This window comes from Serratia rhizosphaerae, from assembly GCF_009817885.1.
GTDB lineage: Bacteria > Pseudomonadota > Gammaproteobacteria > Enterobacterales > Enterobacteriaceae > Serratia_B > Serratia_B rhizosphaerae.
Window position 1 is genome coordinate 342,073 of the sequence record NZ_CP041764.1, and the last position, 57,059, is coordinate 399,131.

At 57.3% G+C, this 57,059-nt stretch carries 54 protein-coding genes, 1 tRNA gene and 1 pseudogene (2 of these 56 only partly in view); 26 read left to right on the forward strand and 30 right to left on the reverse strand.

Translation table 11 applies throughout. The features are described from left to right. Positions 1-190, forward strand: partial view of an oxalurate catabolism protein HpxZ gene (gene hpxZ, locus FO014_RS01645; RefSeq protein ID WP_105230587.1) — the end only. The gene continues 197 nt to the left of window position 1, outside the view; the window shows 190 of its 387 coding nt (coding positions 198-387); its start codon lies beyond the left edge, outside the window; its stop codon occupies positions 188-190. Positions 191-570: 380 nt separating this feature from the next. Here the strand turns inward: hpxZ and puuE are convergent, their stop codons facing one another. The 3 genes from puuE to FO014_RS01660 are packed head-to-tail and all read right to left on the reverse strand — an operon-like array spanning position 571 to position 3,001. Continuing rightward, entirely contained in the window at positions 571-1,515 is a 945-nt protein-coding gene (gene puuE, locus FO014_RS01650) for an allantoinase PuuE (protein WP_160027329.1), read from the reverse strand. Between the two features lie 26 nt (positions 1,516-1,541). Then, a complete protein-coding gene (hpxA, locus tag FO014_RS01655; RefSeq protein ID WP_105230585.1) occupies positions 1,542-2,285 on the reverse strand; it encodes an allantoin racemase in 744 nt (247 codons plus the stop codon). Further along, positions 2,285-3,001: a GntR family transcriptional regulator gene (locus FO014_RS01660; protein WP_160027331.1), complete on the reverse strand. Its 717-nt coding sequence runs from the start codon at positions 2,999-3,001 to the stop codon at positions 2,285-2,287. The genes hpxA and FO014_RS01660 overlap by 1 nt, the downstream gene beginning before the upstream one ends. A gap of 142 nt (positions 3,002-3,143) precedes the next feature. Between FO014_RS01660 and FO014_RS01665 the strand changes: the two genes are divergently transcribed. Then, the gene (locus FO014_RS01665) at positions 3,144-4,613 is read left to right on the forward strand and encodes an NCS1 family nucleobase:cation symporter-1 (protein ID WP_160027332.1); all 1,470 of its coding nucleotides are present in this window, start codon (positions 3,144-3,146) and stop codon (positions 4,611-4,613) included. 91 nt (positions 4,614-4,704) lie between these two features. Here FO014_RS01665 and FO014_RS01670 read toward each other — a convergent pair whose 3' ends face one another. The 5 genes from FO014_RS01670 to FO014_RS01690 all read right to left on the reverse strand — a co-directional run bounded on the left by FO014_RS01670 (position 4,705) and on the right by FO014_RS01690 (position 8,266). After that, on the reverse strand, positions 4,705-5,133 hold the full coding sequence (locus FO014_RS01670) for a WapI family immunity protein (RefSeq protein ID WP_234008634.1): 429 nt from the start codon (positions 5,131-5,133) through the stop codon (positions 4,705-4,707). Between the two features lie 9 nt (positions 5,134-5,142). Continuing rightward, positions 5,143-5,817 (reverse strand): hypothetical protein, encoded by a 675-nt coding sequence (locus FO014_RS01675; RefSeq protein ID WP_246168057.1) that lies wholly within the window; start codon positions 5,815-5,817, stop codon positions 5,143-5,145. Between the two features lie 259 nt (positions 5,818-6,076). After that, complete coding sequence (uraH, locus tag FO014_RS01680; protein WP_160027333.1) at positions 6,077-6,409, reverse strand: hydroxyisourate hydrolase; 333 nt, start codon at positions 6,407-6,409, stop codon at positions 6,077-6,079. Further along, positions 6,406-6,906, reverse strand: a complete 501-nt coding sequence (gene uraD, locus FO014_RS01685) for a 2-oxo-4-hydroxy-4-carboxy-5-ureidoimidazoline decarboxylase (RefSeq protein ID WP_160027334.1) — start codon at positions 6,904-6,906, stop codon at positions 6,406-6,408. Before uraD ends, uraH begins: the two co-directional genes overlap by 4 nt. Continuing rightward, entirely contained in the window at positions 6,884-8,266 is a 1,383-nt protein-coding gene (locus FO014_RS01690) for a nucleobase:cation symporter-2 family protein (protein ID WP_105230579.1), read from the reverse strand. The genes uraD and FO014_RS01690 overlap by 23 nt, the downstream gene beginning before the upstream one ends. 345 nt (positions 8,267-8,611) lie before the next feature. Between FO014_RS01690 and hpxO the strand changes: the two genes are divergently transcribed. Then, positions 8,612-9,766: an FAD-dependent urate hydroxylase HpxO gene (gene hpxO, locus FO014_RS01695; protein WP_160027335.1), complete on the forward strand. Its 1,155-nt coding sequence runs from the start codon at positions 8,612-8,614 to the stop codon at positions 9,764-9,766. 32 nt (positions 9,767-9,798) lie between these two features. On the opposite strand, the gene FO014_RS01700 is transcribed toward hpxO, so the two are convergent. Together FO014_RS01700 and FO014_RS01705 are read right to left on the reverse strand one after the other, a co-directional pair. After that, complete coding sequence (locus tag FO014_RS01700) at positions 9,799-10,176, reverse strand: VasL domain-containing protein (RefSeq protein WP_246168058.1); 378 nt, start codon at positions 10,174-10,176, stop codon at positions 9,799-9,801. 253 nt (positions 10,177-10,429) lie between these two features. Then, positions 10,430-10,517 (reverse strand) — tRNA-Ser (locus FO014_RS01705). A 228-nt stretch (positions 10,518-10,745) separates the two neighbouring features. On the opposite strand from FO014_RS01705, the gene yccA reads away from it, so the two are divergent. Then, positions 10,746-11,402: an FtsH protease modulator YccA gene (gene yccA, locus FO014_RS01710; RefSeq protein ID WP_015671816.1), complete on the forward strand. Its 657-nt coding sequence runs from the start codon at positions 10,746-10,748 to the stop codon at positions 11,400-11,402. 68 nt (positions 11,403-11,470) lie between these two features. Here yccA and FO014_RS01715 read toward each other — a convergent pair whose 3' ends face one another. Further along, positions 11,471-12,556, reverse strand: coding sequence for an NAD(P)-dependent alcohol dehydrogenase (locus FO014_RS01715; RefSeq protein ID WP_160027336.1), 1,086 nt, complete (start codon positions 12,554-12,556; stop codon positions 11,471-11,473). A gap of 154 nt (positions 12,557-12,710) precedes the next feature. On the opposite strand from FO014_RS01715, the gene tusE reads away from it, so the two are divergent. Continuing rightward, entirely contained in the window at positions 12,711-13,040 is a 330-nt protein-coding gene (gene tusE / locus FO014_RS01720; protein WP_160027337.1) for a sulfurtransferase TusE, read from the forward strand. Between the two features lie 11 nt (positions 13,041-13,051). On the opposite strand, the gene yccX is transcribed toward tusE, so the two are convergent. Next, a complete protein-coding gene (gene yccX, locus FO014_RS01725) occupies positions 13,052-13,330 on the reverse strand; it encodes an acylphosphatase (protein ID WP_160027338.1) in 279 nt (92 codons plus the stop codon). 243 nt (positions 13,331-13,573) lie between these two features. On the opposite strand from yccX, the gene rlmI reads away from it, so the two are divergent. Next, positions 13,574-14,764, forward strand: a complete 1,191-nt coding sequence (rlmI, locus tag FO014_RS01730) for a 23S rRNA (cytosine(1962)-C(5))-methyltransferase RlmI (RefSeq protein WP_201282925.1) — start codon at positions 13,574-13,576, stop codon at positions 14,762-14,764. A 76-nt stretch (positions 14,765-14,840) separates the two neighbouring features. Continuing rightward, complete coding sequence (gene hspQ / locus FO014_RS01735) at positions 14,841-15,158, forward strand: heat shock protein HspQ (RefSeq protein ID WP_160027342.1); 318 nt, start codon at positions 14,841-14,843, stop codon at positions 15,156-15,158. A gap of 54 nt (positions 15,159-15,212) precedes the next feature. Here the strand turns inward: hspQ and FO014_RS01740 are convergent, their stop codons facing one another. Further along, positions 15,213-15,626, reverse strand: coding sequence for a CoA-binding protein (locus tag FO014_RS01740; RefSeq protein ID WP_160027344.1), 414 nt, complete (start codon positions 15,624-15,626; stop codon positions 15,213-15,215). Positions 15,627-15,918: 292 nt separating this feature from the next. Between FO014_RS01740 and FO014_RS01745 the strand changes: the two genes are divergently transcribed. Together FO014_RS01745 and FO014_RS01750 are read left to right on the forward strand one after the other, a co-directional pair. Further along, the gene (locus FO014_RS01745; RefSeq protein ID WP_160027346.1) at positions 15,919-16,473 is read left to right on the forward strand and encodes a DUF2057 family protein; all 555 of its coding nucleotides are present in this window, start codon (positions 15,919-15,921) and stop codon (positions 16,471-16,473) included. Positions 16,474-16,611: 138 nt separating this feature from the next. Next, positions 16,612-17,070: a methylglyoxal synthase gene (locus tag FO014_RS01750; RefSeq protein ID WP_160027348.1), complete on the forward strand. Its 459-nt coding sequence runs from the start codon at positions 16,612-16,614 to the stop codon at positions 17,068-17,070. A 36-nt stretch (positions 17,071-17,106) separates the two neighbouring features. Here the strand turns inward: FO014_RS01750 and helD are convergent, their stop codons facing one another. Beyond that, the gene (gene helD / locus FO014_RS01755) at positions 17,107-19,161 is read right to left on the reverse strand and encodes a DNA helicase IV (RefSeq protein ID WP_160027350.1); all 2,055 of its coding nucleotides are present in this window, start codon (positions 19,159-19,161) and stop codon (positions 17,107-17,109) included. Between the two features lie 159 nt (positions 19,162-19,320). Here helD and FO014_RS01760 point away from each other — a divergent pair, with 159 nt between their 5' ends. Both FO014_RS01760 and yccS read left to right on the forward strand, forming a co-directional pair. After that, positions 19,321-19,773, forward strand: coding sequence for a YccF domain-containing protein (locus FO014_RS01760; RefSeq protein ID WP_105230559.1), 453 nt, complete (start codon positions 19,321-19,323; stop codon positions 19,771-19,773). A gap of 26 nt (positions 19,774-19,799) precedes the next feature. Then, complete coding sequence (yccS, locus tag FO014_RS01765; RefSeq protein WP_160027352.1) at positions 19,800-21,935, forward strand: YccS family putative transporter; 2,136 nt, start codon at positions 19,800-19,802, stop codon at positions 21,933-21,935. A 42-nt stretch (positions 21,936-21,977) separates the two neighbouring features. Here the strand turns inward: yccS and FO014_RS01770 are convergent, their stop codons facing one another. Continuing rightward, complete coding sequence (locus tag FO014_RS01770) at positions 21,978-22,583, reverse strand: TfoX/Sxy family DNA transformation protein (protein WP_160027354.1); 606 nt, start codon at positions 22,581-22,583, stop codon at positions 21,978-21,980. A gap of 230 nt (positions 22,584-22,813) precedes the next feature. Between FO014_RS01770 and sulA the strand changes: the two genes are divergently transcribed. After that, positions 22,814-23,326: an SOS-induced cell division inhibitor SulA gene (sulA, locus tag FO014_RS01775; protein WP_160027356.1), complete on the forward strand. Its 513-nt coding sequence runs from the start codon at positions 22,814-22,816 to the stop codon at positions 23,324-23,326. Positions 23,327-23,687: 361 nt separating this feature from the next. Next, positions 23,688-24,755 (forward strand): porin OmpA, encoded by a 1,068-nt coding sequence (gene ompA / locus FO014_RS01780; protein ID WP_105230555.1) that lies wholly within the window; start codon positions 23,688-23,690, stop codon positions 24,753-24,755. Positions 24,756-24,865: 110 nt separating this feature from the next. On the opposite strand, the gene matP is transcribed toward ompA, so the two are convergent. Beyond that, on the reverse strand, positions 24,866-25,324 hold the full coding sequence (gene matP, locus FO014_RS01785; protein WP_105230554.1) for a macrodomain Ter protein MatP: 459 nt from the start codon (positions 25,322-25,324) through the stop codon (positions 24,866-24,868). A 208-nt stretch (positions 25,325-25,532) separates the two neighbouring features. On the opposite strand from matP, the gene FO014_RS01790 reads away from it, so the two are divergent. Both FO014_RS01790 and fabA read left to right on the forward strand, forming a co-directional pair. Beyond that, a complete protein-coding gene (locus FO014_RS01790) occupies positions 25,533-27,281 on the forward strand; it encodes an AAA family ATPase (RefSeq protein WP_201282908.1) in 1,749 nt (582 codons plus the stop codon). Between the two features lie 68 nt (positions 27,282-27,349). Further along, entirely contained in the window at positions 27,350-27,868 is a 519-nt protein-coding gene (gene fabA, locus FO014_RS01795) for a bifunctional 3-hydroxydecanoyl-ACP dehydratase/trans-2-decenoyl-ACP isomerase (RefSeq protein ID WP_160027360.1), read from the forward strand. A 99-nt stretch (positions 27,869-27,967) separates the two neighbouring features. On the opposite strand, the gene FO014_RS01800 is transcribed toward fabA, so the two are convergent. From FO014_RS01800 to rlmKL, 8 genes are all read right to left on the reverse strand, one after another. Beyond that, positions 27,968-28,279 (reverse strand): hypothetical protein, encoded by a 312-nt coding sequence (locus tag FO014_RS01800; protein ID WP_160027362.1) that lies wholly within the window; start codon positions 28,277-28,279, stop codon positions 27,968-27,970. Further along, entirely contained in the window at positions 28,272-28,409 is a 138-nt protein-coding gene (locus tag FO014_RS01805) for a hypothetical protein (protein WP_160027364.1), read from the reverse strand. Before FO014_RS01805 ends, FO014_RS01800 begins: the two co-directional genes overlap by 8 nt. Positions 28,410-28,808: 399 nt before the next feature. Further along, the gene (gene rmf / locus FO014_RS01810) at positions 28,809-28,976 is read right to left on the reverse strand and encodes a ribosome modulation factor (protein WP_004964703.1); all 168 of its coding nucleotides are present in this window, start codon (positions 28,974-28,976) and stop codon (positions 28,809-28,811) included. Between the two features lie 273 nt (positions 28,977-29,249). Continuing rightward, positions 29,250-29,810, reverse strand: a complete 561-nt coding sequence (gene pqiC / locus FO014_RS01815; protein ID WP_160027366.1) for a membrane integrity-associated transporter subunit PqiC — start codon at positions 29,808-29,810, stop codon at positions 29,250-29,252. Continuing rightward, positions 29,807-31,453 carry an intermembrane transport protein PqiB gene (pqiB, locus tag FO014_RS01820; protein ID WP_105230550.1) on the reverse strand — a complete coding sequence of 549 codons (1,647 nt, stop codon included), beginning with the start codon at positions 31,451-31,453 and terminating at the stop codon, positions 29,807-29,809. The genes pqiC and pqiB overlap by 4 nt, the downstream gene beginning before the upstream one ends. Beyond that, entirely contained in the window at positions 31,440-32,753 is a 1,314-nt protein-coding gene (gene pqiA, locus FO014_RS01825; protein WP_201282909.1) for a membrane integrity-associated transporter subunit PqiA, read from the reverse strand. The genes pqiB and pqiA overlap by 14 nt, the downstream gene beginning before the upstream one ends. Before the next feature lie 73 nt (positions 32,754-32,826). Next, positions 32,827-34,731, reverse strand: coding sequence for an ABC transporter ATP-binding protein (locus tag FO014_RS01830; protein WP_160027368.1), 1,905 nt, complete (start codon positions 34,729-34,731; stop codon positions 32,827-32,829). Positions 34,732-34,736: 5 nt separating this feature from the next. Next, positions 34,737-36,857 carry a bifunctional 23S rRNA (guanine(2069)-N(7))-methyltransferase RlmK/23S rRNA (guanine(2445)-N(2))-methyltransferase RlmL gene (rlmKL, locus tag FO014_RS01835; protein ID WP_160027370.1) on the reverse strand — a complete coding sequence of 707 codons (2,121 nt, stop codon included), beginning with the start codon at positions 36,855-36,857 and terminating at the stop codon, positions 34,737-34,739. 103 nt (positions 36,858-36,960) lie between these two features. Between rlmKL and FO014_RS01840 the strand changes: the two genes are divergently transcribed. Continuing rightward, positions 36,961-38,064 (forward strand): YcbX family protein, encoded by a 1,104-nt coding sequence (locus tag FO014_RS01840; RefSeq protein ID WP_160027372.1) that lies wholly within the window; start codon positions 36,961-36,963, stop codon positions 38,062-38,064. Between the two features lie 2 nt (positions 38,065-38,066). Here FO014_RS01840 and FO014_RS01845 read toward each other — a convergent pair whose 3' ends face one another. Both FO014_RS01845 and pyrD read right to left on the reverse strand, forming a co-directional pair. Next, entirely contained in the window at positions 38,067-38,615 is a 549-nt protein-coding gene (locus tag FO014_RS01845; protein ID WP_160027374.1) for a cell division protein ZapC, read from the reverse strand. Positions 38,616-38,850: 235 nt separating this feature from the next. Continuing rightward, a complete protein-coding gene (gene pyrD, locus FO014_RS01850) occupies positions 38,851-39,861 on the reverse strand; it encodes a quinone-dependent dihydroorotate dehydrogenase (RefSeq protein WP_160027376.1) in 1,011 nt (336 codons plus the stop codon). A gap of 310 nt (positions 39,862-40,171) precedes the next feature. On the opposite strand from pyrD, the gene ssuE reads away from it, so the two are divergent. The 5 genes from ssuE to ssuB are packed head-to-tail and all read left to right on the forward strand — an operon-like array spanning position 40,172 to position 44,491. Then, positions 40,172-40,744, forward strand: a complete 573-nt coding sequence (ssuE, locus tag FO014_RS01855) for an NADPH-dependent FMN reductase (RefSeq protein ID WP_160027378.1) — start codon at positions 40,172-40,174, stop codon at positions 40,742-40,744. A gap of 32 nt (positions 40,745-40,776) precedes the next feature. Beyond that, entirely contained in the window at positions 40,777-41,751 is a 975-nt protein-coding gene (locus tag FO014_RS01860) for a sulfonate ABC transporter substrate-binding protein (protein WP_425500758.1), read from the forward strand. 16 nt (positions 41,752-41,767) lie between these two features. After that, entirely contained in the window at positions 41,768-42,916 is a 1,149-nt protein-coding gene (gene ssuD / locus FO014_RS01865) for an FMNH2-dependent alkanesulfonate monooxygenase (protein ID WP_160027380.1), read from the forward strand. A 10-nt stretch (positions 42,917-42,926) separates the two neighbouring features. Continuing rightward, the gene (ssuC, locus tag FO014_RS01870) at positions 42,927-43,721 is read left to right on the forward strand and encodes an aliphatic sulfonate ABC transporter permease SsuC (protein WP_160027382.1); all 795 of its coding nucleotides are present in this window, start codon (positions 42,927-42,929) and stop codon (positions 43,719-43,721) included. Then, positions 43,718-44,491, forward strand: a complete 774-nt coding sequence (gene ssuB, locus FO014_RS01875; protein ID WP_160027384.1) for an aliphatic sulfonates ABC transporter ATP-binding protein — start codon at positions 43,718-43,720, stop codon at positions 44,489-44,491. Before ssuC ends, ssuB begins: the two co-directional genes overlap by 4 nt. A 77-nt stretch (positions 44,492-44,568) precedes the next feature. On the opposite strand, the gene pepN is transcribed toward ssuB, so the two are convergent. Further along, entirely contained in the window at positions 44,569-47,184 is a 2,616-nt protein-coding gene (gene pepN / locus FO014_RS01880; protein ID WP_160027386.1) for an aminopeptidase N, read from the reverse strand. Between the two features lie 420 nt (positions 47,185-47,604). Between pepN and FO014_RS01885 the strand changes: the two genes are divergently transcribed. The 5 genes from FO014_RS01885 (at position 47,605) to FO014_RS01905 (ending at position 55,214) form a co-directional block, all read left to right on the forward strand. Beyond that, positions 47,605-49,305: a GGDEF domain-containing protein gene (locus FO014_RS01885; protein ID WP_160027388.1), complete on the forward strand. Its 1,701-nt coding sequence runs from the start codon at positions 47,605-47,607 to the stop codon at positions 49,303-49,305. A 258-nt stretch (positions 49,306-49,563) separates the two neighbouring features. Next, on the forward strand, positions 49,564-50,769 hold the full coding sequence (gene pncB, locus FO014_RS01890; protein WP_160027390.1) for a nicotinate phosphoribosyltransferase: 1,206 nt from the start codon (positions 49,564-49,566) through the stop codon (positions 50,767-50,769). Between the two features lie 204 nt (positions 50,770-50,973). After that, complete coding sequence (asnS, locus tag FO014_RS01895) at positions 50,974-52,374, forward strand: asparagine--tRNA ligase (RefSeq protein WP_160027392.1); 1,401 nt, start codon at positions 50,974-50,976, stop codon at positions 52,372-52,374. A 302-nt stretch (positions 52,375-52,676) separates the two neighbouring features. Further along, on the forward strand, positions 52,677-53,777 hold the full coding sequence (gene ompF, locus FO014_RS01900; RefSeq protein ID WP_281354965.1) for a porin OmpF: 1,101 nt from the start codon (positions 52,677-52,679) through the stop codon (positions 53,775-53,777). 246 nt (positions 53,778-54,023) lie between these two features. After that, positions 54,024-55,214: an amino acid aminotransferase gene (locus FO014_RS01905; RefSeq protein WP_160027395.1), complete on the forward strand. Its 1,191-nt coding sequence runs from the start codon at positions 54,024-54,026 to the stop codon at positions 55,212-55,214. 78 nt (positions 55,215-55,292) lie between these two features. On the opposite strand, the gene FO014_RS01910 is transcribed toward FO014_RS01905, so the two are convergent. From FO014_RS01910 to ldtD, 3 genes and pseudogenes are all read right to left on the reverse strand, one after another. Then, complete coding sequence (locus tag FO014_RS01910; protein ID WP_160027397.1) at positions 55,293-55,940, reverse strand: MBL fold metallo-hydrolase; 648 nt, start codon at positions 55,938-55,940, stop codon at positions 55,293-55,295. A 65-nt stretch (positions 55,941-56,005) separates the two neighbouring features. After that, the gene (gene mepK / locus FO014_RS01915; protein WP_105230535.1) at positions 56,006-56,554 is read right to left on the reverse strand and encodes a peptidoglycan L,D-endopeptidase MepK; all 549 of its coding nucleotides are present in this window, start codon (positions 56,552-56,554) and stop codon (positions 56,006-56,008) included. Between the two features lie 185 nt (positions 56,555-56,739). Then, positions 56,740-57,059 (reverse strand): annotated as a pseudogene (gene ldtD / locus FO014_RS01920) (L,D-transpeptidase); its annotated part runs 1,348 nt beyond the window's last position; the annotation flags it as partial.

Consider the following 57,059-nt stretch of genomic DNA (forward strand, 5'->3'; position numbering starts at 1 on the left):
GCGCCCCGCCGCCGGGCTGGCGCGCAGGCTGCAAAATACCCGTATCGTGACGTTCGGCGAGGATTACGCGGTCTGCAGCACCGAGTTCACCCGTGAGGGCAGCACGCGCATCGGCCGTCAGCAGCAGACCTGGGTGCGTTTCCCCTGCGGCTGGCGGATTGTTGCGGCGCAGGTGAGCCTGATGGAGTAACCGTAAAACTTTGTCGGCAAGGTTTGACGAGAATTTATGCAAGGACGGCGTAAATGGAATTGCCGTAAACGATCGGCATTTTTCTGTCACGATAATGAACGGCAATTGCAGGGGCCGTAGGCGCGGCCCCTGCACCCGCGCCCGCGCTTAGGCACGTTCTGCCTGCTTCGCAGGTTCCCTCTCTGCGTCACCGTCGCCGGGCGGGTCGGCTCTACAGGCATCCCTGCCTGTGCCGCCTCAACCGGACATCCCTGTCCGGTTGCCCCTGGCTCAGGTTCCTTGTTCGGCAGCCCGTGATGCGCGCTAAAGGTCAACACCCGAATCTGTCATCACCGGGCCATTTAACAACCGGCGTTGGCATTAATAATCTTAAATTCTAGCTATCCCTGCCAGGGATGCACTCGCCGCCAGTGGTCGGCGATCTGCTGACGGGTGCAGATCCACACGCGATCGTGCTGCTGGATATAGTCCAGAAAGCGCTGCAGCGCACGGAAACGCCCCGGACGCCCCAGCAGGCGGCAGTGCATGCCGATCGACATCATCTTCGGCGAGGTCGCCCCCTCCTCATACAGCACGTCGAAGCTGTCGCACAGGTAGGTATAGAACTGCTCGGCGGTGTTAAAACCCTGCGCGGTGGCAAAGCGCATATCATTGGCATCCAGCGTATACGGCACGATCAGATGCGGCTTGCGCGTGCCGTCGCCGCACGTCACCTCGCTCCAGAACGGCAGATCGTCACCGTAGTAGTCGCTGTCATAATCAAAGCCGCCGTGCTCCGCCACCAGCCGGCGGGTATTCGGGCTGTCGCGGCCGGTATACCAGCCGGTGGGCGCTTTGCCGAACAGATTGGTCAGTACCTGCACCGCCTGCTGCAGATGACGCCGCTCGTCGTCGATCGCCATATCCTGATAGTGGATCCAGCGCCAGCCGTGGCTGACCACGTCATAGTCGGCGGCCTTGATCGCCGCGACAATCTCCGGATTGCGCGCCAGCGCCATCGCTACGCCGAACACGGTGAGCGGCAGTTCACGCCGGCGGAACTCCTGATAAATACGCCAGAAACCGGCGCGGCTGCCGTACTCATACAGCGAATCCATCGACATATGGCGATCCGGATAGCTGGCGGCGCCGATGATATCGGACAGGAACTGCTCGGAACCCGCATCGCCGTGCAGCACGTGGTTTTCCGCGCCTTCTTCAAAGTTCAGCACAAACTGAACGGCGATACGCGCCTCCCCCGGCCAGGCGGCATGCGGCGGCTGGCCGGCGTAGCCGCGCATATCGCGCGGGTAGTCCGGGTGAAGGGTGTCTGGCTGTTGATTCATACGCTGAGCTGTTGCCCCCTGAATAGTTAGCATGGATGTAATGACTGAAATTTTCCGCTGAGCGCCTTACGCTCCGGCCAGGCCAGATCGCCGTATTTACTGGTCGACAGCCCCAGCGCCGCCAGCGATTCGACCATTTTCACCGCCGCGCCGACGCCGTCGATCACCGGCATGCGCAACTCCTGCGTCAGCTCCCGCGCCAGGCTGGCCATACCGCCGCAGCCCAGCACAATCGCGCCGCAGCCGTCCTGCCGCATCGCCTGAATACAGCGTTCACGCACCATGTGCTGCGCCCGTCCGCTGCCGTCCTCCAGCGCCAGCACCGGCAGGTCGATGGCGTGCAGCGCGGCGCAGTGTTCGCTGAAGCCGTACTGACGCAGCAGATGGCGGGCGATAATCAACGTGCGCGGCAACGTGGTGACGATGGAAAAACGCGTGGCGACCAGCGTCGCCATATGCATGGCGGCCTCGGCAATGCCGATCACCGGCGCCTGCGCCAGTTCACGCGCCGCCAGCAGGCCGGGGTCGCCGAAACAGGCGATCACGTGCCCGTCGACGCCGCGCTCGCGGCCGGCCTTGATCTGTTCCAGCACCCCGATCGCGGCAACCGCCTCATCAAAATGGCCTTCAATCGACGGCACGCCCTCCGCCGGGCACACCGCCAGAATTTCGGTGCCCGGCGCTGCAGCGGCGCGGGCGGCCGCGCCAATGGTTTCGGTCATGCCGGGGTCGGTATTGGGGTTGATCACTTGTATACATACTGCGGACATCATTGCTCCTTATAGGCGGCGAACAGCCGGACAAAATCGGGATGGCCCAGTTCCGCGCGTTCAAAACGCAGGCTGGCGACAATATGGTCAAAATGCTGTTCGACGGCGGCGCTGAGCGCCGGTAAATCCCGCTGCCGCAGCAGTGCAATCAGCCGTTCATGATCATTGCAGCGGCAGCCTTGCCGCCACGGCGCGCCCCAGGCGGCAATCACCAGCGAGGAGCGCTGGCACAGCCGCGTCACCATCTCGGTCAACACCGCATTGGCGGAGATCGCCTGCAGTTGAATATGGAATGCGGCGGAGAGGCGGATAGCCGCCGGGCCGTCATGCTCCTCGTGCGCCTGCTGCTCATCGCGGATAATCGCCTCCAGCGCCGCCAGATGCGGCGGCTGACAGCGCGCCAGCACGTCCGGCAGGTTCGCCACCTCCAGCAGGGTGCGGGTGCGGAAAATATCTTTCGCCTCCTCCGCCGTCGGGCTGGCGACGTATGCACCGCGCTTGGGCGCCAGCTGCACCATTTGCACCGCCGCGAGCCGCTGCAGCGCCTTGCGGATACCGGTGCGGCTGACGCCGAACACCTCGGACAGCGCCTCTTCCGGCAGTTTGCTGCCCGGCGGCAGCTGATGTTCAACGATGGCGTTCATCAACGCCTGATAGATGGACTCATCCTTGTCATGCAGGCCGGACGCCGTTTCCAGGCGGTTTTCGCTTTTCATCACCTCACTCCTGATTAACTCTTGCGCATCAAATCGTATACATAAAAATAATTTTTTGTATACAAAATTACGCATTCTGGCCTGAATCCTGCTTCAGCGTAGCTATCCCCTCAACAGGGTTTTCATCAGAGGAGCAGGTTTCATGCCAAACAGACAAACTACGCGTCAGGGTTACAGCCCGCGGCTGTGCAATGAGGATCTGGCGCCGACCCGCGATCAGAACTGGAGCTGGTACAATATCTTTTCGTTCTGGATGTCGGACGTGCACAGCATGGGCGGTTACGTGGTCGCCGCCAGCTTCTTTACCCTCGGGCTGGCAAGCTGGCAGGTGCTGCTGTGCCTGCTGGCGGGCATTGGCATCGTGCAGCTGTGCGCCAATCTGGTGGCGAAGCCCAGCCAGATGGCGGGCGTGCCCTATGCGGTAATCTGCCGTCAGGCGTTCGGCGTGTTCGGCGCCAATATCCCGGCGGTGATCCGCGGGCTGATCGCCTTCGCCTGGTACGGCATCCAGACCTATCTGGCGGCCAACGCGCTGATGCTGGTGGCGCTGAAGTTCTGGCCGTCGCTGGCGGCGCTCACCGCCGATTCGCTGCTCGGCCTCTCTTACCTCGGCTGGATCTGCTTTGCGCTGATGTGGCTGCTGCAGGCGATGGTGTTCTGGCACGGCATGAACGCCATCAAGCGCTTTATCGATATTGCCGGCCCGGCGGTGTACGTGGTGATGCTGGCGCTGGCGGGCTGGATTGTGTATCAGACCGGGCCTGACGGCATCTCCTTTACCCTGGCCGGCAAGTCCCTGACCGCCGGCGAGCAGGCCTGGCAGATGATTACCGCCACTGCGCTGGTGGTCTCCTACTTCTCCGGCCCGCTGCTCAACTTCGGCGACTTCTCGCGCTACGCGAAGAATATGAATGAAGTACGCCGCGGCAACCGCTGGGGTCTGCCGTTCAACTTTCTGCTGTTCTCGCTGGTGACGGTGGTGATCGTCTCCGGCACCCAGTCGCTGTTCGGCCATATGATCACCGACCCTATTGAAACGGTCAGCCGCGTCGGCAACGATCTGGCGGTGGCGATCGGCCTGCTGACCATGATCACCGCCACCATCGGCATCAATATCGTCGCCAACTTCGTTTCGCCGGCGTTCGACTTTTCCAACTGCGCGCCGCAAAAAATCAGCTTCCGCACCGGCGGCATGATCGCCGCGGTGGGATCGGTGCTGCTGACCCCGTGGAACCTGTTTAACTCACCGGAGCTGATCCACTACACGCTGGACGTGCTGGGCGCATTTGTCGGCCCGCTGTTCGGCATTCTGCTGGCGGACTTCTACCTGATTAAACGCCAGCAGCTGTCGGTGGACGACCTGTTCAACGACACGCCGGCAGGTAAATACTGGTATCGCCACGGCTTTAACCCGAAAGCCATCGCCGCCCTGCTGCCTTCCGTCACCGTCGGCGTTATCCTCAGCTTTATTCCGTCGCTGCATGCTGTCGCCAATTTCAGCTGGTTTATCGGCGTGGCGCTGGGTGCGCTGGCCTACCGCTGGCTGGCGCGCGATGAGCAGCAGGCCGCCGCGCCGCGCTTCAGCGCCAAGGCGCTGCTGCCGAAGGACTAATGCCGCCGGGCCGAACGCCCGGCAATCAGGTGTAAAAAAACCACCTGCATAGCAGGTGGTTTTTTACTTTCAGCCCTCACCTCTGACATTATCAATTCTGCCATGAAATGATTTCTTCCAGACCTGAGAGTAGCTCTGGAAAATAACTCTCATCAATATCGAAGGAATCCTCAAGCGTAACGCTGTCAGCATGGTCTTCAGGTTTCAGTACCATGCTGACCCCAACGGCTCCGGCAAAGTGTAACTGGTGAAATTTCAGCGTTACCTGCTCAAATGCCGAGGATAAATCAATATCCTTAAATTTTATTCCGTTTTTCAGAGCCTGCTGGAATCCATGCACCTCTTTCCTGAACTGCTCCAACTGACCAACAAAAAACTCTGCTGCAAACTCAGTTTTTAGCCCGGGGACAGAAAATTCAACCCACACCATAATGCGGCTATAGTCTGGCTCCTCTGGCTCAGATAACCTTTCATAAGGCGTTAACTTAAGATGCCTGGTACCGCTTGTGATATCTATCACTATTCCCCCTTACGGCATGTACTGAAAGTGCATGATAGTCCAGTCAGCTTCCCTGACCAAAACCTCAAGACGGTATGATTTGTAAATATAACTGCCCTTATTTTGTCTATCTTCCACAAGCTTATATATGCGGGCTTCGTACCGGAAAATCCCTGGTTTTTTCCGTGGGTCTGCCGTTCTGGCACCATAACGAATGACCTTTTCTTGAATCTGCAAAGGCACATAGCGACCGGGCGTGAGCATATGTTTTGCCGATGACTCACTCATCCTGATAGCACGAGCTGATAAGCCCATTTTAAGGCGGCCACGCAAGATACTGACGGTAGCCTGACTAAGTTTTACCGTTACAGCCGTTTTTACGCCACTCTCCAACAATGCTTTACCAACCCGAAAAAGGCGGAATACACCAAAGGCAATTAAAGCGAGGTCTGTTGGGTCAATCAGGGGAGCTTCTAATGGCGCCTCTTCCAGTCTGACGAACACGCCATCAGCATCATAAATCCGCCACAAACCGGGAGCCTGCGCCACGGAATAGCCAATACACATCCCGCTTTCATCATCTACAATGGGCTTAGCATTCAGGGGAGGGTTACGGGGGCTGAACTCGAAGTATTCACCGGAAGGTAATTTTGACTGGAAGGTGTAAAAGCGTCCTGGCTCATCTGCAATAAATCCAACTGTCATGTCATGATTCCCTGTTGAATGTTTCCTGGGTCATCATAATGGACATTTTTACTGCAATCCACTTTGCCGGACTGTCGTTGCTCGTCTCAGGCTGCTAACGCCCCGCCTTTCTCGTTGTTCACCCCTGCCAGCACTGTTTAGGTGACTGTCGTTGCCTAACGTAATGCTTAACTTTTTGTTTCATATAAATTATGCCATTCGGTGCATATAAAAGGCCGCGAAGGCGGCCTTTTATACATCTTCTGTTTGTCGTTGACGCTCAGCTGCCCCGGTAGGTTGACCAACCGCCGGGGGCGATTAAAAACGGCAGGTGATAGTGCTGCTCCTCACTGAGCATCAGCTCGATTTGCGCGTGGACATAGGGCGTCTGCCGTCCGGCGGCCGTAAACCAGTCGCCGATGTCTGCCGTCAGGCGATAACGCCCCGCCGGCAGCGCCGCCGGAGTAAAGACGGCGATGCGGCCGTTGGCGTCGGTAAGCATGCTCGCCAGCGGCTGGTAGTCGCCGTGTTCATAACGCGCCAGATGCACGGCGACGCCGGCGGCCGGCCGGCCGGTAGAAATATCCAGAATATGGCTGCTCAGATTGCTCATGCGCCGATCACTCCTTCCAGTCTGAGTAAGGTAATTTCACGCAGCTGCGCCAGCGATGCCTGCCGCTCCTGCGCCTCGTTATTGTGCAGACGCAGGCGCAACGCCTGCAGAATCTCCGCGCCGCTGCGTCCTTTGGCGCGGATCAGGAAGACCCGACCAAAGCGCGCCTCATACTGGGTATTGGCCGTGCGCAGCGCCTCGGCAAGCTCTGCATCATGGCGATCCACCGACGCCTGCTCCTGCCGCGACAGGGCGGCGTGCGCCTGACTGCCCGTCGGCCGCTCGCCGATGCGCGGATGGGCGCTCATCGCCTGCTGCAGCTCGGCGTCGCCCCAGTGTTGCATCAGTTCCCCCGCCCGCGCCAGCAGCGCGGCGCGATCGGCATAGGGGCGCGCCTGCACCAGCGCCGACGCCCAGTCCGGGATCGCCACGCAGGGGCTGAGCAGCGCAATGGCCTCATCAAGCGGTAAACGGTTAAAGCGTTCGAGCACGTTCATCGTGACTCCTGTTGCTAACGACTGCGTCATGTTTCTCTTCCGGCATAATCAGGTTAAGGATAATCGCCACCAGACCGCCGCTGGTGGCCGCCGAGCCGAACAGGTTGCCGACCAGCGGCGGGAAATGGGTCAGAAACGCCGGCACCGCCTCAATACCGAGGCCGATGCCGAACGCCAGCCCGACGATCAGCATCGTGCGCCGCGTCAGCGGGTTCTGGGTGATGATGCGGATGCCGGCGGCAACCACACAGCCGAACATCACCATCGTCGCCCCGCCCAGCACCGGCGTGGGGATCTGGCGCAGCAGCTCGCCAAACGGCGGGAACAGCCCCAGCAGGATCAGAATAACGCCCATATAGCGCCCGACATAGCGGCTGGCAACGCCGGTCATCTGAATCACGCCGTTGTTCTGCGCAAAGGTGGTGTTCGGGAAGGCGCACAGCATCGCGGCGATCATACAGCTCACGCCGTCGGCCAGAATGCCGCCCTTCAGCCGGCTGCGGAAGGCGGCGTTATCGATCGGCTGTCGGGAGATCAGGCTGTTGGCCGTCAGATCGCCGACCGCCTCCAGAATACACACCAGCGACACCAGCGCGATAGGCAAAAAGATCGCGCTGTTGAACTGGAAGCCGAACGGGAACAGCGCCGGCAGCCGGAACCAGGTTTCACCGATCGGCGCCGGATGGAAGTTGCCGGTCAGCGCCGCCGCCAGGCAACCCGCGGCGATGCCTACTACGATCGACGCCAGCCGCAGCCAGCGGTTACCGACGCAGCTCAGCAGCACAATCACCCCCAGCGTCAGCCCTCCCAGACCGATATTGCTCATGCTGCCAAAATCCTTTGCCCCCTCGCCGCCGCACCAGTTGATCACGCTCACCTTAATCAGGCTGATGCCGATCAGCGCAATCACGCTGCCGGTGATCACCGGCGTAAAGATTTTCTTCAGCGGTTCAATAAAACGGCTGACGACCACCGGCACCAGCGCGGCGACAAAATTGACGCCGAACAGCATCGCCATAATGTCCTCAGGCCCGCCACCCTGCTGTTTCACCCACAGACCGCCGGCCACCGACACGCCAAGAAACGCAAAGCTGGTGCCCTGCATGCAGATCATGCCGGCGCCAATCCCCCATACCCGATTAGACTGCAGAAACGTGCCGATGCCGGAGGCCAGCAGCGACATGCTGATCAGGTAGGGCATCCACGCCTCCAGCCCCAGCGTGGCGCCGATCAGCAGCGGCGGGGTAATAATGCTGACCAGCCCGGCCAGTACGTGCTGCAACGCGCTAAAAAATGCCGGCAGCGGCGGAATGCGCTGTTCAAGACCGTAAAGCAGCGTGCTGTTTTTCTCGTCTGACATGCCATTATCCCTCAGTAAATACGCTTTCCCCTGAGGTGTGCACAAAACAGGCCAGCTTGTCGCCGGTGCAGCGGATCGGGCGTCAAAAAACCATATTTTTATTTTTTATCAATCGATTAACCTCGAAAATAGCCGTTGCCTCTCTTTTTCTCCGCCACTGAAACGTTGGATTCACAAACCAACATAAAGAAACTTATGATTCATAAACAGGCAAAGCCTACCCCGGAATGCTGCTTTATGGTGCAACGCTGCCGCATCCGCCGCGCTGACGGCGCGCTGCGACGGCAAATGCCGATGTGGTACGCAAATTGCTCGGGCCTATGACCGGATCTACAGGAGAACATCATGAAAGCATTGGTCATTGGCGCCGGCATCGGCGGGCTCAGCGCGGCGGTCGCGCTACAACAGGCGGGTATTGAGTGTGAGGTTTTTGAAGCCGTAACGGAGATTAAACCGGTGGGCGCGGCCATTTCCATCTGGCCCAACGGGGTGAAATGCATGCAGCATCTGGGGATGGGAGAGATTATCGAAACCTACGGCGGCCCGATGCGTTCAATGGCCTATCAGGAGTACCGCAGCGGCGCGATTATGACGCGCTTTAGCCTGGCGCCGCTGATTGAACGCGTCGCCGGCCGCCCCTGCCCGGTATCGCGCGCCGAGCTGCAGCGGGAGATGCTGGACTTTTGGGGCCGTGACCGCGTGCAGTTCGGCAAACGCGTCACCGAGGCGCAGGAAGATGCCAACGGCGTAACCGTCCGCTTCAGCGACGGCGCCAGCGCGCGCGGCGATGTGCTGATTGCCGCCGACGGCAGCCGTTCGGCGCTGCGTCCGGCGGTGCTGGGCTATGCGCCGGAGCGACGCTATGCCGGCTATGTCAACTGGAACGGACTGGTGGAGATTGATGAAGCCATTGCGCCGGCCGATCAGTGGACGACCTTTGTCGGTGAAGGCAAACGGGTGTCGCTGATGCCGGTGGCCGACGGACGCTTCTATTTCTTCTTTGACGTGCCGCTGCCGGCCGGGCTGGCGGAAGACCGCAGCACGCTGCGCGCCGATTTACGCCGTTACTTCAGCGGCTGGGCGCCGCAGGTGCAGCGGCTGATCGCCGCGCTGGATCCGGCCACCACCAACCGCATCGAGATCCACGACATTGAACCGTTCGAGCGGCTGACGAGCGGCAGGATCGCGCTGCTGGGGGATGCCGCCCACAGCACCACGCCGGATATCGGCCAGGGCGGCTGCGCTGCCATGGAGGACGCGGTGGTGCTTGGCGACGCGTTCCGCACCCACCGCGATATCGCCGCAGCGCTGCAGCAGTACGAAAGCCGGCGCTGCGAACGGGTGCGGGATCTGGTGCTCAAGGCGCGTAAGCGCTGCGATATTACCCACGGCAAAGATATGGCGCTGACGCAGGCGTGGTATCAGGAGCTGCAGCAAGAGAGCGGCGAGCACATTATCAACGGCCTGTGCGACACCATCCAGGGCGGCCCGCTCGGCTGAGAACAGAATGCGCCCGGCGGCGTCGCGCTGCGTTACCGCACCTCGCCCGGCCTCTTTTCCGCGCCGGCGGACTGTTGTAAAAAGTAGCGCGTCTGCAGCTGCTCAAGCGCCATTGCCGCCTGTTTGCGCTGCGCCTCTGAGCGGCCGGCGCTATAGCGCCGCAGGCGTTCTTCCGCCGGCGGATGGCGGTTAAACGCCTGGGTGATGGCGAACACCGACGATTTCAGCTCGCTGACGGTCATATATTTACCGTGCTTTTCATCCAGCCCGTTCAGCCGGCTGGTCAGCTGCTGCAATTTCTGCATCCCGTCGCGCCAGCCGAGGAGCGAGGTTGCCGGCAGCGCGTTAGCCTCCAGATGCTGCCGCCACGCCTGCTGCATTTCCGCCACCTCGGGATTATCCGGCCACAAGACCTGCGCCTGTTCAATCAGCTGCTGACCATAACGCAGCGGCCAGTCCGGCGGCAGCGCTAAGACCAGAGGCTCCGCAGCAGTCGTGCATCACGGGGCATATTTTCCAACCCGGCAATTGCCTGCCGGATCCGCTGCTGCATCCCTTCCGTACGGCTTATCTGCTGCAGCTCATGGCGCGCTCTGCTTAATGGCTGGCGGCAGACCATAAAGAAAAACCCCAGGCTTATCGCTAAGCCTGGGGTCTATAATATGGCGGAGGAGCAGAGATTCGAACTCTGGAACGGTTTCCCGTCGACGGTTTTCAAGACCGTTGCCTTCAGCCACTCGGCCACCCCTCCGTAATGAGGCGAACTATAAACACAGTATGTTGGCTTGTAAAGTCCACACCCGTTCAACCGCGCGAAAAACCAGCATGACGCCGCCACCCGACGAATAAAGCAGCAAATCGAACGCCGCTGCGCCAATGATAACTAAGGGTAAAGATTGGTAAACAAACTTTAATCAAGCGCTTGCACTATTTATCATCGTAACTAATTTTGTGATGACCTGATAAGAGAGATCATTATATGGACCGCACTGTCGTCTCATCCTCGCGCGATTCGTTGCTCAGCACCCACAAAGTGTTGCGTAATACCTACTTCCTGCTTTCCCTGACGCTGGGCTTCTCCGCACTGACCGCTACCGCCAGCACCATGCTGGGGCTGCCGGCGCCGGGTCTGCTGCTGATGCTGGTCGGTTTTTACGGCCTGATGTTCCTGACGCACAAGCTGGCCAACAGCCCGGCGGGCATCCTGGCCGCCTTCGCGCTGACCGGCTTTATGGGCTATACCCTGGGCCCGATCCTCAGCTCGTTTCTGAATGCCGGCGCCGGCGACCTGATAATGCTGGCGCTGGGCGGTACCGCGCTGGTGTTCTTCTGCTGCTCGGCCTACGTGCTGACCACCCGTAAGGATATGTCGTTCCTGTCCGGGATGATGATGGCGGGCTTTGTGGTGCTGCTGGTGGCGGTGATCGCCAACCTGTTCCTGCAGATCCCTGCTCTGCACCTAGCAATCAGCGCGCTGTTTATTCTGTTCTCAGCCGGCGCCATCCTGTGGGAAACCAGCAACATCATCCACGGCGGCGAAACCAACTACATCCGCGCCACCGTTGGCCTGTATGTCTCGCTGTACAACATGTTTATCAGCCTGCTGAGCATTCTGGGCTTCGCCCGCAGCAACTGATACGGCAGCCAGCACGATGATAAAAGCCTCCGCCTGCGCGGGGGCTTTTTTACGTTTAACGACCGGCGTCAGGCGCTAATCGCCAGCTTAATCACGCCGTCACGTTTTTCCGCAAACAGTTGGTAGGCGTCAGCAATCTCATCAAGCGGGAAACGATGGGTGATCAGCGGCGTCAAGTCCAGGCCGCCATGCTGCACCACGTTCATCATTCGGCGCATCCGCTCTTTGCCGCCGGGGCACAGCGCGGTGCGGATGGTGTGATCCCCCAGCCCATTGGCAATGGCGCTGACCGGCAATTGCAAATCTTCACTGTATACGCCCAGGCTGGACAGCGTGCCGCCCGGCTTGAGCACCCGCAGCGCCTGATTAAAGGTGCGCTGCGTGCCCAGACACTCAATGCTGGCATCCACGCCGCGCCCGCCGGTAATTTTCAGGATCTCATCCACCACGTCGACCTGTTTGTAATTCAGCAGCACGTTGGCCCCCAGCCGGCCGGCCATCGCCAGCTTCTCCGGCGCGCTGCTGACGGCGATCACCAGGCTGGCGCCGCGCAGACGCGCACCGGCGGTCGCACACAGGCCAATCGGCCCCTGAGCAAACACCGCCACGACATCGCCGATCTTGATACCGGCGTTTTCCGCGCCCTTAAAGCCGGTGGACATCACGTCCGGACACATCAGCACCTGCTCATCGGACAGGCCGTCAGGAATCGGCGCCAGGTTTGCCTCGGCATCCGGTACCAGCACGTACTCCGCCTGGGTGCCGTCAATCACGTTGCCAAAGCGCCAGCCGGCGGTGGCCTTATAACCGTGGCAACCACATCCCGCCAGATGAGCGCCGTCCTGCGCGGGATAGCCGTCCTGGCAGGGATAAGAGGTAAACGAGGGGCAAATGGCGCCGGCCAGCGCCCGCTGCCCCTCGCGGTAGCCTTTCACGTTGCTGCCCAGTTTTTCGATAATCCCAACCGGCTCATGGCCCACGGTCAGCCTCCTGGACACCGGATATTCCCCTTTCAGAATATGAATATCCGTACCGCAAATGGTGGTGGTGGTAATCTTCAGCAGCGCATCATTCGGACCGGGAGCAGGAATAGGCTTATCAACCAGCTCAATACGCCCTTTCTCAATAAAGGCAGCGGCTTTCATCATACTCATGTCAGCTTCCTTAACGCTCAGGTGAGTGGGAGGCAGGCGGGCACATAACACGCCCAACCTGAGTGTAGTCAAGGCCGCCGCCGGCGCTGGTGTTTGCTGTCGTTAAAATTTGCTAGACTGCGCAACGTGATCAGTTACCCGTTATTGAGGCAGTATGTTGGAGTTTGAAGGTCAGATTATTGATACCGATGCGCAGGGCTACCTGAAAAACAGCGCCGATTGGCATGAAGGCCTGGCGCCGCTGTTGGCGGCGCAGGAAGAGATTGTCCTGACGGAGGCGCACTGGGAAGTGGTGCGTTTTGTGCGTAATTTCTATCAGGAGTTTAATACCTCACCGGCAATTCGCATGCTGGTGAAAGCCATGGCGCAAAAATATGGCGAAGAGAAAGGCAACAGCCGCTATTTATACCGTTTGTTCCCGAAAGGCCCGGCCAAACAGGCGACCAAGATCGCCGGCCTGCCCAAGCCGGTCAAATGTATCTAATCCACCGACGCTCAGTAGCGAATTGTAAACCCCTGTAGGGCCTGCTCGCCGCCTGGCTCCACCAGCACGCGGTCAACCCGCGCGCTGCGTGGGCCGCCCTGCTTCAGCCAGTCGATCAGCGCCTCAACCTGCGGCGGTTCCCCGCACGCCAGCACTTCCACGCTGCCGTCATCCAGATTGCGCGCATAGCCGTTCAGGCCCAACGCCGTCGCCTTAACCTGCGTGTTGTAACGGAAACCCACGCCCTGCACCATGCCGTAGACATATGCCACTCTGCAAATATGCGTCATCACTGCCCCCTTGCTGCAACTCCACCGGGTTATTCCGTGCTCATTTCCCGTCGCCGCCGGCGGGACACCACAACATAGTCGGATTATTCAAACAAATCACGTAAACTAGCCCGACATGATGGCCGCTGCGCCCTACGCCGGACATCCATCCAACATCGCCTGCGGCGCCCATCGCCCGGCGATGATGATGTCATTTTGACTGATAATGACCTATCCGTCGTCATCCACCGTATTGAAAGAGTAATCATAATGCGCCTGTTTCTCGCCAAAGGACGTGAAAAATCCTTGCTTCGTCGTCATCCCTGGGTCTTCTCCGGAGCGGTTCAACGCATCGAAGGCAAGCCGCTTTCCGGTGAAACCATCGATATCCACGACTGTCAGGGAAAATGGCTGGCCCGCGGCGCCTATTCGCCGGAATCGCAAATCCGCGCGCGCGTCTGGACTTTCCAGCAGGATGAAGCGATTGATATCGCGTTCTTTATCCGCCGTTTACAGCAGGCGCAAAGCTGGCGTGACTGGGTCGCCAAACGCGACGGGCTGGACGGCTACCGCCTGATCGCCGGCGAATCTGACGGCATGCCGGGCATTACCATTGACCGCTTCCAGAATTTCCTGGTGCTGCAGCTGCTGTCCGCCGGTGCCGAATATCAACGCGCGGCGCTGATCTCCGCCCTGCAGCACTGCTACCCGGAATGTGCGATTTACGACCGCTCCGACGTGGCGGTGCGTAAAAAGGAAGGTCTGCCGCTGACGCAAGGCCCGGTACTGGGCGAACTGCCGCCGACGCTGCTGCCGATTACCGAGCACGGAATGAAGCTGCTGGTCGATATTCAGCAGGGACACAAAACCGGTTTCTACCTCGATCAGCGCGACAGCCGCCTGGCCGCGCGTAATTTCGCCGCCGGCCGCCGCGTGCTGAACTGTTTCTCCTATACCGGCGCCTTTGCCGTCTCGACCCTGATGGGCGGCTGCAGCCAGGTGATCAGCGTTGATACTTCGCAGGCGGCGCTGGACGTGGCCCGCCAGAACGTCGAGCTTAATCAACTGGATGTCAGTAAGGCGGAGTTCGTGCGTGACGATGTGTTCCAACTGCTGCGCAACTATCGCAATCAGGGGGAAAAGTTCGATCTGATCATTATGGACCCGCCGAAATTCGTCGAAAATAAGAACCAGCTGGCCAGCGCCTGCCGGGGGTATAAAGATATCAATATGTTGGCGCTGCAGCTGCTGAACCCTGGCGGGATTTTGCTGAGCTTCTCCTGCTCCGGGCTGATGGCAACCGATTTGTTCCAAAAAATCCTGGCTGACGCCGCTGTCGACGCCGGTTGTGATATACAATTTATAGAGCAGTATCGGCAGGCTGCCGATCACCCGGTGATCGCCACCTATCCGGAAGGGCTGTATCTGAAAGGGTTTGCATGCCGAGTGATGTAACTTGAAATAGACCGTTTTGCCCCCATATCGATGGTATGCAAAGGAGCGGGCAAAAACTGTTTCTCAGGAGGTCACCATGATTGCCAGCAAATTCGGTATCGGACAACAGGTTCGTCATAGACTGCTGGGGTATCTGGGCGTCGTGATTGATATCGACCCTGAATACTCTTTGGAGCAACCTAAAGCTGACGAAATCGCCGCCAACGACGATTTACGTTCCGCGCCGTGGTACCACGTCGTGATGGAAGATGAAGAAGGCCAGCCGGTTCATACCTATCTGGCGGAGGCGCAACTGGCTGGTGAAGAGCAAGATGCGCATCCGGAGCAGCCGTCGCTCGATGAGCTGGCGGAGTCCATCCGCAGTCAACTGCAGGCGCCCCGCCTGCGCAACTAAGCATCACGGCCTGAGAAACCTGCAGGGCCCGGCGTAGTGCCGGGCCCTGCTTTTTTATCGCTCCAACCCCAGGCGCGGGATTTCGATTTTCGGGCAGCGGTCCATCACCACCTTCAGCCCGGCCGCCTGCGCCAGCTCCTCCGCCTGGCTATTAATCACGCCAATCTGCAGCCACAGTACCTTGGCGCCGATGGCTATCGCCTCCTGCGCCACGCCATAGGCCGCTTCCGCATTGCGAAAGACATCGACCATATCAATGGGATGGGGGATATCATCCAGACTGGCGTAAACCTGCTGCCCAAGCAGCGTCTGCCCGGTCAGCTTCGGGCTTACCGGCGTAACCTGATAGCCCTGCGACAACAGGTAGGCCATTACGCCATAGCTCGCACGCGCGGGTTTATCACTGGCGCCGACCAGCGCAATACTTTTCACCTGCCGCAACACCTCGGCAATCTCACGATCGTCCATCTCGCTCTCCTGATTATTGGCGGGTAGTGCCTGCCGTTTAGTCTATACCCAAAAGCGCGGCTTGGCAGTCGATAAACCTGTGCGATAAGCCTCGGATAAAAATAACAAACGCTGCAACCCTGAGGATTTTTTGCGGTCTGAAGGAATCAACCGCTCGTCGGTTACGGATTATATGTCAAAATATCAACAAAAATGACAACATGTAACCACGCGGCGGCTGACGGAAAAATTTTGACACACTGTGTCCGCTCCTCAACAATAGAAAGCATGCCTGCAGATAAGGAGATAACGAATGAAATTTGGTCTGGTGGTTACGGGATTGCTCGGCGTTTGCCTGAGCCTGTCGGCCGTAGCTACGACCCTGCAGCTCTCCCCGGATATCGAACTGTTGGTTGTTGACGGCAAACAGATGACCGGCTCGCTGTTAAAAGGCGCTGACAGTCTCGAATTAAACGGCGGGCAGCATCAACTTCTGTTTAAGGTCAGTAAACCCCTGCATGCGGCAACGCAGCCGCCTTCACTATACACGTCGCCATTAATGCTGGTGGCATTCAACTCGCACAACGTCAGCTCGGTGGCGATCCAGCTTCCCCCGATCGACAGCCAGCAGGATGGCCAGCGCTTTGAGCAGCAGCAAAATTATCAGGTGATCGATAAACAGGGAAAGGCGCTGCCGGCAAAACGCGACATCCTGCAGGTTACCCCGCCGTACGCCAATGAGCGGCTGGAAAAAACCGTCGCCGACTATAACCGCCAGCCACGCCCGGCCGCCGTCCCGGCCTTTGCCCGCCAAAACGCCGGCGACCGGGAAAATTTATCCCCCGGCAAGCCCTGGCGTACCCCATAATGGCGCCTTTGCCGGACAAAATGGCGGTAAAGGCTGGCGTATGTCACTTTATTATGATTTGCAACGCGTAAACGCTAGGCAGAAAAATGCAGTTTCAGTAATCTGCTGAGTATGATTCGGTAAGCCAAGGATATTGCAATGGAAGTGACAACCCGCACGATTGCGGAACGCAAACATATCGCCCTGGTGGCGCACGATCACCGTAAACAGGATTTGCTGCGGTGGGTCGAAGAACATAAAGCGGCGCTGGCCCAGCATCAGCTTTACGCCACCGGCACCACTGGCAACCTGATCCAGCGCGCCAGCGGCATTCCGGTACAGAGTATGCTAAGCGGCCCGATGGGCGGCGATCAGCAGGTCGGCGCGCTGATCTCGGAAGGCAAGATTGATATGCTGATTTTCTTCTGGGATCCGCTGAACGCCGTGCCGCATGACCCCGATGTCAAAGCGCTGCTGCGTCTGGCGACGGTGTGGAATATCCCGGTGGCCACCAACCGCGCCACCGCCGATTTCCTGATTGACTCTTCACTGTTCACGCAGGCTGTGGACATTACCATTCCCGACTATCAGCGCTATCTGCAAGAACGCCTGAAATAACGGTTAACTGCCGGGCCGCCTGCCGCAGCCCGGCGATTACGGTTTTTTCTGCAGCGGCACGCCCAGTTCATGCAGCTGTTCGACAAATACCGACGGCCGCTCGCGATCCTGCAGCAGCCACACCTGATGTTTGGCACGCGTCAGCGCCACATACAGCAACCGCCGCTCTTCCGCGTCCGGAAAATCTTCCGGCTGCGGCAGCAGCACATCTTCCAGCACCGACTCACGCGCCACTGCCGGGAAGCCGTCGTTGCCGTCATGCAGCCCGACGATAATGACATACTCCGCCTGCTGACCTTTGCTGGCATGAATGGTCATAAAGTCGAGATTGAGCTTCGGCCAGCGGGTGGCGGCCTTCTGCAGTACCTCCGGCTTTAAATGATGGTAACGCGCCAACAGCAAAATGCGTTCGTCAGGCTTGGCGTAACCGCTGAGCTTATCCAACAGATTTTCCAGTTGCTCCTGCGGCAAAATTGCCACCGACTTCTTATTGCCCTTGCTTAAGCTGTTGAGCGGCTTTTTCAGCTGATGCGGGTTCTGCTGTACAAAGCGGTTGGCGATATCGCCGATACGTTCGTTGAAACGATAGGTGGTATCCAGGGCGCACTGCGCCCCGGCACCAAAGTTATCGGCAAATGCGGTGGTCAGGCTGAGCTCCGCTCCGCTGAAACGATAGATAGCCTGCCAGTCGTCACCGACGGCAAACAGACAGGTCTGCGTGTTTTGTTTACGCAGTGCGGCCAGCAGTTGCGCGCGCTGTGGCGAAATGTCCTGAAATTCGTCCACCAGAATATGCTTCCAGGGACTGACGAAGCGCCCTTTCTCCAGAATGTTGACCGCCTGATGAATCAAGCCGGAAAAATCAACCGCCCCCTCCGCCTTCAGCGCGCTTTTCCACGCTTTCAGCAGCGGCGCCATCAGCCGGATACGTTTGGAGAACAGATCGCGGTTTTCGTCATCCGCCTGCTCGATCATTTCCGCCTGGCTGCCGCCGTGCATACGCATCAGCCCCAGCCAACGCTCCAGACGTCCCGCCAAACGTGACGCCAGACGCCGATCCTGCCAGAAATCCCCTTCGGGCACTTCCCATTCCAGCTCATCCGTCAGCCATTGGCGCCAGCCTTTCGCCTGCGCCTTTTTCTCCGCGCACTGCTGCTGCCAGCTGGCGATCAGTAATTCACGCCGGGCCTTGCTGTCGGTTTCCAACTTGCTGATGACGGGGACTTTGCGGCTGCCCTGCTGGATAATCTGCAGCGCCAGCGCGTGAAAGGTTTTCGCCTGAATTGCGCTGACGCCGAGACGTTCTTCTATGCGCTGATTCATCTCTTCGGCCGCCTGCCGGCCGAATGCCAACAGCAGGATTTGTTCCGGCGCGGCCTCCTGCCGGCGCAGCAGCCACCCGGCGCGCGCCACCAGCACGGAGGTTTTGCCGCTGCCGGCCCCGGCCAGCACCAGCACCGAGTCTTCACCATTGACCACCGCCCGGCTTTGCGAGGCGTTCAGCGGTGAGGTTTCCACCGTTTGGAAGAAATCAGCATGTTCCGCCAGCATCCGCTCCGTCCACTGCCGGTTACGTTCGGCGACGCTGTACGGCCCCTGCTGCAGCCACTGTTGGCAGAGTCGGTAATCATCACGGCAGTTGTCAAAACTTTCCAGACGCGTCGCCGGCATCGGCAGCGCGCCGAAGGCTTCGCGGATCTGCTGCTGCAGTTTACCCAGCGCCGAGCGCTTAAACCATTTATCCTGCTGCTCAATTCGCTGGATATTTTCCACCTGCTGTTGCAGCACGCCGGCGCTGATCTCGCTCATTTCGGCGCTCCAGCGCTGCCAGGCCTGCAGCATATAGTGGTAGAAACGCTGCGTTTCCTGCCATTCGGTACCGTGCAGACGCACCACTTTTTCGTCCGGCAGTTCGAACTCAAGTTCGCCCCAGACAATGCCGCGTTTACAACGGACCTCAATCAGTTGATTGAACGGAATCAGATATTCATGCTTTTCACCGCTGACCTCAACGCCGGCATGCAACAGTCGTACTCTGTTATAAGGATGCTGAGCCAGGTGTTTTCCCAGCGATGTCGCTTTAAGTTCCATATCGGCGTGCCATGACTCTATTGAGATTGGAGAGTTGCCAGTTTACCTGTGATAAGCAGTGACACTCTAGCGCTAAAAAAAGGGTAGAATAGTTTCTACGTTTTGATAGCAAACGCAACCGCCTGGCGGTTTGACCATGATTAGAGCAGAGTCCCAACCATGCGTACTGTACTGAATATTCTGAATTTTGTGTTAGGCGGTTTTTTCACGACCCTGGCGTGGCTGTTCGCCACCCTGGTCAGCATCGTCTTAATCTTTACCCTGCCGCTAACCCGCTCGTGCTGGGAGATCACCAAGCTCTCGTTCCTGCCTTACGGCAATGAGGCAATCAGCGTTAACGAACTGTACCCGGAAAAAAGCAATGCGCTGCTTTCCGCCGGCGGCTCGCTGCTCAATGTATTCTGGCTGATTTGCTTTGGCTGGTGGCTATGTCTGTCGCATATTACCGCAGGTATCGCCCAGTGCATCAGCATTATCGGTATCCCGGTAGGCATCGCCAACTTTAAAATCGCCGCCATTGCGCTGTGGCCGGTCGGACGCCGGGTGGTTTCAGTCGAAATGGCTCAGCAGGCCAGAAGCGAAAATGCGCGTCGCCAATACCAACAACGTTAATTTTTTCTCCGTCTGAGGAGTTTTTTGTGCTTGCTTTTGCACCGGCGCTGCGTCGTTATGCCTACAACAGCAGTCTGCTTTACAACCTGCGTATTTTTATCGCTCTGGCCGGCACTACCGCCGTTCCCTGGTGGCTGGACGTTCCCAAGCTCACCATTCCGCTGACGCTGGGAGTGGTCGCCGCCGCCCTCACCGATCTGGATGACCGGCTCGCCGGCAGGCTGCGTAATCTGCTGATTACGCTGGTCTGTTTTTTTATCGCCTCCGCGTCGATTGAACTGTTGTTCCCCTATCCGTGGCTGTTTATTCTGGGCCTGGCGCTGTCTACCTGCGGCTTTATTCTGCTCGGGGCGCTGGGGCAACGTTACGCCACCATCGCGTTCGGCGCCCTGCTGATCGCGGTGTACGCCATGCTCGGCACCTCGATGTACGACATCTGGTACCAGCAACCTATCCTGCTGATTGTCGGTGCGGTCTGGTATAACCTGCTGACGTTGGTAGGCCACCTGCTGTTTCCTATCCGCCCGCTGCAGGAAAACCTGGCGCGCTGCTATCAGCAACTGGCCAACTACCTGGACGCCAAGGCCAACCTGTTCGATCCGGACGCCGAGAAAGACGCCGACCTGCCGTGGATGGACGTCGCCATGGCCAACAGCAGCCTGGTCAGCACGCTGAATCAGACAAAAATGTCGCTGTTGACGCGTCTGAAAGGCGATCGCGGCCAGCGCGGCACCCGCCGCACCCTGCATTACTATTTTGTCGCGCAGGACATCCATGAACGCGCCAGTTCGTCGCACGTTCAGTACCAGGCATTGAGTAAACAGTTCCGCCACAGTGATATTCTGTTCCGCTTCCAGCGGCTGCTCAGTAAACAGGCCCGCGCCTGCCAGCAACTGGCGCAATCGATCCTGCTGCGGCAGAAATACCAGCATAACAACCGCTTTGAGCCGGCATTTACCCGCATTGAAGAAGCCCTGTCGCGCATCGCCGTCAATGCGGATAACCGTGAGCTGACCAAAGCGCTGTCTCACCTGCTGAAAAACCTGCGGGCGATTGACGCCCAGTTGGCGAATATTGAATCGGAACAGGCGTTGGCCAACGGCCAGGAAGAAGAGAACAGCCTGTCGGACGACCGGCTGACCGGCTGGAGCGATATTCGCCTGCGCATCAGCCGCCACCTGACCCCGCAATCAGCGCTGTTCCGCCATGCCATCCGCATGTCGGTGGTGCTGTGCATCGGCTATGCGTTTATTCAGTTGACCGGCATGCGGCACGGTTACTGGATCCTGCTTACCAGTCTGTTTGTCTGCCAGCCCAACTATAATGCCACCCGGCGGCGGCTGGCCCTGCGTATTATCGGCACCCTGGCGGGGATTCTGATCGGCCTGCCGATTCTGTACTTTGTCCCGTCGCTCGAAGGCCAACTGGTGCTGATCGTGATCAGCGGCGTGCTGTTCTTCGCCTTCCGTACGGTGCAGTACGCCCACGCCACCATGTTTATTACCTTATTGGTGCTGCTGTGCTTTAACCTGCTTGGGGAAGGCTTCGAAGTCGCCGCTCCACGCGTTTACGACACGCTGTTGGGCTGCGCCATCGCCTGGGCGGCCGTGACCTTTATCTGGCCGGACTGGCGTTTTCGTCAGTTGTCCGCCGTCGTCAGCAAAACGCTGAATGCCAACTGCCGCTACCTGGACGCGATCCTGGTGCAGTATCACGAAGGTAAAAATAACGGCCTGCCTTACCGTATCGCCCGCCGCGACGCCCATAACAGCGATGCGGAACTGGCGTCGGTGATCGCCAATATGTCTGCGGACCCCAAAGCCGATAAGGCAACGCAGGAGGCAGCCTTCCGGCTGTTGTGCCTCAACCATACGCTCCTGAGTTATATTTCGGCGCTGGGGGCCCATCGTGAACGGCTGACCAATATCGACGTGTTCAACGTGCTGAACGATGCCGTTTGCTACGTAGACGGCGCGTTGCAACACAACGCAGCCGATGCTCAGCGCATCAGCCTGGCGCTGGAAAAACTGTCAGCGCGCATCGCACAGCTGACGCCAGAACCAGAAAGCAAAGAGCAGTTAGTACTACAGCAAATAGGACTGGTTGTTGAACTTCTGCCGGAGCTGACGTCGTTGAACGCGCAGATCGGGCAATCACAATGAGCCTGTAACCATGGTAAGGTGCGTTACAGCAGCTAACGCGCCTTATGACACTTCTTTATTAAACCAGGCGCTCAGTTCTCCGCGGATCTCTTCAGGCAGCGCGGCGTGATGATAACCAGCAATCGCGCCGGCCAACGACAGCAGCGCCTTCAGCCCCAGGTTCTTTTGCTGCAGCATCAGCTTCAGAAACGATCCTCTGGCCCCCTGCAAACGTAAATCATAGACGTCGCGTATCCCTACCCGCCACAGCAAACGCTCCAGGCCGGCATCAATATTCGGTAAGCCCTTCAGGCGCCTGCTGCCGCGACTGCGGATCTGTAGCTCTTTGCTCGCCTCGCGCTTTGCCTGCCAGGCAAGTTCAAACAGCGCCTGCGGTTCTCCCCACAGCTGGTGGTCTACCCAGTAATAGCGCATGATGATCGGCACACCGCGCTTCGAGTACACCATGTTGACCATACCGCGCGCGCGAAATTCTGACTCCAGGCTTTTTGTGGCGCGTAAATACATCTCACCGTCGGCAACGACGGCAAACATCACCCCGTCGGCCAGTAGCCCATAGCCGCCGAACTGTGAGCGGGTAGTAATATTGCCCAGTGTGCCAAAACAGGTTTTTGCCTGCGCGACTCTTGCTATTGTTCTTCCATGCATAACGTTCTCCTCTGTGGCTTTTCAGTCAATCATAATTAAAATCAATAAGATAAAACTTACAAGAACACGTAATAGAAAAATACGCATTAATGTCAGCACTGCCAATCACAATTCAGGCGCGTACAAAAAACGTTCACAATTATGCGAGGCGTGACGAAAAATTGGCTTGATCTCGGCAGGCATTGGGGGTACTGTATATACATACAGTACAACTACAGGCGGGATATCACATGCGTACTCAATCACTTCACAAAGCCCATCGCAGCCATAACGCGTTTACCCTGAATGGGGTGCCGGACGCTTCTGCGGGCAGCGCCAGCGAAAATGGCCTGATCGGTGAATTTGTTTACAACGAGCATCAGCCCGCGGTCACTCAGCTTCTATTATTACCGCTGTTGCAGCAGTTAGCCACCCAGTCGCGCTGGCTGCTATGGCTGACGCCGCAGCAGAAACTCAGCAAACTGTGGCTACAGCGCTCTGGCCTGCCTGCAGATAAAGTCGTACAATTAAGCCAAATCAGCCCGATCAACACGGTCGATGCGATGGAAAAAGCGTTGCTGACGGGGAACTACAGCGCCGTTCTCGGCTGGTTACCTGAGCTAAATGAGGAAGATCGTCTAAAATTACAGCGGGCGGCTGAACAGGGGCATGCTTACGGCTTTATTATGCGTCCTCAGCGTGACACCATTCCGGCTCAGGGACAGTTTCCGACCCTAAAAATTCACTCTTCTTTGTATCATTAAGTAAATTTAGGATTTTTCCCATCATTTTTATCCCCCGGAAACGGAACCTTTGGGGGATCATGGACAAAGCGAGAGCAGCCGCGGTTCCACGCCCCTACCCGAACAAAAAATCGGCTAAAAATACGCCCGAATCTGTTAGCAAATATGACTGTTTCTGCGTTTTTTTTTAGAGCTTTATCACATCACACTTGTAACTTTCGCGCCACGTTGTAGACTTTACATCGCCAAGGTTGCTCTATAACGCCAGTAAAAAACTGGAGAGTAACAAACGAGGGCACAAACCTTGGCGAAGGAATTTAACCAAGGGCTTAAAAATCAGCTTTAAAGCTCATTGCCTATTTGGATGATAACGAGGCGCAAAATGAAAAAGACAGCTATCGCATTAGCAGTGGCACTGGCCGGTTTCGCTACCGTAGCGCAAGCCGCCCCAAAAGATAACACCTGGTACACCGGTGCTAAACTGGGCTGGTCCCAGTATCATGACGTAGGTTTCTATGGCAACGGCTACACCGGTACCGGTAACGGCCCTATCCATGAAAACCAATTGGGTGCTGGTGCGTTCCTGGGTTACCAGGCGAACCAATACCTGGGCTTCGAGCTGGGCTATGACTGGCTGGGCCGTATGCCTTACAAAGGCAGCGTGAACAACGGTGCTTTCAAGGCACAGGGCGTTCAACTGGCAGCTAAACTGAGCTACCCAATCGCTGACGATCTGGACATCTACACCCGTCTGGGTGGTATGGTATGGCGTGCAGATTCCAAAGCTAACTTTGGCAATGGCACCCGCATCAGCAACCACGACACCGGCGTTTCTCCGCTGGCTGCGATTGGTGTTGAATACGCACTGACCAAAAACTGGGCTACCCGCCTGGATTATCAGTTCGTTAGCAACATCGGCGACGCAGGCACCGTGGGCGCACGTCCAGACAACACCATGCTGAGCCTGGGCGTTTCTTACCGTTTCGGTCAGGACGAAGCAGCTCCAGCACCAGCTCCAGCTCCAGCTCCAGTTGTTGAAACCAAGCGTTTCACTCTGAAGTCTGACGTTCTGTTCAACTTCGGTAAAGCAACTCTGAAACCAGAAGGCCAGCAGGCTCTGGATCAGCTGTACAGCCAGCTGAGCTCTATGGATCCTAAAGACGGTTCCGTAGTTGTTCTGGGCTACACTGACCCAGTTGGTAAAGATGCATCCAACCAGCGTCTGTCTGAAAACCGCGCTCGCAGCGTAGTTGACTACCTGGTTTCTAAAGGCATCCCTGCAGACAAAATCTCTGCACGTGGCATGGGCGAAGCTAACCAAGTTACCGATAGCTGCGGTTACAAAAACGGCCGTGCTACCAAAGCACAGATCGAGTGCCTGGCACCGAACCGCCGTGTAGAAATCGAAGTTAAAGGCGTTAAAGACGTTGTAACTCAGCCACAGGCTTAAGTTACCTCTTCTTAATAAAAAACCCCGCGCTGCGGGGTTTTTTTTCGTCTGTATTCGGTTAGCGCCACAAAAAAACCGGCGCGCGGCCGGCTTATCGTTCGTTGCTATCCCTACTCTTCGTCTTTGCCCAGGATCGCTTTCAGATCCTGTTTCAACGACGACATCTGACTGGCATACTTCTCTTTTCGCTCGGCATCTTCAATCAGCTGCACCACCGTTTCCGACAGTGTCACGCCGCGACGACGGGCTAACGCCGCCAAACGCTGCCACACTAAAAACTCCAGGTCGATGGATTTTTTACGCGTATGCTGATGCTCGGAATTAAAATGGCGTTTGCGTCTGGCGCGAATAGTCTGTTTCATCCGGTTATCAAGCGCAGGGTTCATATGTGCATGAATCCAGGCCAGGACTTTAACCGGCTCGTTCTCCAATTTCAGCAGCTCGTCAACCGCGTCCTGCGCAGCGCTGTTTTCAATGTAGCGGGTGATAAGTTCCCCTTCCCGGTGCTTCTTCACCAGGTATTTCCATTTCCAACCGCTCTCCAGGTTTTCCAGTTGCTGATATTTCATCGTGAGCTCTTCAGTGACCGCGTAACTTCAATAAGCATAACAGCTTTACGCCGAATTTCCCCGGCAATTAAAACCTCTGACAGACTGTTTTTTACACAGTCGTCGCCCGATGTCAAACTCCCGGACATCAAGCGGCACTCCACTGTATCAAGCTGACGTTATTCTTGTATAATCGCTGTTTCACTTTTTGATAATTGCATCTAACACTTTGACCAATAACCGACTTGAATGGCAATCTTTGTTGCCTGCCGTTGCGCCTTACCAGGCGATATTCGATTCTGCTGCTCAGTTGGCGCCCGTCACCTTTGCTGCGCTGCAGCCCCGGCTGGATAATGCCCTGACGTTATTCTGCCATCCACGTTCTCAACCCCGTTTTATGCTGCTTAAGGCGCAGGAAAACCGTGAATATCTGGCATTAATTGCGAGTGCGGTCACACAGCGCCAGCCACAGCAGCCAAGCTGCCCCGGCAGCCATTACACCGTGCACAACGGTCAGGTTCAGGTCGAGCCGGCCAGCCAGGGCGATGAGCCGTTTGCCGCCGGCGGCGCCTGCATTTTCCAGGAATGGGTTGAGCCTGAACAGCTGTTCGGCTGCGTACGCCTGCAGCAAGGCAACGTTACCCTGGCGCCCGGGTTGATACACCGCGCCAACGGCGGCGTACTGATCCTCTCCGCACGTACCCTGCTGGCACAGCCCCTGATGTGGCTGCGTCTGAAGCAGATGATCGGCCAACGCCAATTCCAGTGGTTTTCCCCGGATGAAACGCGCCCGCTGCCGGTCACTATTCCTCCGATGCCGTTGGAGCTGCGTCTTATTGTGGTGGGCGACCGCCTTGGGCTGGCCGACTTCCATGATATGGAGCCGGAAATCAGCGAGCTGGCGATGTACGGCGAATATGAAGAAGAGCTGCAGCTCGCCGACGATGAAGATATGACGCTGTGGTGCGGCTATGTGAATACTCTGGCGGCCGAACGGCAGTTGCCGGCGCTGGCCGCCGACGTTTGGCCCCCTCTGCTGACTCAGGCGATACGCTACAGCGGCGATTGCGCCAGCCTGCCGCTCTCACCGACCTGGCTAGGCCAGCAGCTGTCTGAAGCGTCGCTCTATGCCGAAGAAGGCCTGATTACCGCCAAAGCGCTCAATGCCGCCCTGACCACCCGCCAATGGCGTGAAGGCTACCTGGCCGAGCGCATGCAGGATGATATCGAGCTAGGTCAGATCCTGATCCAAACCGAAGGCGAAGCGATTGGCCAGATAAATGGCCTGTCGGTGCTGGATTATCCCGGCCATCCCGGCAGTTTCGGCGAACCCTCGCGCATCAGCTGCGTAGTCCACCTCGGCGACGGAGAATTTACCGACGTCGAACGAAAAGCAGAGCTGGGCGGCAACCTGCATGCCAAAGGCATGATGATTATGCAGGCGTTTTTAATTTCCGAACTGGAATTGGATCAACAGCTGCCGTTTTCCGCCTCCATGGTGTTTGAGCAATCGTATGGTGAAGTCGACGGCGACAGCGCCACGCTGGCCGAACTGTGCGTACTGATCAGCGCCCTGTCGCAACAGCCGATCAACCAGCAGATTGCCGTCACCGGCTCCGTCGACCAGTTTGGCAACGTACAGCCCATCGGCGGCGTTAACGAAAAAATCGAAGGGTTCTTCGACGTCTGCCTACGCCGCGGTCTGACAGGCAAACAGGGCGTTATTTTGCCGGCGGCCAACGTCCGTCATCTGTGTCTGCGTCAGGATATAGTCGATGCGGTGCGTGAAGAGCAATTTCACCTGTGGGCGGTGGACAGCGTAGCGGAAACCTTGCCATTATTAACAGGTTGCCTCTATGCCGATGAACAGCAGCCTAACTTGCTGGCGGCGATTCAGGAACGGATAGCGCAGGTGAACCCGCAGGAACGGCAACGGCCATGGTGTTTACGCTGGCTCAACTGGTTTAACCACGGCTGATCGGACTTGTTCAGCGTACACGTGTTCGCTAATCTTCGTCCTTCATTAAAATAAGGTTTACTGAGAACATGGTAGATAAACGCGACTCCTATACGAAAGAAGACCTCGAAGCATCCGGCCGTGGCGAGCTGTTCGGCGCCGGCGGCCCGCCGTTGCCGGCAGGTAACATGTTGATGATGGACCGCGTGGTCAAAATGACAGAAGAAGGCGGTACCCACGGTAAAGGCTACGTTGAAGCAGAGCTGGATATCAATCCGGACCTGTGGTTCTTCGGCTGCCACTTTATCGGCGATCCGGTTATGCCTGGTTGCCTGGGTCTGGACGCCATGTGGCAACTGGTAGGTTTCTACCTCGGCTGGCTTGGCGGCGAAGGCAAAGGCCGCGCGCTGGGCGTCGGCGAAGTGAAATTCACCGGTCAGGTCCTGCCTACCGCGAAGAAAGTGACCTACCGCATCAACTTCAAGCGCGTTATCACCCGTAAATTGATTATGGGCGTAGCCGACGGCGAAGTCCTGGTTGACGGCGAAGTGATTTACACCGCCTCCGATCTGAAAGTGGGCCTGTTCAAGGACACCACGGCGTTCTGATGGCCAGAGGCGGCTTACCCGGCCGCTGAGCATACGATACAAGAAAGCCTCGCTTAGCGAGGCTTTTTAATACGCAATTACCGTGTACCCGTCGCTGCCTTAGTGGAATGCAATCCGCGCCTCAACCTGTCCCGGGCTCACCCGGTCATGTAACGCAACCCGCATCGCTTCAAACACCAGCATATCGCCAACCAGCGGGAAGTTCTGCCCCTGCTCAGGAAGGAACGTCTTACCGATGTAAGAGAGCCGGATGCCGCTATCCAGATGCGACGTGGCAAATAGCGCTTCTTCGCCCGGTGCGCTTGCCCCGCTAAAATCCCCGACCATCGTCTTACACGCCTGGTTGAACACTATCCGTCCATGCATGGTCGCCGCGCTGCTGCCTGCCACGCTGAATATCGAGTCAGACACCTTCGCCATCATAATCTCTACGTCGGCCGGGCCAGAGCGCCGCAAAAGGCAACAAACCGCCGCCCAACTCGGGGACGGTCAATGGACTATCGAGTACTTCCGCACGAAAACGAATAGATTTAATCGCCATGTCATTTTCCTATTCAGTTTCCCTTCTCTGTATAAAGCCCCGCTCTCGCCAGACTTTACGCGTTCTCCAGCAGTCCGGGGATAGCGTTGACTGCGTTAATTTTCAGCAGCGTCCCCCTGACCACCGCCACCTTCTTGTTAGACATTATCGCTGCATCATATAAAGCCGATACGGCAAATAACCGCACAACTCATTGTTATATAATAATTTTACATAGCCTTGATAACATAAAAGGGGCATTAAGTAAGGGCGGTAAAAAAAATTACTCGGCATTTTTTTGTGGGGAGGTGTGGAAAGACGGTTTAAATGAAGATTGCGTACGGTAACGTTGCCCGGAAGCAGAAATGAAAACCTCCGCACACCGGCGGAGGTCACTCCTTCTTCATGACAGAGAGCCGCTTAAGCGGTCACAGCCCTGTCTTCCATGGCTTGTCGCCAACCTCCCAGCCAATTGGCCCGGGCGTCTAAAGACTGGTAGGGACAAAGTTCCCTGGAACGCCCTGAAAGACCTGCTTGGTAACCACGGGACTGTGCCCGCTCCAGACGATCTCGCTTCTGTCTCTTCATGCCTCGTTTCCCTCATTCTTGGTCTGCTGGAAAGAAAACAGCGGCCACTTTTTGTGCAGCCACGCATAACCAATAGCGCGATTCGCGGTGAAGATCAATGCGCAAATTTCACGCCAGTGTCATATTTGTGAGCTATACACGCAGAAATCGCTAAGTGGCTGATAACGCGAGAGTCAGTTTAACATATTGAAATTTATCAACAAAAAACGCCGGCACTCATTGAGCAATGAGCCGCCGGCGTTCGCTTAGATCGTTTAAGCCCCGCTTATGTCATCAAAAACGACCGAGCTGGGCAGCAATGGTCTGCGCTTCCTGTTGCCAGCCGGTGGCCAGCGTACGCACTAACGCATCGTAGCCGTCTTCGCTCTGCGTCAGCGCCAGACTAAACGGCCGCTTAATCATCTGTCCCTGGCGGTTCAGCACCCATTCGCCGCTAATAATCGCCTTGCCGTCATAGCGACCGTGAAAACCGGTGATCGTCACGTTCAGGACATCCTGATCGCTGCTCATCGGCTGCGAGGAAACCAGCCAGCCCGGCAGCGCATTGCTCAGGTTAGTGACCAATGACTGCTGCAGCTGCTGATCCAGTGGGCTGGCCCACAGGTTGTTCTGACCAATCACGTACTGCACGTCATTGGTCTGGTACACCACGCCGTTCTGCGCCAGATAATCCGCCACGCCGACGTGCTCAAGCCACAGCTGGCGCGACGCCGAGGCCGCGCTCCCCTGCTGCGCCGGCGCGCTCATCGCCGGCAGCTGATAGTAGGTTTTCTGTGGCGTACTGCTACAGGCGCTGAGCAACAGCGCCAGAGTTACCGGAATCCATTTCATCATTGTTTGGCCTTCTTCGGCTGAGGATCGTCGCTGCTCTTGGCTTCAAACACCAATGCATTGCTCTTGTCATTCAGGGTGCGCAACACCGGCTGCAGTTCGCGCAATACCTGATCCAGACGCTGCATATCGCCCACCATTTTATTGTAGGCAGGAGAACCCGGCTGGAAGCCTTTCATACTGCGGTTCAGTTCCTGCAGCGTTTTCTGCATATCCTGCGGCAGATCTTTCATCGCCTTGCTGGACATAATCTCGTTCAGCGACTTCATGGTTTCCTGCGTTTCACGCATGGTGCGTTGGCTTTCCGCCAGCGTTTTGGTCGCCTCGTTGATCATCGGGTTCAGCGGCATCGCATTGATCTTGTCCAGCGTCTGCATCAGCTTCTGCTGAATTTGCGCCAGGCCACCGCTGGTGGTCGGCAACAGCGGATAACCGAACATTGTATGCGGCCCTTTCCACTCTTTTTGCTGCGGGTAGAAGTCCAGATCGATATACAGCGAACCGGTCAGCAGGTTGGCGGACTTCAGCGACGCACGCAAACCGCGGGACTCGGCGTCCTTCAGATGCTGCTCCATATCGAAGTCTTTACCCAGCTGTTTCTGGAAGCGATCCGGCTCGATGCGGATCAGCACCGGAATACGATAATCGTTGTTCAGACTCTGCTCCAGGCCTTCTTTATAGAACGGCACCTGAGCAACGGTCCCCAGGCGGATGCCGCGGAACTCAACCGGCGCGCCAGGCTGCAAACCACGTACCGAATCAGAGAAGAACATCAGGTAATCTTTATGCACGGTATACAGCGAATCCTGGATACTGCGCTGGTTCTCGTACAGCTCGTACACGGATTTCTCTTTCGCCTTCGCGCCGCGCTCCCAACCCTGCGGGACGTCAAAGCTGACGCCGCCGCTGAACAGCGTAGTCAGCGATCCCATCTCAACCCGCATGCCTTGCGCCGACATGTCGAACGTCACCCCGCTGTCTTTCCAGAAGCGGACATTGGTGGTCACCAACTGATCGTAAGGGGCAGAGACAAACAGCTGATAACGCATGGCGCGGATTTTCGGGTCAAAGTAACTGGTTTCCACCGAGCCGACGCGATAGCCGCGGAACAGTACCGGATCGCCGGCGTTCAACTGGCCGGACTTATCGCTGTCGAGCACAATACGCAGCCCTTTGGCGTCCGGAGAGGCCAGCGGCGGCGCATCCAGTAATTGATACTCTTCTTTACCCGCATCGCCCTTGCTGCCAGGCTGTAGCTCAATATAGGCGCCGGACAGCAAGGTGCCGAGACCGGTGACCCCCTCACGGCCGATTTGCGGCTTCACCACCCAAAAGGCGGAATCCTGACGCAACAGTTTATTCATGCCGGCGTTAAGCCGCGCCTTCACCAGCACCTTATTCAGGTCGTCGCTCAGCGTCACGCTCTCGACGGTGCCGACATCTACGCTGCGGCTTTTGATTTTGGTTTTACCCGCCTCCAGTCCTTCCGCCGTCGTGGTATATAAGGTCACCACCGGCCCCTGATGGCTGAAATGGTAAAACAGGATCCAGGCGCCGATCAGCGCGGTGACGATCGGAATAATCCACACCGGCGACCAGCGCTTAATCTTTTCAACATCCGCGATGCTATGATTACTTTCCGTCACCTTGCGGCTCCTTCTTTATTGTTTCACTTACGCGATCCCAACTCAGGCGGGGATCAAACGTCATGGCGGCAAACATCGTGAGGATCACCACCAGGGCGAACAGCAGCGCGCCGGTAGCAGGATAAATACTCATCAACTGTCCCATTCGTACCAACGCCGAAAGTACGGCGATGACAAACACGTCGATCATTGACCACCGGCCAACAAACTCTACGACTTCATAAATCAGGTGCATGCGTTCACTGTCCGCACGCTGTTTTCCTTTAACGTTAGCGTCCCAGCACAGCCAGCCGATCGCCAGCATTTTCAGACTCGGCACCATAATACTGGCGATAAAAATCACCATGGCGACCGGATAAGAGCCGTCGCTCCACAGCAAAATCACCCCGGCCATCACGGTGGACGGCATTTTATTGCCCAGCGCCTCTGTCACCATAATCGGCATCAGCATCGCGGGGATATACAGAATAAATGAGGTGATCAGCAGCGCCATAGTCCACTGCAGACTATTATTGCGCCGAACATGACCCTGCGAGTGGCAGCGCGGGCAACGCAGCTGCTCCGCCGGCAGAATCGCGGTGCAGCAGCGGCAGGAACGCAGCCCCTGGCGCATACCGGTCTTGCCGACCGTGACCGGCTGTGCGACTGACGGCGTCGCTTCAATCTCCTGCCACAGCCAGCGACGATCTACACACTGGAAAGCGCGCACCTGCAACAGACAGAACAGACAGTAAGGAATAAAACTGGTGCCGATGCCGATATCGCCGTATGCCATCAGCTTGACGAAGCTGACCAGCACCCCCGCCAGGAAAATCTCCACCATGCACCAGGTTTTGAACTGGAACAGCACTTTCGCCATCCACACTTTCAGCCCCTGCGGCAGTCTCACCCTGCCGCACAGCAGGATAATCGCCAGCATGCAAAACGTCGGGATCAGTTGGACAAACACCATAAACAGCGTTGCCATGCTGGCGTAATCTTCCGCCACCATCACTTCAGGAATATGGATAAGTTTGATTTCGCTGACGATGCCGGCCACGCGCATATTGACGAACGGGAACAGGTTAGCCACCAGCAGCATAAACAGCGCGCTGAGCGCATAGCCGATCGGCCGTTTGCGTGGCTCATCCCAGCGGGCGCTGAGCTGAGTCTTACAGCGTGGGCACACCGCTTTGCTGCCATAGGACAAAGGCGGCATGGCCACCAGCATGTCGCATTGCGGACACAAAATCAGACCATCTTGCTGCTCGCCGTGCAACGAATGGCTATGCTGCTGGTGATCTTCGTGGGAACACACCATTTTCCTCCTTAACAACATCAACGCTCAATGCTGTAACCCGGCCCGCAGCAGCTCGCGGGCCGGATTGAGCCAATCAGCCGTTTTTCATCGCTTCCAGTTCTTCCCAGCGGGCAAACGCGCTTTCCAGCGCCTGCTCGGCGGCGGCCAAATCGCTCAGCACCTTTTGCGTCTCCTCATGGGGACGCGAGAAGAAATCGGCATCGCTGACTTCAGCCTGTAACGCCTCAATCTCCGTTTCCAACTGTTCGAGACGCTGCGGCAATTGTTCCAGCTCACGCGTCAAGTTATAGCTCAGTTTGGTCGCAGACTTCTTCGGCTGCTCGGTTTTTTTCTCCGCCGGCTTGCTCTGAGCTACCGGCGCGGCCTGGCGGATCGGTTTGGCGGTGGCGCGCTGATGGTGGGCGTCATAATAGCCGCCGACAAAGGCGTTAATCACGCCGTTACCTTCAAAAATCCAGCACTCGGTCACCGAGTTGTCCACGAACTGACGATCGTGGCTCACCAGCAGTACGGTGCCCTGATAGCCGTCGATCAGCTCTTCCAGCAGCTCCAGCGTTTCTACATCCAGATCGTTGGTTGGTTCATCGAGGATCAGCAGGTTGCTTGGCTTCAGGAACAGCCGCGCCAGCAGCAGGCGGTTGCGTTCACCGCCCGACAGCGCCTTCACCGGCGTCATCGCCCGTTTCGGATGGAACAGGAAGTCCTGCAGATAGCCGAGCACATGGCGTGAACGGCCGTTGACCATCACTTCCTGCTTGCCCTCCGCCAGGTTGTCCATCACCGTACGTTCAGGATCCAGCTCCGCGCGGTGCTGGTCGAAATAGGCCACTTCCAATTTGGTGCCGCAGTGCACGCGGCCGCTGTCGGCCTGCAACTGGCCGAGCATCAGCTTCAGCAGCGTGGTTTTGCCGCAGCCGTTCGGCCCGACCAGCGCAATTTTGTCGCCGCGCTGCACCTGAGCGGAGAAATCGCGCACCAGCACTTTATCGCCAACCTGATAGTTGACGTTCTCCAGCTCAAAGACGATTTTGCCGGAGCGCGTCGCCTCTTCCACCTGCATCTTGGCGGTGCCCATCACTTCGCGACGCTCGGCGCGCTCCATACGCAGAGCCTTCAGCGCGCGCACGCGCCCCTCATTGCGGGTACGGCGCGCCTTGATGCCCTGACGGATCCACACCTCTTCCTGCGCCAGTTTACGGTCGAATTCGGCGTTTTGCAGCTCTTCCACCCGCAGCGCCTCCTCTTTGCCCAGCAGATACTGATCGTAATTGCCCGGCCAGGAAACCAGCTTGCCGCGGTCCAGATCGATAATGCGCGTCGCCATATTGCGGATAAACGAACGGTCGTGGGAGATAAAGATGATGCTGCCCTGGAACTCTTTCAGGAAGCCTTCCAGCCAGTCGATAGTTTCAATATCCAGGTGGTTGGTCGGCTCATCCAGCAGCAGCACGCGCGGCGAACTGACCAGCGCGCGCCCCAACGCCGCCTTGCGCAGCCAGCCGCCGGAAAGCGATGACAGCTGCGCTTCGCCGTTCAGCCCCAGCTGCGCCAGCACTTCGGCGATCCGGCTGTCCAGTTGCCACAGCCCGTGGTGATCGAGGATCTCCATGACCTTCGCCATCTTCGCCAGGTTCTTTTCGCTGGGATCCTGCTCTACCTCGTGAGAGATCGCGTGATAGGCCTTCAGGTGTTCGGCCTGTTCGGCCACCCCTTCCGCAACAAAATCAAACACCGTGCCGCCGATATTGCGCGGCGGATCCTGTTGCAGGCGCGCAACAATCAGATCCTGTTCATAAATCACCCGGCCGTCATCCAGCGGCTGCTCTTTACCGAGAATTTTCAGCAGGGTGGATTTACCGGCGCCGTTGCGCCCGACCAGACACACGCGCTCGTTGTCTTCGATATGAATTTCGGTGTTGTCCAGAAGCGGCGCATCGCTGAACGACAGCCAGGCGCCGGACATGCTAATTAACGACATAGTAATTATTTTCCTTCGCCGGCATGGGTAACCAGCCAGCAGTTGTGAATCTGACGGTTACGGGCAAAATCCTGCGACAGCGTCTGAGCGGTGATCTCTTTCGCTGCCAGCCCCAATGCCTGCAACCCGTCCAGATCCATGCGGAAACCGCGCTTGTTGTTCGAGAACATAATGGTGCCGTTGCGGCGCAGCAACCGTTTTAAATCCGCCATCAGCGCCAGATGATCGCGCTGAACGTCAAAGGTGTTCTCCATCCGCTTGGAGTTGGAGAACGTCGGCGGATCGATAAAGATCACGTCGAACTGTTCGGCGGCATTATGCAGCCATGACAGGCAATCTGCTTGTATCAATCGGTGCTGCCGGCCGGTCAGGCCGTTGGCGCGCAGGTTTTTCTCCGCCCATTCCAGATAGGTGCGCGACATATCGACCGTGGTGGTAGAGCGTGCGCCGCCCAGGCCGGCGTGGACGCTGGCGCTGCCGGTATAGGCAAACAGGTTGAGGAAATCTTTCCCTTTGCTCATCTCACCCAGCATACGGCGCGCGATACGGTGATCCAGGAACAGGCCGGTATCCAGATAGTCGGTCAGGTTGACCCACAGCTTGGCGTTAAACTCTTCCACCAGCAGGAACTCGCCCTTCTGCGCCAGTTTCTCATACTGGTTTTTGCCCTTCTGCCGTTCGCGGGTCTTGAGCACCAGCTGGTTGGACGGCAGATCCAATACCGCCAGCGTGGCATTGATCACGTCAAACAGTCGCTGGCGCGCTTTTTGCGCATCGACCGTTTTCGGCGGCGCATACTCCTGCACCACAACCTTGCTGCCGTAGCGATCCACCGCCACGTTATATTCCGGCAGATCGGCGTCGTACAGGCGATAGCATTCAATCCCCTGTTGCTTCGCCCATTTATCCAGTTTTTTGACGTTTTTACGCAGCCGGTTGGCGAAATCTTCCGCCACCTGAATGCCGCCGCTGCCCTGCGGGCTTTCCGCCAGCTGATAGTTTTTCTGCACGCAGTCCAGCGGGCCGTTTTTGGCCTTGTACTGGCGCTCGGCGCGCAGCTGCAGGCAGCTCAGCAGTTCCGGTGAAGCGCTGAACAGCGACAGTTGCCAGCCGCCGAATGCGCTCTTCATCACGCGCCCCAGCATGTTGTGCAGCGCAATCAGCGCCGGTTCGCTTTCCAGGCGTTCGCCATACGGCGGGTTGCTGAGTACGGTGCCTGCCGGGCCTTCCGGCAGCGGGTTGTGCAGCTTGCTGACGTCATTGACGTTAAAAGTAATCAGTTCAGCGACCCCGGCGCGGCGGGCGTTGGCGCGCGCCATGTCAATCACCCGGCGATCGATATCCGAACCGAAGAAGCGCGAGGTCGTTTCCTGCAGTCCGCGGCGGGCGCGCACCTGCGCTTCCGCCACCACTTCACGCCACAGCTCGGCGTTATGGCCGTTCCAGGCGCTGAAGCCCCAGTGCTGGCGATGCAGCCCCGGCGCGCGGTCGGCGGCGATCATCGCCGCTTCGATCAGTAAAGTACCGGAACCGCACATCGGATCCAGCATCGGCGTGCCCGGCTGCCAGCCGGAGCGCTGCACGATCGCCGCCGCCAGAGTCTCTTTCAATGGCGCCTGCCCGGTCAGATCGCGGTAGCCGCGCTGGTGCAGGCCTTCGCCGCTCAAATCGAGCGCCACGCTGGCCATCTCGCGTTGCAGGAAGACGTTTATCCGGATGTCCGGCTGCTGTTTCGCCACGGTCGGGCGCTGGTCGATTTTGCGGGTAAAACTGTCGACGATGGCGTCTTTCACTTTCAGCGCGCCGTACTGGCTGTTGCGGATCTCTTCGTTCACGCCGCTGAAGTGGACGGCGAAGGTTTTATCCACGCCGAAAATCGACGTCCAGTCAATCGCCTGCACGCCAAGGTAGAGATCCAGATCGCTGTGCACGCGGAATTCATTCAGCGGCAGCAAAATGCGCGAAGCCAGGCGGCTCCACAGCAGACTTTGGTACAGAAGACGATCGTCGCCTTGAAAATGTACCCCACCCTGCACGACTTTACAGGCGTGGGCGCCAAGCCGCTCCAGTTCGCTTTTTAACAGTTCTTCCAATCCACGCGCTGTGCTAGCAAACAAAGAGTTCATATCGTACTTATCACCAAAAAGAAAATTGTTGCGCATTATAGCTAATCCGCACCGCTTGTCATAAAGTTGCTCCTCCCTATTTACAAAACCCACGGAGGCAAGGGTGATCACGCTTTCTCGGCTTTACGTCCATCCGGTGAAATCTTTACGCGGTTTACAGCTCTCCCACGCCCAGGTGGCGAACCACGGGCTGGCGTTCGATCGCAGCTTTATGATCACCAGCCCCGACGGAACCTTTATTACCGCGCGGCAATATCCGCAGATGGTGCTGTTCACGCCGGCGCTGCTGGCGGACGGCCTGTATCTGACAGCGCCCGACGGCGACGGTGCGACGATCCGTTTTGACGACTTTGCCGCCGAGCAGCAGCCGACCGAAGTGTGGGGCAACCATTTCACCGCCCGGGTGGCGCCGGCGGCCATCAACCAGTGGCTGAGCGGCTATTTCCAGCGCGACGTACAGCTGCGCTGGCTCGGGCCGGAACTGAGCCGGCGCGTCAAAAAACACCCGGAGGTGCCGCTGTCTTTTGCCGACGGTTATCCGTTCCTGCTGATAAATGAAGCCTCATTCCGCGATCTGCAGCAGCGTTGCCCTGCCGGCATCAAGCTGGAGCAGTTCCGCCCGAACCTGGTAGTGACCGGCGCCGCGCCCTGGGCTGAAGACGGCTGGCAGGTGCTCCGCGTAGGCGAGGTGATGTTCGACCTGGTCAAACCGTGCAGCCGCTGCGTGCTGACGACCGTCAGTACCGAACGCGGACGCAAACACCCGAGCGGTGAGCCGCTGACGACGCTGCAGGGCTTCCGCACGGCGGATAATGGCGATGTGGATTTCGGTCAGAATATGATTGCCCGCAACAGCGGGATTATCCGCGTTGGCGATACGGTTGAGGTCTTGTCGAACAAACCGCCGCGTCCTTACCACGCCGGCAAGGTGGCCGAAAAGGTGCAGGCGCCGCAAAACCAGGCGCAAAGCCTCACCATCGACTATCAGGGTCAGGTGTTTAGCGGCAACAATCAGCAGATTTTACTGGAACAGCTGGAACAGCAGGGCATCCGCGTTCCCTACTCCTGCCGGGCGGGGATCTGCGGGACCTGCCAAATGACGCTGGTCAAAGGCGAAGTGACACCGCTGACAAAAAGCGCAGTGGCGAATGACGGCACAATTCTGTCTTGCAGCTGTATACCCAAAAGCGATCTGACGTTAAGTTAGGCTCAGACCGCTCGGTCGTACGCCGGCGCGGCATCGGCATCGTGCGAATAGGGTTTCAGGCGGTCGTGCATCACCTTGATGGCGTCGCCGAATACCATGGTGCGCCCCGCTACCGTCAGCTGCCCTTGCGCCAGTAAACACAGACTGGCGTTATCACCGGCTTCCACGACCAACAACCGCGCATCCTGCCCGCTGTCCATCACTTTTACCGCGGCCAGCTCGCCGTTTTTCGGCTGCAGCGGAAAATGCTGTTGGGCAAAGTGCCAGCTCTTCGGCATCAGCGGCTTGAGGAAACGGTAGGCCACCAGCGCATTCAGCACCAGTTCCGCGCGCTGCTCATGGCTGAGTTTGGTGCGCTTGCACTGCTCTTCATAGGTAAAGTACAGCGCGGCATCCTCAACGCAAAACGCGCATTCGTTAAATGCGTCCGGCGTCAGCATCTTGGCCGGAAAGCGCGAACGAAAGATCATCCCGTTGGCTAAATCAAGCATCAGCCGGTCGTGTTCGGCGTCAAAATACCAACGCCAATTATCGTCAGGTTTTATCTTCATCGTTTGTCCTTTATCGCCACTCGCCAACGAATATGCCCGGCATAAAAAGAAGCCGCGCTCGCTGTGCGCCGCTTCTCAAATCGGGCATATAATTTACCCCAAAGGGTGATTCTACCACCTAAAATCTTGCCTAAACATCGGATAATTCCGCGAACGATATTTAGGCTAATGAACAAAATATAGACGAGCCGGGGGAATAAATAAACCCCCGACAAGGTCTGAAAGGAAAAAAATATCAGATATGGTTAACGATATCTTTAATCAAACGCGGACCATGGTAGATAAAGCCGGAATAAATTTGCACCAGCGTCGCCCCCGCCGCTATTTTTTCGCGCGCGGCGGTCAGGGAATCAATTCCGCCGACGCCGATAATCGGCAGCTTGCCCTGCAGTTCCTGCGACAGACGACGAATCACCTCGGTACTGAGCGACTGGACGGGACGGCCGCTCAGCCCGCCCATCTGTTCGCAGTAATTTAATCCCTGCACCAGTTTACGATCCAGCGTGGTATTGGTGGCGATGACCCCATCAATATTATGGCGAACCAAACTGTCAGCAATTTGGATCAATTCTTCCGCAGAAAGATCCGGCGCGATCTTTACCGCAACCGGCACATATTTGTGATGGCGCTCATGTAACTCCGCCTGTTTATTTTTAACCGCCGCCAAAAGATCGTCCAGCGCTTCCCCATACTGTAGGGATCTTAATCCCGGGGTATTCGGCGAGGAGATGTTGATCGCAATATAACCGGCATACGGATAAACTTTATCCATGCAGATCAGATAATCGTCTTTACCCTCTTCTACCGGCGTATCTTTATTCTTGCCGATATTAATCCCCAGGATGCCGCCAAAATGGGATTTTTTGACGTTCTCAACCAGGTTGTCCACGCCGTGATTATTAAAACCCATGCGGTTGATAATGCCTTCCGCTTCAACAATACGGAACAGACGCGGCTTGTCGTTGCCCGGCTGCGGGCGCGGCGTCACGGTGCCGATTTCAATAAAACCGAAGCCCATCGCGCCCAGCGCGTCGATGCATTCGCCGTTTTTATCCAGACCGGCGGCCAGCCCTAGCGGATTCTTAAAAGACAGCCCCATACAGGTTACCGGTTTGGTCGGCACCGACTGGCGCACCAGAAATTCGAAAGGGGTGCCGGTCACACGGCGCAGTTGCTGGAAGGTCAATTCATGCGCGCGCTCTGGATCGAGCTGGAACAACGCTTTCCTGATGAGGGGGTAGTACATGTACTCTCCTGATTTCCCGGTTATCCCCAAGATGCGGAAGTGGCCGCCGCATCCCGAACGCTATTGGGTTAGTTACAAACCGGGGGCATATTATCCGGGATCCCCGACGTAATTGGAATTGATTCCGCGCAAAAAAGGCGTTTTTTACGCAACCGTTTTCCCGCCGCTCCCGCCGCACATCGCCAATGCGTATTTCCGCATAACCAAAGCCAAAAATGAGATTTAAAAAACCGGCCGCTTTGCTGTTAGCTTTAAAACACTTACTCATATTTTACTCATTAAACCTAACTTTTAGTTATAAGGATTGGTTATGCGCGTTATAACCCTGGCCGGCAGCCCGCGCCTCCCCTCCCGTTCTGCGGGGTTACTGAATATTGGCCAACAGTGGCTGCAGCGCCGCGGCGTTGAAGTGACGCCCTACACCCTGCATGACTTCGACGCGGAAGACTTGCTGCGCGCCAACTTCAACAGCCCGACGATTAAAACTTTTGCCGCCCGCCTGGCGCAGGCCGACGGGCTGCTGATCGCCACCCCGGTGTATAAGGCATCGTTTTCCGGTGCGTTGAAAACCCTGCTGGACCTGCTGCCCGAACGCGCGCTGGAACATAAAGTGGTGCTGCCGCTGGCCACCGGCGGCTCTATCGGCCACATGCTGGCGGTGGATTATGCCTTAAAGCCGGTGTTATCGGCGTTAAAAGCCCAGGAGGTATTGCACGGCGTGTTCGCCGATGACGGCCAACTGACGTCACAGGGCGAGCGGTTAACGCCCAGCGATGCGGTGGCGCTGCGGCTGGAAGAGGCGCTGGACAACTTCTATCTGGCATTGAGCCGTCGCCAGCCTGCGCCTTCTCCCGCGCCAGAGCTGCTGCCGGCGCAATCCTGACCCTGGCGATTAACACCACCATAAGGAAAATAATGATGACGCGATTTTCTTCCTGGCGCCGCTGGCTGCATACCACGTCGCTGACGGCCATTCTGGCGCTGGGCGTTGGTGCCCACAACGCCACGGCCGATCCCGGCCCCCAGCAGCTGCGCATCGGTTACCAAAAAGGTTCCGTCAGTCTGGTGCTGGCAAAAAGCCACCGTCTGCTGGAGCAGCGTTTCCCGGATACCAAAATCAGCTGGACCGAATTCCCCGCCGGGCCGCAAATGCTGGAGGCGTTGAACGTCGGCAGTATTGATGTCGGCAGCACCGGCGATATTCCGCCGATCTTTGCGCAGGCCGCCGGCGCCGATCTGCTGTACGTCGGCGTCGAGCCGCCCAAGCCTAAGGCGGAAGTGATTCTGGTGCCGGAAAACAGCCCGATCCACGACGTCGCCGAGCTGAAAGGGCATAAAGTCGCCTTTCAGAAAGGCTCCAGTTCGCACAACCTGCTGCTGCGCGCCCTGCAGCAGGCCGGCCTGAAATTTACGGATATTCAGCCGGTATACCTGACCCCGGCAGACGCCCGCGCCGCCTTCCAGCAGGGCAACGTCGACGCCTGGGCGATTTGGGATCCCTACTACTCTGCGGCGCTGCTGCAGGGCGGCGTGCGGGTGCTCACCGACGGCAGCAAGCTCAATCAGACCGGCTCGTTTTATCTGGCCGCCCGGCCGTATACCGAGGCCAACGGCCCGTTTATTCAGCAGGTGCTGAAGGTGCTGACGCAGGCTGACGCGCTGTCCCGCAGCGATCGCGAACAGAGCATCGCCCTGCTGGCCAAGACCATAGGCCTACCGCAGCCGGTGATCTCCGCCTATCTGGATCATCGGCCGGTGACCACCATTACGCCGCTCAATGCCGACACCATCAAAGCCCAGCAGCAAACCGCCGATCTGTTCTACGCCAACCGTCTGGTGCCGGTAAAGCTGGATATTTCACAACGCGTCTGGCACCCCAGCGCCCAATAATTGAGGAGAGCTTCTTATGAGTCTGAATATCTTTTGGTTCTTGCCCACTCACGGCGACGGCCACTATCTGGGATCGAGCGAAGGGGCGCGCAGCGTCGATCATGGCTATCTGCAGCAGATCGCTCAGGCGGCCGACCGCTTGGGATTCGGCGGCGTCCTGATCCCGACCGGACGTTCCTGCGAGGACTCCTGGCTGGTGGCGGCGTCGCTGATCCCCGTCACGCAACGGCTGAAATTCCTGGTAGCGCTGCGTCCCGGCATTATCTCCCCGACGCTGGCGGCGCGGCAGGCGGCAACGCTGGACCGCCTCTCCAACGGCCGCGCGTTGTTTAATCTGGTCACCGGCGGCGACCCGGACGAACTGGCGGCCGAAGGGCTGCACCTTAACCATGAGGAACGCTATGAAGCCTCGGCGGAATTTACCCACATCTGGCGCCGGGTGCTGGAAGGTGAAACCGTCGATTTCAACGGCAAACATATTCAGGTAAAAGGCGCCAAACTGCTGTTCCCGCCGGTTCAGCAGCCGCGACCGCCGCTCTATTTCGGTGGATCGTCAGCTGCCGCGCAGGATCTGGCCGCCGATCAGGTGGAACTGTATCTGACCTGGGGTGAGCCGCCGGAGCAGGTGAAACAAAAGCTGGACGAGGTGCGCGCCAAAGCCGCAGCCAAAGGACGCAAAGTGCGTTTCGGCATCCGCCTGCACGTGATCGTGCGTGAAACCAACGAAGAGGCCTGGCGCGCCGCCGATCGTCTGATCGCCAATCTTGACGATAAAACCATCGCCGATGCGCAGCAGGCGTTCGCCCGCTTCGATTCGGTCGGTCAGCAGCGCATGGCGGCGCTGCACGGCGGCAAGAAGGATAACCTGGAGATCAGCCCGAACCTGTGGGCGGGCGTTGGCCTGGTGCGCGGCGGCGCCGGCACCGCGCTGGTGGGCGACGGCCCGACGGTGGCGCAGCGCATCCAGGAGTATGCCGATTTAGGCATCGACACCTTTATTCTTTCCGGCTATCCGCATCTGGAAGAGGCCTATCGCGTAGGCGAACTGCTTTTCCCGCATCTGGACGTCGCACAAAACGCCGCGCCGACGCCACTGCGTCCGGTCGCGCCTCAGGGGGAAGTCATCGCCAATATCTATGCGCCGCAACGGGCATCGCAAAGCTAAGGAGCCACCTATGAGCCATCGCACGCAGCGCCTGCTGCACCGTTTAGCGCCCTGGATCCTGCCGATCGCCCTGCTGGTTTTCTGGCAGATTGCCGTCGAGGCCGGCTGGCTTTCCAGCCGTATTTTGCCGGCACCCAGCGCCGTGGCGACGGCGTTCTGGACGCTGACGCAAAATGGCGAACTCTGGCAACATCTCACCATCAGCAGCTGGCGCGCACTGATCGGTTTTGGCATCGGCGGCAGCCTTGGCTTGCTGCTGGGCATGATCAGCGGCCTGTCCCGCTGGGGTGAACGTCTGTTGGACAGCTCGGTGCAAATGCTGCGCAACATTCCGCATCTGGCGTTGATCCCGCTGGTGATCCTGTGGTTCGGCATTGATGAATCAGCCAAAATTTTTCTGGTGGCGCTCGGCACCCTGTTCCCGATTTATCTCAATACCTATCACGGTATCAAGAATATCGACCGCGGCCTGCTGGAGATGGCGCGCAGCTATGGCCTGAGCGGCTTTCGCCTGTTTACCCAGGTGGTGCTGCCCGGCGCGCTGCCTTCCATCATGGTCGGCGTGCGTTTTGCACTGGGGTTGATGTGGCTGACGCTGATCGTCGCCGAAACCATTTCGGCCAATTCCGGCATCGGCTATCTGGCGATGAACGCACGCGAATTTCTGCAAACCGACATTGTGGTGGTGGCCATCGTGCTCTACGCCCTGCTCGGCAAACTGGCGGACGTCAGCGCACAGTGGCTTGAACGCCTGTGGCTGCGCTGGCACCCGGCGTATCAACTGAAACAAGGGGAAGCATCATGACGACTCCGACCCGAATTCCCCAAGGGACTCCCGTCACCCTGGAGTCCATCGCCAAGCGCTACGGCAACCGCACGGTGCTGGATAATCTGCAGCTACGCATTAGCGCCGGCCAGTTTGTCGCCGTGGTCGGCCGCAGCGGCTGCGGCAAAAGCACCCTGCTGCGCCTGCTGGCCGGGCTGGAAAACGCCAGCAGCGGCGCATTGCTCAGCGGCAGCGCGCCGTTAAGCAGCGTGAAGGAAGATACCCGGCTGATGTTTCAGGATGCACGCCTGCTGCCGTGGAAAAAGGTGATCGACAACGTCGGCCTCGGTCTGCGCGGTGACTGGCGTAATGCGGCGCTGCAGGCGCTGGCGGCGGTCGGCCTGGCGGAACGGGCCGACGAGTGGCCGGCGGCGCTCTCTGGCGGCCAGAAACAGCGGGTCGCCCTGGCCCGCGCGCTGATCCACCGGCCGCGTCTGCTGCTGCTGGACGAGCCACTGGGCGCGCTGGATGCGCTGACGCGCATCGACATGCAGGGGCTGATTGAAAATCTGTGGCAACAGCATGGCTTTACGGTGTTGCTGGTCACTCACGACGTCAGCGAGGCAATTGCCCTGGCGGACCGCGTAATCCTGATTGAACAGGGACGCATCGGCCTGGATATGGCGATCGATCTGCCGCGACCGCGCCGCAAAGGCTCGGCCAGGCTGGCCGAACTGGAGGCACAGATTCTGGAGCGGGTGCTGTCGCCGGCAACCGCTGCGGAACCGGCGCGCCGGGCAGCGAACTGATTTTCCTGCCGCTAAAAAAAACGCCCGATGATCACATCGGGCGTTTCTATCATACCGGGCAACAGCAGCCTGACAAATTAGGCATCTAACGCCTTGCTGATCTTCTCAAACAGATCGCCGGACAGATTCTCCAGCCCTTTCAGCTGTTCCAGCGCTTTACGCATCAGCGCCTGACGGCCGGCGTCATAGCGCTTCAGGCGGATCAACGGTTCAATCAGACGCGCCGCCACCTGTGGGTTGCGCGTGTTGAGATCGCTGAGGATTTCCACCAGGAACTGGTAGCCGCTGCCGTCAGGCGCATGGAACGCCGACGGGTTCGCCGAAGCAAACGCTCCCACCAGCGAACGAGTGCGGTTCGGGTTGCTCAGGCTGAACGAACGGTGCTGCAGCAAGCCGCGTACCGTGTTCAGCACGTCGGCCGCCGGGCTGGTGGCCTGAAGGACAAACCACTTATCCATCACCAGACCATCCTGGTGCCAGCGTTCGTCGAACGCCGTCATCAGCGCGTCGCGGCAAGGCAGCTGTGCGCCCGTCGCCGCCGCCAGTGCCGCCAGCGAGTCGGTCATATTATCCGCCTGGCCGAACTGCGCGGCCACCAGCTTATCGGCCTGCTGCGCATCGCCAAAGGCCAGGTAGTGCAGGCAGGTATTGCGCAGCGCGCGTTTGGCGATATCGCCATGCTCAACACGATAGCCGTCGGTTTTATTGGCGTGGTATACCGCCAGCCACTCGTCGGCCATCTCCTGCGCCAGGCAGCGGGTGATCGCTTCATGCACTGCAGCGATCGCATCCGGATCGATTTCGCTGAACAGTTCAGCCATCTCATTTTCCGTCGGCAGCGTCAGGATCTGTGCGGCCAGCGCCGGATCCAGTTTTTCGGCCAGCAATACCGCCCGGAACGCATCCACTACATGCAGCGGCAGCGACAACGGCTGTTTCTGCTGATGTTTGGCCACATTCAGTTTGATGTAGGTCGCCAGCAGGCTTTGCGCCGCATCCCAACGCGCGAAGTCGTTGCGTGCATGCTGCATCAGGAAGGTCAGTTGCCCGTCGCTGTACGGATAGTCCAGCTTCACCGGCGCGGAGAATTCGCGCAGCAGCGACGGTACCGGACGCTGTTCAACGCCGTCAAAAATAAAGGTCTGCTCCGCGTCGGTCACGTTCAGCACGTTATTAACCGGCAGGCCATCCTTCTGCAGCGCAATCACGTTACCTTCAGGATCGTACAGTTCAATATCCAGCGGAATATGCAACGGCTGCTTCTGCGGCTGATCGGCGGTCGGCGCGGTATGTTGGCTGACCTGCAGACGGTACTGCTGCTGCTCGGCGTCGTAATCATCACGCACCGTCAATAACGGGGTGCCGGACTGGCTGTACCAACGGCGGAACAGGGACAGGTCGACATTGGAAGCATCTTCCATCGCCTGCACGAAATCATCACAGGTCGCCGCGCTGCCGTCGTGACGTTCAAAATAGAGCTGAATCCCCTTCTGGAAGTTCTCTTCACCCAGCAGCGTGTGCATCATGCGGATCACTTCAGAGCCCTTCTCATACACCGTCAGGGTATAGAAGTTGTTCATCTCGATCACTTTGTCCGGACGAATTGCGTGCGCCATCGGGCTGGCGTCTTCCGCAAACTGCGCGCCGCGCATTACGCGCACATTATCGATACGGTTGACCGCACGCGACCCCAGATCCGAGCTGAACTCCTGATCGCGGAATACCGTAAGGCCCTCTTTCAGGCTGAGCTGGAACCAGTCACGACAGGTGACGCGGTTGCCGGTCCAGTTATGGAAATACTCATGCCCGATCACCGCTTCAATATTCAGGTAATCCTTATCGGTCGCGGTCTCCGCTTTCGCCAGTACGTACTTGGAGTTAAAGACGTTTAACCCCTTGTTCTCCATTGCCCCCATATTGAAGAAGTCCACCGCGACGATCATATAGATGTCAAGGTCATACTCCAGGCCGAAACGGGTTTCGTCCCATTTCATCGAGTTCTTCAGCGAGGTCATCGCCCAGTCGGCACGGTCGAGATTGCCGCGGTCGACAAACAGTTCCAGCGCCACTTCACGCCCTGAACGGGTTACAAAGCTGTCGCGCAGCACGTCGAAATCGCCGGCGACCAGTGCAAACAGATAGCAGGGTTTCGGGAACGGGTCCTGCCATTGCACCCAGTGGCGGCCGTCGTCCAGTTCGCCTTCGGCGATACGGTTGCCGTTGGACAGCAGGAACGGATAACGCTGTTTATCCGCCGTGATGCGGGTGGTGAAGCGCGCCAGCACGTCCGGACGGTCCAGGTAGTAAGTAATATGACGGAACCCTTCCGACTCACACTGGGTGCACAGCGCCTCACCGGACAGATACAGGCCTTCCAGCGCGCTGTTTTGCGCAGGATGGATCTCGTTAACGATGGTGACAGTAAATTGTTCCGGCAAATCATCAATGATTAGCTGGTTATCCTGTTGGCGGTACGCCTCCCAGGGCTTCCCGTCAATCTGCAGACTCACCAGCGCCACATCTTCACCGTCCAGCACCAGCGGTGCACCGGCGGCGCCCTGACGTTTCACTTTGCTGACGGCGGTGACGCGCGTCGTGTCGGCGTGCAGATCAAAATCCAAATCAATGTCGGTGATGGTGTAATCCGGCGCGCGATAATCATGGCGATACTTCGCCTGTGGCTGTTGTGTCATACAAACCCTTTGACGTCTCAGTGAGTAACGGAAAACGGACCGCGATGTCCTGCGCGGCACGGCGCACTAGCGCTCGGCGCCGCCGCGGCCCGGATTGTAAATAAACTGTATCACAGCTACAGGAAAAACCCAGAGACCACCGCATCCGGACAAGAGAAATGCGCAGCGGATCATCCTCAGTCAGCCGTTGTTACCCTGCAAGACTGCACACAAAGAAAAACAGCACGTTATGCTAATAAATAAATCATATGCAGCGATTAACTCATATAAACCCGCCCGCCTGCAGGCAATCGTTGTGGCAACCTCGCCGGCTGATTATTTATTTGTATTCTTTTCTGACATCGATCATTAAGATGGTTGAACATTCGCGCCACGGCGGTGGTATCATTCCGGCTCCAGGCATGAGGACGCGCGGTTGTTATGAAAGTTAAATATCTTATTTATTTTTTTACTTTTTTATTAACCGCCTCGTTCACCGTTTCAATTTGCGATGAGTGGTCAGAAGCCAAAAAACAATATAATGACAGCGCCTGGAATCTGCATAAGACCCAGCACTCGGAAGACGTTTCCTCGGCGTTTCAAAATAGCCTGCAGCTGCATAGAGTAAAACGCCTGAGCCTGGTCAATCCTGAACTGAAACCTGCCCTCTGGCAGGAAAGCGAGCGGCAAACACGTAACAAAATCCAGCAGATACGCCGCTATGTCAACTCGGGTGCCTTACAACACCTAACAACCCAACAAAAAATCGACATCCGCTCCATGCTTAATCTGCTGGATAAAATGCTGGATAACGATACGCAGCAACTGGCGCCGATGAATAACGCGATCCGCAATTTATTCAATATCAACAGCGCATATTATATCACCCAAACCAGCATGGATTATTACAGCTACACCTACGAAAGCCGTATTCTGAATGCCGATACCTTTTTATTCCTCGAGTCAATACGGCTGAATAACCAGCTTAATATCACCCTGACCGAGATTATCGATCAGCTTGTCGATATCAAACTTAACGGGCTGAATGACAAAGAATCCTACCTTAAAACCATCCAATTGACCGGCGTGCTGAATGTGCTGAGTTCACGCCTGCTGTTTATGGAAATGGTCTATAGCGACCCGCAGGTCAGCCGTATTATCAACCAACTGCTGGAAAATCTTTCCCCACAGCAGACCGACGGCCTGGCCAGCGAGCTCTACGACTCGATGGCCCACGGCAAAAAGTTCGACGCCGCACGCATTTACGCCTATGTCAAAGAGATGGACCGACTGTCTCAGCAGCTATTCCAGCGCAGCTTTGATCTGGAGATCGAGAAATGCCGTAAAAAAATGTACCAAAGCCAGACGGCGATTAACGGCCTGATCGCCTTTGCCGGGCTGCTTGCCCTGTTTCTGCTGATGCCGACCCTGATTTTCTGTTCCAACATCAGCCGCTGGCTGACCAAAACGCAAGACAATATCCAGCACCTTTCGCAAGGCAATATGGCGATTGATGCGCCGGAGGTGTTTTACAGCCAGGAGCTGATCGCCATCACCGACGCCATCAATCAGCTCAAGCAATATCATCTGGAAAAGGTGCGGCTGGAGCAGGAGAAACACGCGCTGATTAAAGAGCTTGAGGCCTCCTCCTATCTCGACCCGCTCACCAACATTTACAACCGTCGCCGCTTCTTTCGTGAAGCCGAACAGCTGCCTGCCGCCGGCTATCCGCTGGCCTTTTGCCTGATCGACATCGATAACTTCAAGGCGCTTAACGATACCTACGGCCACAACATCGGCGACCTGGCGCTAGTGGCCTTTGCCAATCTGATGCGCCACGCCTTCCGCGCCGAAGATATTTTCTGTCGTTACGGCGGCGAGGAGTTCGCCATCCTGCTGTACCACTGTGCACTGCCGGACGCCAGAACGGTACTGGAGAAGCTGCGTCATCAGGTTCAGCGGCTGCAGCTGCCGGTGCCCGACGGGCAGCCCGTCCGCTTTACCATCAGCGGCGGCATCGCCGCAGTCGCGTCCCCGCGCCAGCTGCAAAGCGCAATAAAGCTGGCCGATGAGGCGCTCTACTACTGTAAGAAAAACGGCAAGGATCGGGTGGCGATCAACACCGGTTCGGGCTGCCGGTAAAAACGTTGTTTAAAATAATTAACCTTATAATTTTTATCGCTAATTAGACTAAGTGATTCACTTTTCTTGGTTTATCCGCCGTTTCTTTTCACCGCTGCGGCGCACTGGCGTATAAGCGCACGTTTAATCCTCGACCCATTCCCCTGATTTATGGTGTGATGACGCTTCAATAACAGGATAATCCGGGTATACTCCCCCATCTTTTTATGATTACCCGGATTTTGGAGACGCGCCCTGACGAGGATGCTGTAACGCGCTATGACTCAATACGCTTCCCCGATTTTGACATCACTGCTGGATACCGACGCTTATAAGCTTCATATGCAGCAGGCAGTGTTCCATCGCTATCCCGCGATCGACGTCGCGGCAGAATTCCGCTGCCGCGGCGACGAACTGTTGGGCGAGTACGCCGACGAAATCCGCGCGCAGGTTGCGCTGATGGGGCAGTTGGCGCTGACCGACGCTGAATATCAGTATCTCTCCGGTCTGCCTTTCTTCCGGCAGGATTACCTTAACTGGCTGCGCAATTTCCGCTATGACCCGCAGCAGGTCACCATCGACAATCGCGATGGCAAACTGCAGATCCGCATAGCCGGCCCGTGGCGCGAAGTGATCATGTGGGAAGTGCCGCTGCTGGCAGTAATCAGCGAAGTGGTGCACCGCCACCGCTCGCCGCAGGTCACGCCCGCAATGGCGATTGCACAGCTGCGCAGCAAGCTGACCCAGTTCCGGCAGATAACGCAGGATATTGATATTTCGCGTTTCAGACTGATGGATTTCGGCACCCGCCGCCGTTTCTCGCAGCCGGTACAGCAGGCAATCGTCAGCACGCTGCAGCAGGAGTTCCCTTATCTGGTCGGCACCAGCAACTACGATCTGGCCCACCAGTTGGGGCTGGCGCCGGTCGGTACCCAGGCGCATGAATGGTTCCAGGCGCACCAGCAGATAAGCCCGGTGCTGGCCAACAGCCAGCGCGCCGCCCTGCAGGCCTGGCTGGATGAATATCCGGATCGGCTCGGCATTGCCCTGACCGACTGCATCACCATGGACGCTTTCCTGCGTGATTTCGGCCCCCAGTTCGCCGAGCGCTATCAAGGCCTGCGCCATGATTCGGGCGACCCGTTCGAATGGGGCGAGAAAGCCATCGCCCACTACCAGAAGCTGGGTATCGACCCGATGAGCAAGACGCTGGTGTTCTCCGATAATCTCGATCTGGAAAAAGCGTTGGCGCTGTACCGCCGCTTCGATCGCCGCATTAATCTGGTATTCGGCATCGGTACGCGCCTGACCTGCGATATTCCCGGCGTCAAGCCACTGAATATTGTGATTAAACTGGTGGAGTGCAAGGGCAAGCCGGTGGCGAAGCTCTCCGACAGCCCGGGAAAAACCATCTGCCAGGATCAGGCGTTTGTCAAAGCACTGCGCAAGGCCTTTGACCTGCCACTGGTGAAAAAGGCCAGTTAACAGCCATAAGCCGGGTGAGTTTTCAGCCGGCTTTTTTCTTCTTTATTCCCCTTCCCGCCCCTATCCGCCACGGCAAGACAGAAATGTTGCGCCAATCTGGCGATTTCTGCTTGTGCTCTGCACCGCGGCAAGTAACATAGCAAGACCCCCATTGTCTTGGGTTGTAAGCTATTTCTTTATCAAATCAATTTAAGAGAGAAATTTATGAGCGTAGTGCCTGTATGCGACGTGCTGCAAGGGCGTGCTGCGGTTGACAGTGAAGTCACCGTGCGCGGCTGGGTGCGTACCCGAAGAGATTCTAAAGCCGGTATCTCCTTCCTCGCCGTTTATGACGGCTCCTGCTTTAATCCGTTACAGGCCGTCGTTAATAATTCTCTGCCGAATTATCAGGATGAAGTGCTGCACCTGACCACCGGCTGCTCGGTTGAAGTGACCGGCAAGGTCGTCGCCTCGCCTGGCGAAGGCCAAAGCTTTGAGCTGCAGGCGACTGAAATCAAGGTGGTCGGCTGGGTCGACGATCCGGATACCTATCCGATGGCCGCCAAACGTCACAGCATTGAATACCTGCGTGACGTGGCGCATCTGCGTCCGCGCACCAACCTGATCGGCGCCGTGGCGCGCGTACGCCATACGCTGGCGCAGGCGATCCACCGTTTCTTCCATGAAAACGGTTACTTCTGGGTTTCCACCCCGCTGATCACCGCCTCCGATACCGAAGGCGCCGGCGAAATGTTCCGCGTATCCACGTTAGATCTCGAGAACCTGCCGCGCGACGATAAAGGCGCGATCGACTTCAGTGAAGACTTCTTCGGTAAGGAAGCATTCCTGACCGTTTCCGGCCAGTTGAACGGTGAAACTTACGCCTGTGCGTTATCAAAAGTTTACACCTTCGGTCCGACATTCCGTGCAGAAAACTCCAACACCAGCCGCCACCTGGCTGAGTTCTGGATGATTGAGCCGGAAGTCGCCTTCGCGACGCTGGATGATTCCGCAGCGCTGGCCGAAAGCATGCTGAAATATGTGTTCCAGGCGGTCTTGGACGAGCGTGCCGACGATATGCAGTTCTTTGCCGAGCGCGTAGACAAAGATGCCGTTGAACGTCTGAAACGCTTTGTATCTTCCGATTTCGCCCAGGTGGACTATACCGACGCCATCGATATCCTGCTGGCTTCCGGTCAGACCTTCGAAAACCCGGTGTCCTGGGGGATCGATCTGTCTTCCGAGCATGAGCGCTATCTGGCAGAGAAACACTTTAAAGCGCCAGTGGTCGTCAAGAACTATCCGAAAGATATCAAGGCGTTCTATATGCGCATGAACGACGACGGCAAAACCGTCGCTGCCATGGACGTACTGGCGCCGGGCATCGGCGAAATTATCGGTGGTTCCCAGCGTGAAGAACGTCTGGACGTGCTGGACCAGCGCCTGGCTGAAATGGGGCTGAATAAAGAAGACTACTGGTGGTACCGCGACCTGCGTCGTTACGGCACCGTGCCGCACTCCGGCTTCGGTTTGGGGTTTGAGCGTTTAATCGCCTATGTGACCGGTGTGCAAAACGTACGTGATGTGATTCCGTTCCCGCGTACCCCACGTAACGCAAGCTTTTAATTAGCAACGCTAAACAAACTCACTACCATTTTGTTACAAAACAAAGGCCAGCCTCGCTGGCCTTTCGCATTTTTTATTCTTGACGCAGCTCACAAAGTTCCATTTCATTAATATTTAGTTACACATATTTTCTTTTGGAAACGTTTTTAAGACATTAGTAGCATCTTAACCCTAGATTAACCCTGCGCTGAATGGAACACTGCGTTCAGACACAGGACGACACCAATCTATCAACAATAGTTCCCTAAAGAATTATTGGCGGCAGTGGCAAAGGTGTCCGAATAACACCAATGAGGGTAATAATGATGAAGCGCAACATTCTTGCAGTGGTAATTCCTGCGCTGCTGGCTGCTGGTGCAGCAAACGCAGCGGAAATCTATAATAAAGACGGTAACAAGCTGGATCTGTACGGTAAAGTTAACGGCCTGCACTACTTCTCTGATAGCAAAAGCGATGATGGCGACCAGTCTTATGTTCGTTTCGGCTTCAAAGGTGAAACCCAAATCAATGACCAACTGACCGGTTACGGCCAGTGGGAATACAATATTCAAGCCAACAACAGCGAAGGCGGCAGCGACGCGCAAAACGGCAACAAGACCCGTCTGGGCTTTGCCGGTCTGAAATTCGCCGAGTATGGCTCCCTGGACTACGGCCGTAACTACGGCATCGTTTACGACCCAATGGGTTGGACCGATATGCTGCCTGAATTCGGCGGCGACTCTGCCGGCAGCGACAACTTTATGGTTGGCCGTTCTACCGGTCTGCTGACTTACCGTAACAACGACTTCTTTGGTCTGGTTGACGGCCTGAACTTCGGCCTGCAGTACCAGGGCAAAAACGAGCGTAATGATGATATCAAACGTTCCAACGGCGACGGTTGGGGTATCTCCACCACTTACGAACTGCCGGTTGGCGTAGGCTTCTCCGCCGCCTATGCGTCTTCTGACCGTACCGACAAGCAAAGCCAGGCTGGTTACGGCCGTGGCGAAGGCCGCGCCGAGCAGTGGGCAGCCGCAGTGAAATACGACGCCAACAACGTTTACCTGGCGGCGATGTACGGTGAAACCCGTAATGCGACCTATATCAAAAACTCTAAAGTCGGCAGCACTACTTACGGTACCGAAGGTTTTGCCAACAAAGCGCAAAACTTCGAACTGGTTGCTCAGTACCAGTTCGACTTCGGTCTGCGCCCGTCTCTCGCCTACGTACAGTCTAAAGGCAAGGACATCGATGGCGTCGGCGATGCTGACCTGATCAAATACGTTGATGTTGGTGCGACTTACTACTTCAACAAAAACATGTCCACCTACGTTGATTACAAAATCAACCAGCTGAACGACAACAACCCACTGGGCCTTAACACCGACGACATCGTTGCCGTTGGTCTGGTTTACCAGTTCTAATTGTTGTTTAGCCTGCCGGCCATCAACCTCCGGCAAAGTTAAAAACAGGGCTTCGGCCCTGTTTTTCTTTTTCCGCCGCCGACAACTTTTTATGCTGCCTGCCGCCCCTTTACCATCATTTTTTGTGCTGAATCTGCCTTCCTCACAAGTTCGAGGTGTTTTTCTCGCAAACGGTTGGCAAAGCGCACGACTGGCGCTACCCTGATGCCTCTATCCGCTTAACGCTAAGCTATGGAAGCATCTGACATGTTTGAGAAAATCGCTGCAGCACCTGCCGATCCGATTCTGGGTCTGACCGACATTTTCCGCGCGGACGCCCGTCCGAACAAAATCAACCTGGGTATCGGCGTCTATAAAGACGAAACCGGCAAAACGCCGGTGCTGACCAGTGTGAAAAAAGCGGAGCAATACCTGCTGGAAAATGAGACCACCAAAAACTACCTCGGCATTGAGGGGATCCCTGAGTTTGCCAGCTGCACCCAAGAGCTGCTGTTCGGCAAAAACAGCCCTATCATTACCGACAAGCGTGCACGCACCGCGCAAACGCCTGGTGGTACCGGTGCCCTGCGCGTAGCGGCCGACTTTATCGCCAATCAAACCGACGCCAAACGCGTGTGGGTCAGCAACCCAAGCTGGCCAAACCATAAGAACGTCTTCTCCGCCGCCGGTCTGGAAGTGTTGGAATACAACTACTATGATGCCGCCAACCACGCGCTGGACTTTGACGGATTGCTGAACAGCCTGCAACAGGCGCAGGCCGGCGATGTGATCGTGTTCCACGGCTGCTGCCACAACCCGACCGGCATCGACCCGACGCCGGAGCAGTGGAGCCAACTGGCTGAGCTGTCGGTAAGCAAAGGCTGGCTGCCGCTGTTTGACTTCGCCTACCAGGGCTTTGCCAAAGGTCTGGAAGAAGATGCGCAGGGCCTGCGTATTTTTGCCGCCAAGCATCAGGAACTGATCGTCGCCAGCTCCTACTCGAAAAACTTCGGCCTGTACAATGAGCGCGTAGGCGCCTGCACCGTGGTCGCAGCCGATGCCGAAACCGCGGATCGCGCCTTCAGTCAGGTTAAAGCGGCGATCCGCGCCAATTACTCCAACCCGCCATCACACGGTGCGGCGATCGTTGCCACTATTCTGAGCAACGACGCGCTGCGTGCGATCTGGGAGCAAGAGCTGGCCGATATGCGTCAGCGTATCCACCGCATGCGTCAGCTGTTTGTGAATACCCTGCAGGAAAAAGGCGCGCAGCAGGACTTCAGCTTTATCATTAACCAAAACGGCATGTTCTCGTTCAGTGGCCTGACCAAAGATCAGGTACTGCGCCTGCGCGAAGAGTTTGGCGTTTATGCGGTGAACTCTGGTCGCGTTAACGTCGCGGGCATGACGCCGGATAACATGGCGCCGCTGTGCGAAGCCATCGTCGCCGTGCTGTAAGCCATAATCAGCATCAGATGTAACAAAGGGGCGCTCTGCGCCCCTTTTGCTGTTATTTACGCCGGAAAATACGGCTTATTACCACGCCTCTGGCTGCTCACGCAAAAACGGATTGGTCTGCCGTTCATGGCCGAAGGTCGACATCGGCCCATGCCCCGGAATAAAGTCCATATCATCCCCCAGCGGCAACAGTTTATTGCGGATAGAGGCAATCAGCGCCTGATGGTCGCCGCGTGGGAAATCGCTGCGCCCCACGCCACCGTTGAATAATACGTCGCCGACCAACGCCAGCCGCGCCTTATCATTGATAAACACAATGTGCCCCGGCGTATGTCCCGGGCAGTGCAGCACATTCAGCGTCATATCGCCCAGCTGCACGCTGTCGCCTTCGGCCAGCCACTGGGTCGGCGTTAACGGCGCGCACTCTTCCAGCCCGAACATCCGGCTTTGTGCCGGCAGGCCGTCAAGCCAGAACGCATCCTCTTTGTCCGGCCCGATAATCGGCACCTGATAATGTTCCGCCAGCTCCGCCGCCGCACCGACATGATCGAGATGTCCGTGCGTCAATAAAATCTTCGTCAGCTGCACGCCGGCATCCTGCACCGCCGCCTTCAACTTTTCCGCCTCACCGCCGGGATCCACCAGCGCGGCCTGCCCCGTATGCTCACACCAGATCAGCGTACAATTTTGGCTAAACGCCGTGACAGGGATAATTTGGTATTTCATAAAGCTCCAACGACAACGGCGCCGGACCTTGCAGCCGGCGCTCTCTCAACCCAGAGGCACAGCGATTACCAGGTACGCACCGGCCCGGTATCGATGTGAACGAAATTGCTACGCGGATAATAACCTACGCCACCAGCACGCATTTTTAACGCTGCCTTGCGGATATTGCTCAGCTGAATGCCTTCGATATGGAAATCCATCGCCTGGCCTTTGGTGTGGTAGCTATGTTTGGCAACGCCGCGGCTGCGCGCGCGCAGTTCGTTGTTCGTCCCCAGGGAACGGTAGCCGGAAATCAGCTGCACCGGCTTAGTAGTGCCCAACATCCCCTGCAGACGATAAAGATGATCAAACAACTGCGGATCGATCGATTTCACTTTATTCGCGCGGAAATCGCGGAACAAATGATTTAAACGCACCAATTCTTCTTTATTATAATTTTTACCGTCAAAGAATTCGGCTTTAAGTGATTCGCCTGTATGCAGATTATTTACTACAAGAATACGAGGGCGAGAAGTAGAAAGGCTGGCAAATGCTTGACCCGGAAGTAAAGCCATGCCCATCGCGGCGCCACCCAACGCCAGCCATTTACGGCGGTGAAGATCAATTTTGTCCATGTTTCTATCAGACCCGGCAAGAATATCAAAAAAATATGCACAAAAAAGCGCACTGCCTGAACCTTAACCGCCCACGCCGTCTGAGTCAACCCATGATGCGGCGCGGCTTACAGGCACCCTGAAAGCGAGTGCCTGTGTCAGGTCCAAATATTCTGACCGTTATTTATTTAAAAATGCTGCATTTATTACAGCAATTTTTCCGCCTGGGCCAAAATTTGTGCGCCCGATCGCACCGTATTATCGTAATTGTAAATATCTGTACGGAATTGTGGCTGTCCGTCATCGGCAACCCACGCGGTTAAATAATACAATTTAACCGGAATACGCCCACGTACATTTACGAAAGTGGTATTCCCCTGCTTCAACGTGGAGGAAACACGGCTGTCATTCCAACCGGCATCCTGCAACAGCATATTGGCTAATACGGACGCTTTATTTACTCGTACGCAACCGGAACTGAGCGCGCGAATATCTTTTTTAAACAGGCTATGGTTCGGCGTATCAT

Bases quoted from the DNA above. Each gene is read 5' to 3' on its own strand.
- puuE (WP_160027329.1), bottom strand. From the start codon at position 1,515: ATGAATCAACAGCCAGACACCCTTCACCCGGACTACCCGCGCGATATG.
- hpxA (WP_105230585.1), bottom strand. From the start codon at position 2,285: ATGTCCGCAGTATGTATACAAGTGATCAACCCCAATACCGACCCCGGC.
- FO014_RS01660 (WP_160027331.1), bottom strand. From the start codon at position 3,001: ATGAAAAGCGAAAACCGCCTGGAAACGGCGTCCGGCCTGCATGACAAG.
- FO014_RS01665 (WP_160027332.1), top strand. From the start codon at position 3,144: ATGCCAAACAGACAAACTACGCGTCAGGGTTACAGCCCGCGGCTGTGC.
- FO014_RS01675 (WP_246168057.1), bottom strand. From the start codon at position 5,817: ATGACAGTTGGATTTATTGCAGATGAGCCAGGACGCTTTTACACCTTC.
- uraH (WP_160027333.1), bottom strand. From the start codon at position 6,409: ATGAGCAATCTGAGCAGCCATATTCTGGATATTTCTACCGGCCGGCCG.
- uraD (WP_160027334.1), bottom strand. From the start codon at position 6,906: ATGAACGTGCTCGAACGCTTTAACCGTTTACCGCTTGATGAGGCCATT.
- FO014_RS01690 (WP_105230579.1), bottom strand. From the start codon at position 8,266: ATGTCAGACGAGAAAAACAGCACGCTGCTTTACGGTCTTGAACAGCGC.
- hpxO (WP_160027335.1), top strand. From the start codon at position 8,612: ATGAAAGCATTGGTCATTGGCGCCGGCATCGGCGGGCTCAGCGCGGCG.
- yccA (WP_015671816.1), top strand. From the start codon at position 10,746: ATGGACCGCACTGTCGTCTCATCCTCGCGCGATTCGTTGCTCAGCACC.
- FO014_RS01715 (WP_160027336.1), bottom strand. From the start codon at position 12,556: ATGAGTATGATGAAAGCCGCTGCCTTTATTGAGAAAGGGCGTATTGAG.
- tusE (WP_160027337.1), top strand. From the start codon at position 12,711: ATGTTGGAGTTTGAAGGTCAGATTATTGATACCGATGCGCAGGGCTAC.
- yccX (WP_160027338.1), bottom strand. From the start codon at position 13,330: ATGACGCATATTTGCAGAGTGGCATATGTCTACGGCATGGTGCAGGGC.
- hspQ (WP_160027342.1), top strand. From the start codon at position 14,841: ATGATTGCCAGCAAATTCGGTATCGGACAACAGGTTCGTCATAGACTG.
- FO014_RS01740 (WP_160027344.1), bottom strand. From the start codon at position 15,626: ATGGACGATCGTGAGATTGCCGAGGTGTTGCGGCAGGTGAAAAGTATT.
- FO014_RS01745 (WP_160027346.1), top strand. From the start codon at position 15,919: ATGAAATTTGGTCTGGTGGTTACGGGATTGCTCGGCGTTTGCCTGAGC.
- FO014_RS01750 (WP_160027348.1), top strand. From the start codon at position 16,612: ATGGAAGTGACAACCCGCACGATTGCGGAACGCAAACATATCGCCCTG.
- helD (WP_160027350.1), bottom strand. From the start codon at position 19,161: ATGGAACTTAAAGCGACATCGCTGGGAAAACACCTGGCTCAGCATCCT.
- FO014_RS01760 (WP_105230559.1), top strand. From the start codon at position 19,321: ATGCGTACTGTACTGAATATTCTGAATTTTGTGTTAGGCGGTTTTTTC.
- FO014_RS01770 (WP_160027354.1), bottom strand. From the start codon at position 22,583: ATGCATGGAAGAACAATAGCAAGAGTCGCGCAGGCAAAAACCTGTTTT.
- sulA (WP_160027356.1), top strand. From the start codon at position 22,814: ATGCGTACTCAATCACTTCACAAAGCCCATCGCAGCCATAACGCGTTT.
- ompA (WP_105230555.1), top strand. From the start codon at position 23,688: ATGAAAAAGACAGCTATCGCATTAGCAGTGGCACTGGCCGGTTTCGCT.
- matP (WP_105230554.1), bottom strand. From the start codon at position 25,324: ATGAAATATCAGCAACTGGAAAACCTGGAGAGCGGTTGGAAATGGAAA.
- fabA (WP_160027360.1), top strand. From the start codon at position 27,350: ATGGTAGATAAACGCGACTCCTATACGAAAGAAGACCTCGAAGCATCC.
- FO014_RS01805 (WP_160027364.1), bottom strand. From the start codon at position 28,409: ATGGCGATTAAATCTATTCGTTTTCGTGCGGAAGTACTCGATAGTCCA.
- rmf (WP_004964703.1), bottom strand. From the start codon at position 28,976: ATGAAGAGACAGAAGCGAGATCGTCTGGAGCGGGCACAGTCCCGTGGT.
- pqiC (WP_160027366.1), bottom strand. From the start codon at position 29,810: ATGATGAAATGGATTCCGGTAACTCTGGCGCTGTTGCTCAGCGCCTGT.
- pqiA (WP_201282909.1), bottom strand. From the start codon at position 32,753: ATGGTGTGTTCCCACGAAGATCACCAGCAGCATAGCCATTCGTTGCAC.
- FO014_RS01830 (WP_160027368.1), bottom strand. From the start codon at position 34,731: ATGTCGTTAATTAGCATGTCCGGCGCCTGGCTGTCGTTCAGCGATGCG.
- rlmKL (WP_160027370.1), bottom strand. From the start codon at position 36,857: ATGAACTCTTTGTTTGCTAGCACAGCGCGTGGATTGGAAGAACTGTTA.
- FO014_RS01845 (WP_160027374.1), bottom strand. From the start codon at position 38,615: ATGAAGATAAAACCTGACGATAATTGGCGTTGGTATTTTGACGCCGAA.
- pyrD (WP_160027376.1), bottom strand. From the start codon at position 39,861: ATGTACTACCCCCTCATCAGGAAAGCGTTGTTCCAGCTCGATCCAGAG.
- ssuE (WP_160027378.1), top strand. From the start codon at position 40,172: ATGCGCGTTATAACCCTGGCCGGCAGCCCGCGCCTCCCCTCCCGTTCT.
- FO014_RS01860 (WP_425500758.1), top strand. From the start codon at position 40,777: ATGATGACGCGATTTTCTTCCTGGCGCCGCTGGCTGCATACCACGTCG.
- ssuD (WP_160027380.1), top strand. From the start codon at position 41,768: ATGAGTCTGAATATCTTTTGGTTCTTGCCCACTCACGGCGACGGCCAC.
- ssuC (WP_160027382.1), top strand. From the start codon at position 42,927: ATGAGCCATCGCACGCAGCGCCTGCTGCACCGTTTAGCGCCCTGGATC.
- ssuB (WP_160027384.1), top strand. From the start codon at position 43,718: ATGACGACTCCGACCCGAATTCCCCAAGGGACTCCCGTCACCCTGGAG.
- pepN (WP_160027386.1), bottom strand. From the start codon at position 47,184: ATGACACAACAGCCACAGGCGAAGTATCGCCATGATTATCGCGCGCCG.
- FO014_RS01885 (WP_160027388.1), top strand. From the start codon at position 47,605: ATGAAAGTTAAATATCTTATTTATTTTTTTACTTTTTTATTAACCGCC.
- pncB (WP_160027390.1), top strand. From the start codon at position 49,564: ATGACTCAATACGCTTCCCCGATTTTGACATCACTGCTGGATACCGAC.
- asnS (WP_160027392.1), top strand. From the start codon at position 50,974: ATGAGCGTAGTGCCTGTATGCGACGTGCTGCAAGGGCGTGCTGCGGTT.
- ompF (WP_281354965.1), top strand. From the start codon at position 52,677: ATGATGAAGCGCAACATTCTTGCAGTGGTAATTCCTGCGCTGCTGGCT.
- FO014_RS01905 (WP_160027395.1), top strand. From the start codon at position 54,024: ATGTTTGAGAAAATCGCTGCAGCACCTGCCGATCCGATTCTGGGTCTG.
- FO014_RS01910 (WP_160027397.1), bottom strand. From the start codon at position 55,940: ATGAAATACCAAATTATCCCTGTCACGGCGTTTAGCCAAAATTGTACG.
- mepK (WP_105230535.1), bottom strand. From the start codon at position 56,554: ATGGACAAAATTGATCTTCACCGCCGTAAATGGCTGGCGTTGGGTGGC.